This window comes from Streptomyces sp. Ru73, assembly GCF_002920575.1.
Classification (GTDB): Bacteria; Actinomycetota; Actinomycetes; order Streptomycetales; family Streptomycetaceae; genus Streptomyces.
In genome coordinates this window covers 1-56,901 of the sequence record NZ_PQSQ01000027.1, presented here as the reverse complement: position 1 = coordinate 56,901, position 56,901 = coordinate 1, and the positions used below count along the sequence as shown (strand labels likewise).

51 protein-coding genes and 1 pseudogene (1 of these 52 only partly in view) are annotated in these 56,901 nt (G+C 73.5%); 32 read left to right on the top strand and 20 right to left on the bottom strand.

The annotated features are described in order from the left end of the window. A protein-coding gene (locus C3486_RS14850; protein WP_103833157.1) for a GNAT family N-acetyltransferase crosses the window boundary here: on the top strand, positions 1-321 show its 3' portion. It extends 264 nt beyond the left edge of the window; 321 of the gene's 585 nt are visible here — the last part of the coding sequence; its start codon lies beyond the left edge, outside the window; its stop codon occupies positions 319-321. A 25-nt stretch (positions 322-346) separates the two neighbouring features. Here C3486_RS14850 and C3486_RS14845 read toward each other — a convergent pair whose 3' ends face one another. Continuing rightward, complete coding sequence (locus tag C3486_RS14845) at positions 347-682, bottom strand: DUF6204 family protein (protein WP_103833156.1); 336 nt, start codon at positions 680-682, stop codon at positions 347-349. 216 nt (positions 683-898) lie between these two features. Here C3486_RS14845 and C3486_RS14840 point away from each other — a divergent pair, with 216 nt between their 5' ends. After that, complete coding sequence (locus C3486_RS14840; protein ID WP_103833155.1) at positions 899-2,962, top strand: DUF5107 domain-containing protein; 2,064 nt, start codon at positions 899-901, stop codon at positions 2,960-2,962. Positions 2,963-3,271: 309 nt separating this feature from the next. Continuing rightward, positions 3,272-4,195 carry an NADP-dependent oxidoreductase gene (locus C3486_RS14835; RefSeq protein ID WP_103833177.1) on the top strand — a complete coding sequence of 308 codons (924 nt, stop codon included), beginning with the start codon at positions 3,272-3,274 and terminating at the stop codon, positions 4,193-4,195. Positions 4,196-4,266: 71 nt separating this feature from the next. Here the strand turns inward: C3486_RS14835 and C3486_RS14830 are convergent, their stop codons facing one another. From C3486_RS14830 to C3486_RS14805, 6 genes are all read right to left on the bottom strand, one after another. Further along, entirely contained in the window at positions 4,267-4,824 is a 558-nt protein-coding gene (locus C3486_RS14830) for a hypothetical protein (protein WP_103833154.1), read from the bottom strand. After that, a complete protein-coding gene (locus C3486_RS14825) occupies positions 4,821-5,201 on the bottom strand; it encodes a hypothetical protein (protein WP_103833153.1) in 381 nt (126 codons plus the stop codon). Before C3486_RS14825 ends, C3486_RS14830 begins: the two co-directional genes overlap by 4 nt. Before the next feature lie 142 nt (positions 5,202-5,343). Further along, positions 5,344-5,697 (bottom strand): VOC family protein, encoded by a 354-nt coding sequence (locus C3486_RS14820; RefSeq protein ID WP_103833152.1) that lies wholly within the window; start codon positions 5,695-5,697, stop codon positions 5,344-5,346. Positions 5,698-5,770: 73 nt separating this feature from the next. Further along, positions 5,771-6,586, bottom strand: coding sequence for a class I SAM-dependent methyltransferase (locus C3486_RS14815; RefSeq protein WP_103833151.1), 816 nt, complete (start codon positions 6,584-6,586; stop codon positions 5,771-5,773). Between the two features lie 130 nt (positions 6,587-6,716). Then, positions 6,717-8,198 carry a bifunctional phosphatase PAP2/diacylglycerol kinase family protein gene (locus tag C3486_RS14810; protein WP_103833150.1) on the bottom strand — a complete coding sequence of 494 codons (1,482 nt, stop codon included), beginning with the start codon at positions 8,196-8,198 and terminating at the stop codon, positions 6,717-6,719. A 53-nt stretch (positions 8,199-8,251) separates the two neighbouring features. Further along, positions 8,252-8,698, bottom strand: a complete 447-nt coding sequence (locus C3486_RS14805) for a CBS domain-containing protein (protein ID WP_103833149.1) — start codon at positions 8,696-8,698, stop codon at positions 8,252-8,254. Positions 8,699-8,812: 114 nt separating this feature from the next. Between C3486_RS14805 and C3486_RS14800 the strand changes: the two genes are divergently transcribed. Together C3486_RS14800 and C3486_RS14795 are read left to right on the top strand one after the other, a co-directional pair. Then, the gene (locus C3486_RS14800; RefSeq protein ID WP_103833176.1) at positions 8,813-9,271 is read left to right on the top strand and encodes a GNAT family N-acetyltransferase; all 459 of its coding nucleotides are present in this window, start codon (positions 8,813-8,815) and stop codon (positions 9,269-9,271) included. Positions 9,272-9,601: 330 nt separating this feature from the next. Next, entirely contained in the window at positions 9,602-10,561 is a 960-nt protein-coding gene (locus tag C3486_RS14795; RefSeq protein ID WP_258052786.1) for a SigB/SigF/SigG family RNA polymerase sigma factor, read from the top strand. Positions 10,562-10,583: 22 nt separating this feature from the next. Here C3486_RS14795 and C3486_RS14790 read toward each other — a convergent pair whose 3' ends face one another. After that, the gene (locus C3486_RS14790) at positions 10,584-11,912 is read right to left on the bottom strand and encodes a PAS domain-containing protein (protein ID WP_103833148.1); all 1,329 of its coding nucleotides are present in this window, start codon (positions 11,910-11,912) and stop codon (positions 10,584-10,586) included. A gap of 349 nt (positions 11,913-12,261) precedes the next feature. Between C3486_RS14790 and C3486_RS14785 the strand changes: the two genes are divergently transcribed. Together C3486_RS14785 and C3486_RS14780 are read left to right on the top strand one after the other, a co-directional pair. Beyond that, complete coding sequence (locus C3486_RS14785; RefSeq protein WP_103833147.1) at positions 12,262-12,993, top strand: ANTAR domain-containing response regulator; 732 nt, start codon at positions 12,262-12,264, stop codon at positions 12,991-12,993. A gap of 121 nt (positions 12,994-13,114) precedes the next feature. After that, positions 13,115-14,326: an aminotransferase class I/II-fold pyridoxal phosphate-dependent enzyme gene (locus tag C3486_RS14780; protein ID WP_103833146.1), complete on the top strand. Its 1,212-nt coding sequence runs from the start codon at positions 13,115-13,117 to the stop codon at positions 14,324-14,326. 74 nt (positions 14,327-14,400) lie between these two features. Here C3486_RS14780 and C3486_RS14775 read toward each other — a convergent pair whose 3' ends face one another. The 3 genes from C3486_RS14775 to C3486_RS14765 form a co-directional block, all read right to left on the bottom strand. Continuing rightward, on the bottom strand, positions 14,401-15,027 hold the full coding sequence (locus C3486_RS14775; protein ID WP_103833174.1) for a DedA family protein: 627 nt from the start codon (positions 15,025-15,027) through the stop codon (positions 14,401-14,403). 53 nt (positions 15,028-15,080) lie between these two features. Continuing rightward, positions 15,081-15,863, bottom strand: coding sequence for an MBL fold metallo-hydrolase (locus C3486_RS14770; protein WP_103833145.1), 783 nt, complete (start codon positions 15,861-15,863; stop codon positions 15,081-15,083). A gap of 117 nt (positions 15,864-15,980) precedes the next feature. After that, positions 15,981-16,514, bottom strand: a complete 534-nt coding sequence (locus tag C3486_RS14765) for a GNAT family N-acetyltransferase (RefSeq protein WP_374936870.1) — start codon at positions 16,512-16,514, stop codon at positions 15,981-15,983. 203 nt (positions 16,515-16,717) lie between these two features. On the opposite strand from C3486_RS14765, the gene C3486_RS14760 reads away from it, so the two are divergent. From C3486_RS14760 to C3486_RS14745, 4 genes are all read left to right on the top strand, one after another. After that, complete coding sequence (locus C3486_RS14760) at positions 16,718-18,982, top strand: phage holin family protein (protein ID WP_103833143.1); 2,265 nt, start codon at positions 16,718-16,720, stop codon at positions 18,980-18,982. Between the two features lie 149 nt (positions 18,983-19,131). After that, positions 19,132-20,508: an amino acid permease gene (locus tag C3486_RS14755; RefSeq protein ID WP_103833142.1), complete on the top strand. Its 1,377-nt coding sequence runs from the start codon at positions 19,132-19,134 to the stop codon at positions 20,506-20,508. Positions 20,509-20,541: 33 nt separating this feature from the next. Further along, on the top strand, positions 20,542-21,012 hold the full coding sequence (gene aroQ / locus C3486_RS14750; protein WP_103833141.1) for a type II 3-dehydroquinate dehydratase: 471 nt from the start codon (positions 20,542-20,544) through the stop codon (positions 21,010-21,012). A 112-nt stretch (positions 21,013-21,124) separates the two neighbouring features. Continuing rightward, positions 21,125-21,436 carry a 4a-hydroxytetrahydrobiopterin dehydratase gene (locus C3486_RS14745; protein WP_103833140.1) on the top strand — a complete coding sequence of 104 codons (312 nt, stop codon included), beginning with the start codon at positions 21,125-21,127 and terminating at the stop codon, positions 21,434-21,436. On the opposite strand, the gene C3486_RS14740 is transcribed toward C3486_RS14745, so the two are convergent. Next, complete coding sequence (locus C3486_RS14740; protein WP_103833139.1) at positions 21,369-22,367, bottom strand: YihY/virulence factor BrkB family protein; 999 nt, start codon at positions 22,365-22,367, stop codon at positions 21,369-21,371. The two genes, C3486_RS14745 and C3486_RS14740, sit on opposite strands and share 68 nt — an antisense overlap. A 212-nt stretch (positions 22,368-22,579) precedes the next feature. Between C3486_RS14740 and C3486_RS14735 the strand changes: the two genes are divergently transcribed. The 4 genes from C3486_RS14735 to C3486_RS14720 are packed head-to-tail and all read left to right on the top strand — an operon-like array spanning position 22,580 to position 25,109. Further along, the gene (locus C3486_RS14735; RefSeq protein WP_103833138.1) at positions 22,580-23,158 is read left to right on the top strand and encodes an RNA polymerase sigma factor; all 579 of its coding nucleotides are present in this window, start codon (positions 22,580-22,582) and stop codon (positions 23,156-23,158) included. Then, complete coding sequence (locus tag C3486_RS14730) at positions 23,149-23,739, top strand: hypothetical protein (RefSeq protein ID WP_103833137.1); 591 nt, start codon at positions 23,149-23,151, stop codon at positions 23,737-23,739. The genes C3486_RS14735 and C3486_RS14730 overlap by 10 nt, the downstream gene beginning before the upstream one ends. Further along, positions 23,736-24,131 carry an Asp23/Gls24 family envelope stress response protein gene (locus C3486_RS14725; protein WP_258052784.1) on the top strand — a complete coding sequence of 132 codons (396 nt, stop codon included), beginning with the start codon at positions 23,736-23,738 and terminating at the stop codon, positions 24,129-24,131. The genes C3486_RS14730 and C3486_RS14725 overlap by 4 nt, the downstream gene beginning before the upstream one ends. A 48-nt stretch (positions 24,132-24,179) precedes the next feature. Further along, positions 24,180-25,109, top strand: coding sequence for a trans-aconitate 2-methyltransferase (locus C3486_RS14720; RefSeq protein WP_103833136.1), 930 nt, complete (start codon positions 24,180-24,182; stop codon positions 25,107-25,109). 24 nt (positions 25,110-25,133) lie between these two features. Here C3486_RS14720 and C3486_RS14715 read toward each other — a convergent pair whose 3' ends face one another. From C3486_RS14715 to C3486_RS14700, 4 genes are all read right to left on the bottom strand, one after another. After that, positions 25,134-25,394, bottom strand: a complete 261-nt coding sequence (locus C3486_RS14715) for a hypothetical protein (RefSeq protein ID WP_103833135.1) — start codon at positions 25,392-25,394, stop codon at positions 25,134-25,136. A 201-nt stretch (positions 25,395-25,595) separates the two neighbouring features. Beyond that, the gene (locus C3486_RS14710; protein WP_103833134.1) at positions 25,596-26,429 is read right to left on the bottom strand and encodes an aldo/keto reductase; all 834 of its coding nucleotides are present in this window, start codon (positions 26,427-26,429) and stop codon (positions 25,596-25,598) included. Between the two features lie 198 nt (positions 26,430-26,627). After that, positions 26,628-28,451 carry a long-chain fatty acid--CoA ligase gene (locus C3486_RS14705; protein ID WP_103833133.1) on the bottom strand — a complete coding sequence of 608 codons (1,824 nt, stop codon included), beginning with the start codon at positions 28,449-28,451 and terminating at the stop codon, positions 26,628-26,630. 405 nt (positions 28,452-28,856) lie between these two features. Further along, positions 28,857-29,060, bottom strand: a complete 204-nt coding sequence (locus C3486_RS14700) for a CsbD family protein (protein ID WP_103833132.1) — start codon at positions 29,058-29,060, stop codon at positions 28,857-28,859. A 250-nt stretch (positions 29,061-29,310) separates the two neighbouring features. Between C3486_RS14700 and C3486_RS14695 the strand changes: the two genes are divergently transcribed. From C3486_RS14695 to C3486_RS14680, 4 genes are all read left to right on the top strand, one after another. Then, positions 29,311-30,981: an amidohydrolase gene (locus C3486_RS14695; protein WP_103833131.1), complete on the top strand. Its 1,671-nt coding sequence runs from the start codon at positions 29,311-29,313 to the stop codon at positions 30,979-30,981. Continuing rightward, the gene (locus C3486_RS14690) at positions 30,978-31,220 is read left to right on the top strand and encodes a DUF3311 domain-containing protein (protein WP_103833130.1); all 243 of its coding nucleotides are present in this window, start codon (positions 30,978-30,980) and stop codon (positions 31,218-31,220) included. The genes C3486_RS14695 and C3486_RS14690 overlap by 4 nt, the downstream gene beginning before the upstream one ends. Next, complete coding sequence (locus C3486_RS14685) at positions 31,217-32,674, top strand: sodium:solute symporter (RefSeq protein WP_103833129.1); 1,458 nt, start codon at positions 31,217-31,219, stop codon at positions 32,672-32,674. The genes C3486_RS14690 and C3486_RS14685 overlap by 4 nt, the downstream gene beginning before the upstream one ends. Before the next feature lie 62 nt (positions 32,675-32,736). Beyond that, on the top strand, positions 32,737-35,487 hold the full coding sequence (locus tag C3486_RS14680) for a SpoIIE family protein phosphatase/ATP-binding protein (RefSeq protein ID WP_181138550.1): 2,751 nt from the start codon (positions 32,737-32,739) through the stop codon (positions 35,485-35,487). 109 nt (positions 35,488-35,596) lie between these two features. Here the strand turns inward: C3486_RS14680 and C3486_RS14675 are convergent, their stop codons facing one another. Further along, positions 35,597-36,457, bottom strand: a complete 861-nt coding sequence (locus tag C3486_RS14675) for a LysR substrate-binding domain-containing protein (RefSeq protein ID WP_103833127.1) — start codon at positions 36,455-36,457, stop codon at positions 35,597-35,599. Between the two features lie 165 nt (positions 36,458-36,622). Here C3486_RS14675 and C3486_RS14670 point away from each other — a divergent pair, with 165 nt between their 5' ends. Both C3486_RS14670 and C3486_RS14665 read left to right on the top strand, forming a co-directional pair. Next, positions 36,623-37,720 carry a bile acid:sodium symporter family protein gene (locus C3486_RS14670; protein WP_103833172.1) on the top strand — a complete coding sequence of 366 codons (1,098 nt, stop codon included), beginning with the start codon at positions 36,623-36,625 and terminating at the stop codon, positions 37,718-37,720. A gap of 9 nt (positions 37,721-37,729) precedes the next feature. Beyond that, entirely contained in the window at positions 37,730-38,299 is a 570-nt protein-coding gene (locus tag C3486_RS14665; RefSeq protein WP_103833126.1) for a putative glycolipid-binding domain-containing protein, read from the top strand. A gap of 21 nt (positions 38,300-38,320) precedes the next feature. On the opposite strand, the gene C3486_RS14660 is transcribed toward C3486_RS14665, so the two are convergent. Then, positions 38,321-40,246, bottom strand: coding sequence for a sialidase family protein (locus C3486_RS14660; RefSeq protein ID WP_103833125.1), 1,926 nt, complete (start codon positions 40,244-40,246; stop codon positions 38,321-38,323). 291 nt (positions 40,247-40,537) lie between these two features. Here C3486_RS14660 and C3486_RS14655 point away from each other — a divergent pair, with 291 nt between their 5' ends. Then, positions 40,538-40,996, top strand: coding sequence for a MarR family winged helix-turn-helix transcriptional regulator (locus tag C3486_RS14655; protein ID WP_103833124.1), 459 nt, complete (start codon positions 40,538-40,540; stop codon positions 40,994-40,996). 100 nt (positions 40,997-41,096) lie between these two features. Here C3486_RS14655 and fdhD read toward each other — a convergent pair whose 3' ends face one another. Further along, complete coding sequence (fdhD, locus tag C3486_RS14650; RefSeq protein ID WP_103833123.1) at positions 41,097-41,936, bottom strand: formate dehydrogenase accessory sulfurtransferase FdhD; 840 nt, start codon at positions 41,934-41,936, stop codon at positions 41,097-41,099. 199 nt (positions 41,937-42,135) lie between these two features. After that, positions 42,136-42,585, bottom strand: a complete 450-nt coding sequence (locus C3486_RS14645) for an SRPBCC family protein (protein WP_103833122.1) — start codon at positions 42,583-42,585, stop codon at positions 42,136-42,138. Positions 42,586-42,790: 205 nt separating this feature from the next. On the opposite strand from C3486_RS14645, the gene C3486_RS14640 reads away from it, so the two are divergent. The 10 genes and pseudogenes from C3486_RS14640 to C3486_RS38010 form a co-directional block, all read left to right on the top strand. Next, positions 42,791-43,471, top strand: a complete 681-nt coding sequence (locus C3486_RS14640) for a GntR family transcriptional regulator (RefSeq protein WP_103833121.1) — start codon at positions 42,791-42,793, stop codon at positions 43,469-43,471. A 216-nt stretch (positions 43,472-43,687) separates the two neighbouring features. Beyond that, a complete protein-coding gene (locus tag C3486_RS14635) occupies positions 43,688-44,869 on the top strand; it encodes an ROK family protein (protein ID WP_103833171.1) in 1,182 nt (393 codons plus the stop codon). A 366-nt stretch (positions 44,870-45,235) separates the two neighbouring features. Then, on the top strand, positions 45,236-46,858 hold the full coding sequence (locus C3486_RS14630; RefSeq protein ID WP_103833120.1) for a sugar ABC transporter ATP-binding protein: 1,623 nt from the start codon (positions 45,236-45,238) through the stop codon (positions 46,856-46,858). Further along, a complete protein-coding gene (locus C3486_RS14625) occupies positions 46,855-47,886 on the top strand; it encodes an ABC transporter permease (protein WP_103833119.1) in 1,032 nt (343 codons plus the stop codon). The genes C3486_RS14630 and C3486_RS14625 overlap by 4 nt, the downstream gene beginning before the upstream one ends. Beyond that, positions 47,883-48,947, top strand: coding sequence for a substrate-binding domain-containing protein (locus C3486_RS14620; protein ID WP_103833118.1), 1,065 nt, complete (start codon positions 47,883-47,885; stop codon positions 48,945-48,947). Before C3486_RS14625 ends, C3486_RS14620 begins: the two co-directional genes overlap by 4 nt. A gap of 75 nt (positions 48,948-49,022) precedes the next feature. Continuing rightward, the gene (locus C3486_RS14615; RefSeq protein ID WP_103833117.1) at positions 49,023-50,195 is read left to right on the top strand and encodes a Gfo/Idh/MocA family protein; all 1,173 of its coding nucleotides are present in this window, start codon (positions 49,023-49,025) and stop codon (positions 50,193-50,195) included. Between the two features lie 14 nt (positions 50,196-50,209). Next, positions 50,210-51,217, top strand: coding sequence for a sugar phosphate isomerase/epimerase (locus C3486_RS14610; RefSeq protein WP_103833116.1), 1,008 nt, complete (start codon positions 50,210-50,212; stop codon positions 51,215-51,217). A 189-nt stretch (positions 51,218-51,406) separates the two neighbouring features. After that, positions 51,407-53,860, top strand: a complete 2,454-nt coding sequence (locus C3486_RS14605; protein WP_103833115.1) for a PQQ-dependent sugar dehydrogenase — start codon at positions 51,407-51,409, stop codon at positions 53,858-53,860. A 338-nt stretch (positions 53,861-54,198) separates the two neighbouring features. Further along, positions 54,199-55,509: a ThuA domain-containing protein gene (locus tag C3486_RS14600; protein WP_103833114.1), complete on the top strand. Its 1,311-nt coding sequence runs from the start codon at positions 54,199-54,201 to the stop codon at positions 55,507-55,509. A 430-nt stretch (positions 55,510-55,939) separates the two neighbouring features. Then, positions 55,940-56,901 (top strand): annotated as a pseudogene (locus C3486_RS38010) (inositol-3-phosphate synthase); the annotation flags it as partial.

Below are 56,901 nucleotides of genomic sequence, written 5' to 3'. Positions count from 1 at the left end.
GGCTACCTCACCATCAACAACATCGTGCACGGCGGCTTCCGCTGCGGCGCGGCCGGCTACGGGGCCTTCGCGCACGCGGCGGGCCGCGGGCTGATGAGCGAGGGCCTGCAGCTGATCCTGCGGTACGCCTTCGGGCCGCTCGGACTGCACCGCATCGAGGTCAACGTCCAGCCGGAGAACACCGCTTCGCTCGCGCTCGCCCGGCGCAACGGCTTCCGGAAGGAGGGCTACTCGCCCGACTTCCTCTTCGTCGACGGCGCCTGGCGGGACCACGAACGCTGGGCGATCACCAGCGAGATGCTGCCGCCCGGCGACCTCTGACCTGCCCCGCACCGGCCCGCCCCCCTCAGCGCCGCTTCCGGTTGACCTTCACCGTGTCCATGTCCGTGGCCGAGGAGCGCAGACCGCGGTGGCCGAGCCCGGCCTCCCGCAGCGCCCGCTCGGCCTTCTCCTCGGCCAGCGCGGCCGCCATCTCCTCGCCGTCGGCGGCGTCCGAGACGATCTCGTAGCGGTACGTGAACGAGGTCAACGACCGGTCGTACGCGAGCGATCCCTCCGGCGTGAACCGCAGCTGCGCCAGGCCGTGGTCGTCGGCCGCGGCCAGCAGCCGGGCCCGGGCCTCCTCGGGCAGTCCGTCCCACGTGCCGCGCACGATCACGCGGTAGGTGTGCTCGGTGACCATCCTGTGTCTCGCCTCCGCCGTCCCCGCCAACGCTGCCGCCAACGTTGTCCATACGGTGTACAAGACAAGCATCCCGCATCCCCGCCGTCCTGTCGCGCGAATTCTTTTTGCGCAAACCTGACCGGAGGACGCCCTGTTCAGGGCCGCCGCGAACGGGTTCCATGGTCACCGGACGGCCGCCACGACCAAGGCGGCCCGCTGCGACTGCGAGGTGCCGTGACCCCGAGCACGCGACGCACCACCCTCACCGTCCCCACGGCGGCCGTGGGCCCGGACAACCCGCTGCCCGCGCTGGCCGGGCCCCGTGACGTGCACCGCGTCACCGTGCCCGACGCCGGACTGCCCGCCGACATGGCCCGCCAACTCGGGTACCGCCCGCTGGACTCGCTGCTCCCCGTCCGCCGCCGGGACGGCTACACGCGGCACCGCGTCCCCACCGGCCTCGACGCACTGGTCCTGGAGAACGACCGGCTGCGCGCCACCGTCCTGCCCGGCCTCGGCGGCCGCGTCCACTCCCTCTTCCACAAGCCCACCGGACGCGAACTGCTCTACAGCAACCCCGTGCTGCAGCCCGCCGACTTCGCCCTCAACGGCGCGTGGTTCTCCGGCGGCATCGAGTGGAACATCGGCGCCACCGGACACACCACACTCTCCTGCGCGCCGGTGCACGCGGCGCGCGTGCCCGCGCCGGACGGGGGAGAGATGCTGCGCCTGTGGGAGTGGGAACGCCTGCGCGACCTGCCCTTCCAGGTCGACCTCTGGCTGCCCGAGGGCTCCGACTTCCTGTACGTCGGCGTGCGCATCCTCAACCCGCACCCCCACACGGCGCCCGTCTACTGGTGGTCCAACATCGCCGTCCCCGAAGCCGCGGACACCCGGGTCCTCGCCCCGGCGGAGGCGGCCTGGCACTTCGGGTACGAGCGCACCCTGCGCCGGGTGCCGGTCCCGGAGTCCGACGGCGCCGACCGCACGTACCCGCTGCGCAGCGAGTACCCCGCCGACTACTTCTACGAGATCGCGCCGGGGGAGCGGCGGTGGATCGCCTCGCTCGGCGCCGACGGCCACGGCCTCGTCCACACATCCACCGACACCCTGCGCGGCCGCAAGCTCTTCCTCTGGGGCGCGGGCCGGGCCGGACGGCACTGGCAGGAGTGGCTGACCGAGCCGGGCACCCCCGGGTACGCCGAGATCCAGGCCGGCCTCGCGCGCACCCAGCTGGAGCACGTACCGCTCGAAGCGGGCGGGGAGTTCGCCTGGCTGGAGGCGTACGGCCCGCTGACCGCCGACCCGCGCGCCGTGCACGCCGCCGACTGGAGCGCGGCCCGTGGTGAGGTCGCGGACCGGCTCGAAGCAGCGCTGCCGCGCGCCGCCGTGGACGAGGCGTACGCCGCCTGGCGCCCGTACGCCGACCTCGAACCGAAGGAACGGCTCGCCACCGGGTCGGGCTGGGGCGCGCTGGAGGTGGCCCGCGCCGGGTACGACCTGCCCGGCCTGCCCTTCACCGAGGACACCCTGGGCGAGGAACAGCGGCCGTGGCAGGAACTGCTGCACACCGGTGACCTCCCCGACGAGCCCGGCGTACCGGGCCCGACGCTGGTCGCCCCGCCCTGGCGCGACCTGCTGGAGTCCGCGCGGCCGAGCGGGACGGCCGACTACCACCTGGGCGTCGCGCAGTGGCACGCGGGCGACCGGGCCCAGGCCGTCCGCAGCTGGGAGCGCGCCCTGGCACGCGGCCGGAGCTGCTGGCCGCTGTACTGCCTCGCGGTCGCGGAGGCCGTGGCGGGGGAGACGGACCGGGCGGCCCAGCGGTACGCCGAGGCCGTCGCGTGCGCGGCCGAACAGACCGAACGGGCGGAGCGCGCGGCGGCGGATGACGGCGCGGACGCGGCAACGGTCCGGCGGGCCCGCGCCTGGCTCCCGGTCCTGCCCGCACTCGCCCGGGAGGCGGTGCCGGCCCTGATCGCCGCGGGCCGCGCCGACGACGCGGCGGCCGTCCTCGCCCGCTTGCGCCCCGCCGACCGCGCCCGCGGCCGCTTCCGCCTGCTGGCCGCACAGGTCCTGCTCGCACAGGGCGACGCGCCCGCCGCCCGCGCGGTCTTCGACGAGGGCTTCGAGGTCGCTGACCTCCGCGAGGGCGACGAGACCCTCAGCGACACCTGGTACGCCATCGCCGAACGGCTCGTCGCCGGCGACGGCCCACTGACCGAGGTCGTACGCACCAAGGCCCGCACGGACCACCCCCTCCCGGAACGCTACGAGTACCGGATGCGCCCGGCTTGAGGGACGGCGGGGCGGCCGGGGCGTCGGCGTGCGGGGCGGGGCGTTGGTGTGCGGGCCGGGGGTTGGCGTGCGGGCCGGGGCGTCGGCGTGCGGGCCGGGGGGTTGGCGTGCGGGCCGGGGCGTCGGCGTGCGGGCCGGGGCGATGAGCGCTCGCGCACCGGGTGCTGGCGCGCCCGCACGCCAGCCTGCGCACCCGCCCACCTGCCTCCGCACTCTCACACCTGCCTCCGCGCCCGCGCACCGGCCGGCGCGTCACCCGTACGCACGGCGCGCGGAATGATCAGGCGCCGTCACTCGTTGGACCGCGACATGAAGGCAATCACCGCGAACAAGTACGGCGACCCCGACGTCCTCGAACTGACCGACCAGCCCGATCCGAAGCTGGGACCCGACTCGGTCCTGATCCGGGTGAAGGCGGCCGGCGTCAACCCCGTCGACTGGAAGATCCTCGCCGGCTACCTCGACCCGATCCTGCACGTGCACTTCCCGCTGATCCCCGGCTGGGACGTGGCGGGCGTCGTCGAGGCGGTCGGCGCCGACGCCACCGAGTACCAGGTCGGCGACGAGGTCATCGGGTACGTACGCAAGGACGAGGTCCAGCACGGGACCTTCGCCGAGCTGGTCGCCGCGCCGGTACGCACCCTCGCCCACAAGCCGGCGGCGCTGGACTGGCAGCAGGCGGCCGGCGTGCCGCTGGCCGGGCTCACCGCGTACCAGACCCTGAAGCGGCTGGGCGTGAGCAGCGGTGACACGGTGCTGGTGCATGCGGCGGCCGGCGGCGTCGGCACGTTCGCCGTACAGATCGCGGTGGCCTGGGGCGCCCGCGTCATCGGTACGGCGGGCGAGCACAACCACGACTTCCTGCGCTCGCTGGGCGCCGAGCCGGTGACGTACGGCGACGGCCTCGCCGACCGGGTACGCGCGCTGGCCCCGGACGGCGTGGACGCCGCGGCGGACTTCGTCGGCGGCGACGCGGTCGACGTCTCCCAGCAGCTGCTCAAGGACCGCTCGCGGGTCGCGTCCATCGTCGAGAACGACGTCACCGACAAGGGCGGCCACCTGGTCTGGGTCCGCCCGGACAGCGCCGACCTCACCGCCCTGGCGGACCTCGCCGACGCCAAGAAGCTCACCGTCAACATCGACACGGCCCTGTCGCTCTCCCAGGCGGCCGAGGCCTTCCGCCGCAGCCAGTCGGGCCGAGCCCGCGGCAAGATCGTCCTGACGGTGGACTGACACGTCGCGTGCCGTCCCGGTGTCGGCCACCCGGACCGGGACGGCATGCGGTGGGCGGCGGCCGGGGCGGCTCAGCACCTACCGCGCGAGACCCGCACGTCCGTCCGGTGTTCCGGAACCGTCATGGTCGTCCCGTCGCCGCCCGGGACGAGAGTCCCGTGTCCGGTCTCCACGTCATGCATGCTCATGCAGAAGCGCGTTTCGACCCCCGCCGCCCTGATGTCGAAACGCTTTCCCCTGCCGTCGGCTTCCGCCACGTCCAGGGCGTCCACCGCCCCCTTCCCGCCGGACGCGTCCGCCAGCGCGAGCTCGACCTCGAAGCCGGCTTCGGCTCCGCCCTTCTCCTGCAGCGCCTTGCCCGCCGCATGGACGGCGCCGCTCAACTCGTCCTCGGACCAGACCTCGTCGGCGTACCAGTGCACGCACATCACCCCGGCACCCGCCATGATCGCGGCCGCCACGAATGCCATGAATCGGCTGAAGACGTTCGCGGAATCGGACGGCTCATGAGCCGCCGGATCGCGGTACTTCCCCGCCATGTGCTTCCAGTACAGCTTCCGCTGATCGGCACACCCCACCCCCACCAGCACCAGCGCCGCAATGAAGAAAAGAACGGCAAACCCGATCACCCCCGCACCGCCCCGGAATCGGGGAGGCCGGGCAGAGGCGGCCGGTCCTCGGGAATGTCGTCGGGGTCCAGCGCCGCACGTGCCTGTTCCTTGAGGTCGAGGAGGGTGTCGCGGAGTTCCGCCAGGCCCGACTGCTCCTCCTGCAGCCGGTGGTCCAGTTGTCCGGCGTGCCGCGCCCAGTCCCTGTGCCGGCGTTGGAGGCCCGCGGCGATGCCCCAGTCGCGCAATTCGCCGGCGCCGCGCCCTGTGACCTTTGCCGTGTCGTCGGCGGCGAGGATTCCGGCCTTGTGGGTGTCCGGGCCCAGGTGTTCATGGATGCGCCGGGCGGCCGCCTTCTTCGCGGCCTCCGAGTGTGTGAGGTCGCTGTGATCCCCCATCGAGTCCCCTCTGTGGCGTTGGGCGGCGGGCTCGTCGGAGGTCCGAGGAGCCCGAACCGTTCACCGTACACAAGGGTGCTCAGGGAAATGACGGGGGATCAGATTGCGTGACCGGGCGGTGTGGACGGCACGCCTCGGGACGTCAGCTGATGGCCACCCGGTCGACGTATTCGAAGATGGAGCCGTCCGGGTGGCGGGCCACCATGTTGCGGCCGGCGGGGCTGGCGAGGGGGCCGGCGATGACCTGGCCGCCGACTGCCTTGAGGTCGTCGACGGCCTGGTCGACGTTGGTCACCGCGATGGTGGCGGTGATCTTGCGCAGTACGGACAGCTCCGCCTCGGGGCCGCTCATCAGGAAGAAGCAGCCGACCGCGGCGACGGCGACGCCGCCGCGCTGGAAGCGCTGCGCCTCTGCGCCCGTCAGCCGTTCGTACACGGGGATCGCGGCATCGAGGTCGTCGACGCACACGCGCAGTGAGGTTCCCAGAATGTCCATGGGGCGAGCCTAGTTGGCACAGCGTGACGACGCGATCATCCGACGGAAGCACCGGGCGACCTTCAGGAAGTCCTCACACGCGGCACAGGATTTCGCCGTGCAGCACCCCGAACCAGCCGTCCTCGCGGGTGCCCCACTCCCGCCAGGCGGCGCTGATCGCCTCCAGTTCGGCCTGTGTCGCGTGGCCGCCTTCGATCGCCCGCCGGGCGTACGCCGGGGTCAGTGTGCGGTCCGCCCACAGGCCACTCCACCAGGCGCGTTCCTCGTCGGTCGAGTAGCACCAGGCGCTCGCGGTGCAGGTGACGTCCGCCGGCGCGAAGCCGGCCTCCAGGGCCCAGGAGCGCAGCCGGCGCCCGGCGTCCGGTTCGCCGCCGTTGGCGCGGGCCACCCGCCGGTACAGGTCCAGCCACTCGTCCATGCCCGGGACCGCCGGGTGCCAGGTCATCGTGGCGTAGTCGCCGTCGCGCACGGCGACGATGCCGCCCGGCTTCGTGACCCGGCGCATCTCGCGCAGCGCCTGTACGGGGTCGCCGACGTGCTGCAGTACCTGGTGGGCGTGGACGACGCAGAAGGAGTCGTCCGGGTAGTCCAGGTGGTGGACGTCGCCGACCGCGAAGTGGACGTTGGTCAGGCCGCGTTCGGCGGCCACGGCACGGGCCTGCGACAGGACGTCCGGCGCGTGCTCCAGGCCGGTGACCGAGCCGTCCGGTACCAGGGCCGCCAGGTCGGCGGTGATGGTGCCGGGGCCGCAGCCGATGTCCAGCACCTTCATGTGCGGCTTCAGCGAATCCAGCAGGTAGGCGGCGGAGTTGGCGGCGGTGCGCCAGGTGTGCGAGCGCAGGACGGACTCGTGGTGGCCGTGGGTGTAGACGGCGGACTCGTGCGGCATGGCTGCTCCTTCGCATGGTCGGCGCGGTCACGGCGCGCTGCCGCGCCGTGATCACACCGTACGCTGCGATCTCGGAGTATGAGAGTCCCGTCTCATTATTCGGGCGACGGCATGTGGCGCCGCCGGTCGGTCACTCCGGGAGGAGGCGGTAGACGACCAGCGCCTCGTTCTCCTTGTCGATCGCCAACTCCTCGGCGGCCGCGGCCACTTCACCGTCGTACGCCAGGTCGGTGCCGGAGCTGAGGCCGCCGATCCGCAGGGTGCGCAGCCGTGCCTCGCTGAGGACGGGGGAGTGGCGCAGCGCGCCGGTCAGTGCCGCGGTGAGCAGCCGGGTGCGGGCCAGCCGGCCGCCGTGCACCATCCGTACGTCCAGCACGCCGTCCGCCAGGTCGTGCCGCCGTACCGGTGCCGAACCCAGGCCACGGTAGGCGCAGTTGCCGACGAACAGGGTCCACAGCTCGCGTCGCTTGCCGTTGATCTCGACGGACACCGGTTCGGCCGTGCGCAGCACCCGCCAGGCCGCCAGCACTCCGGCCGGCCAGGCGCCGATCCGGCCTGCCCACTCCTCCCTGATCCGTACCAGCTCCGGGTAGGCGCCGATCGAGAAGGTGTTGAGGAAGTACGTCGACTCCTGCCCGGCGCCCGGGCGGAACCGCGCCAGGTCCACCGCGACGGCCTCGCCCGTCTCCACCGCCCGGGCCGCCTCGGCGATCGTCTCCACGCCCAGGTCGTACGCGAAGTGGTTGTGCGTGCCGCCGGGCAGCACCGCCAGCGGCACGCCGTGCCGCCGGGCGACCGTCGCGGCCGCGTTGATGGTGCCGTCCCCGCCCAGTACGCCGAGCGCCCCGCCGCGCTCCGCGGCCCGCTCGGCAGCGGCCTGCAGCGCCTTGTCCAGCGGCGCAGCGCCCTGGTGGCCGCACTCGGTCACCTCGGCCTGCGGCAGTACGTCATGGATGACCTGGGTCTGGTCGCTGTGCGAGCCGGTGCGCTGGCCCGAGCCCTGGTTGGTGACGACGAACAGCCCCTCGCCTTCCGGCAGCGCGGGCGCGTCGGCGCGCGGCCGGGCGGGCGGCGCCATCTGCGCGCGGGTCGGCGCCAGCCCCCGGACCGCGAACGCGGCGCCCGCGCCCAGCGCCGCGCCCGCCAGCACGTCGCCCGGGTAGTGCACGCCGGTGTAGACGCGGGAGAAGGCGACCGAGGCGGCGACCGGCGCCAGCGCCAGCCCCCACCACTTGTTCTCGAAGGCCACACCGGTCGCGAAGGCCACGGCCGAGGCGGCGTGTCCCGAGGGGAAGGAGGTGGTGAAGGGCTGCTTGGCGAGCTGCCGTATCACCGGCACCGCGTCCATGAGCGGCCGCTCCCGGCGTACCGAGCGCTTGCCCAGGGTGTTCACCGTCAGGGACGCCACCGCCAGCGAGGCCACGCCGCGCAGCGCCGCCCGGCGCGCGGGCCGCCCGCCGCAAGCGGCCACGGCCGCCGCCGACCCCAGCCACAGCAGCCCGTGGTCGGCGGCCCGGCTCAGTTTCGGCAGGATCCGCTCGGCGCCGGGCCAGTGCCGGGCGGCCACCCCGTTGAACGTCTTGCGGTCCCAGGTGCTCAGTACAGTGCGCATGAGCCACGTCTACCCCAACGCGGCCCCCACAGGCGACAGCGGCCCCGGCCGCGTCACCCGCGGCCGGGCGCGCCGCCGGGCCCGTCGTCCGGCGCGGCGCCGCTGATGTCCGCCAGCGCCGAGTCCGGGTCCTGGGCCCGGGCCAGGTCGCCGATGCTCACCATGCCGACCGGGGCGCCGTCCTGGACGACCGGCAGCCGCCGTACGGCGTTCCGGCGCAGCAGCGTCACCGCGGCCGAGACCGGTTCCTCCGGGCCGACGGTGACCGGTTCCGGCGTGCACACCGAGTGGCAGGGCACGCTCAGCGGGTCCACCCCGTCCGCCACCGCGCGCAGCACGATGTCCCGGTCCGTGACCAGCCCCACCAGCTTGCCGTCCTCCGAGAGCAGGACGTCTCCGATGTCGTGCGCGCGCATCAGCTGTGCCGCCTCCACCAGCGAGGCATCGGGGTGCACCGCGGTCACGGCCGGCGTCATGACTTCCCGTACCAACTGTGCCATTGCCTGCTCGCCTTCCTTTTTCCGCTCCTGCGCTCACGCGGGCCGACTGCGGGATCGCTGGAGGCTGTACCCGGCACGCCCGCCGCCATGCCCGCCCCGTGGTTCGATGGCCGGATGATCAGACGACGGGCAGTGGCGGACCTCCCCGCGTGCGTACGCGTGCTGCGCGCGGTGCACCTGCACAGCGGTTATCCGTACGCCTGGCCGGCCGATCCGGCGGCCTGGCTGACTCCTGAGGGGCTGACCGGAGCCTGGGTGGCCGAGGACGCGGACGGCCGCGTCGCGGGCCACGCCGCGCTGTGCGGGCGCGAGGTGAGCAGGCTCTACGTGGACCCGGCGGCGCGTGGCCAGGGGCTGGGCGGCCGGCTGCTGCGGGCGGTGACGGAAGCGGCGGCGGCCGGCGGGCTGCGGCCCGTGCTGGCCGTCCACGCCGCCGACACGGCCGCCATCGCGCTGTACGAGCGGCGGGGCTGGCGGTGCACCGGGACCGAGCGGCAGGACTGGGGCGGGCGGTCGCCGGTCACCGTCCGGTACTACGAAGCGCCCGTGGCCCCGCCGCGGACACCCGGCTGAGCCGGCTCGCCCCGGCGAAGGACCGCGCGCCGGGCGGTTTTTCGTACCGGCCGAGCGGTGTGGGGAACCGGGATGGGGTAACTCCGGCGGGGAGTACGGCCGGTCGGGAGGCGGCCGGGAGGGCGGGGCGCGTAAGCGCGCGGTGCGCACGGTGCGAAGAGATCTGCCCGGCCCGTGTTTACGGCCAAGGGGGCAGGGCACGCGAAAACCGTGCTTCGGACCGGAGGCACGCCCGTGGAAAGTCGTGTGACTGATGACGGGTGCGCCTCTGCCGGTCGCGCTTCCACGGGTTCGACGGACTCTGAGTCGACGGATCAGGGAGCCCAGACCATGCCCATGACATCCCAGGCCGAGCAGCACACCCCAGAACGTCCCGAGCAGCGCACCACCACCCGTCGGCGGACCGAGCAGGCCCCGAGCCGGCCGCCGGGCAAGCCGGCCCGCCGCAGCAAGCAGCGCCGGGTCACGGCGGGCAAGGCCCCGCCGGCGCCCCGGCAGCGCAGCCGCCACTCACACCACGACGCGCCGGACACCACCGGCGACTTCCGGCGGCTGGTGTCGCTGCCGGACGGCCCCGAACGCCAGGAGCTGCGGCAGCGCGTGGTCTGCGCCTGGCTCCCCATGTCCGAGCGGCTCGCGCTGCGGTTCCGCAACCGCGGCGAGGCCGCCGAGGACCTCCAGCAGGTCGCGGCGCTCGGCCTGGTGAAGGCCGTCGACCGGTACGACCCCGACCGGGGCTGTGCCTTCGAGAGCTTCGCCGTGCCGACCATCGTGGGCGAGGTCAAGCGCCACTTCCGCGACCACATGTGGGGCCTGCACGTGCCCCGCCGGGTGCAGGAGCTGCGCAACCGCGTGCGTACCGCGCGGCAGGAACTGACCCGCAGCGTGGACGACCGCGGGCCCACCCCCGAGGAGATCGCCGAGCACACCGGCATGTCCCTGGAGGAGGTGCTGCTCGGCAGCCAGGCGCTGGAGAGCTTCACCACGCTCTCCCTGGACGCCGAACTGCCCGGCGCCGACGACGGCTACTCGCTGGCCGACACGCTCGGCTCGCTGGAGTCCGGCTTCGACCTCGTCCTGGACCGTGAGGCGGTCAAGCCGAAGCTGCGCAAACTCCCCGAGCGCGAGCGGGAGATCCTCTACATGCGGTTCTTCTGCGACATGACGCAGAGCCGGATAGCGGACCGGCTCGGCATCTCCCAGATGCACGTCTCCCGGATCATCAGCCGCACCTGCCGGCGCCTCGCCGACCAGGTCGGCGCACGGCAGGGCGAGTACGCCACGTCGTGAGCGCGGTGCCGGACGGCGCTCCTCAGGGCCGGGTGTCGCGCAGCGCCAGTCCCAGGTGGCGCGACAGCCGGTCCACCACCCCGGCCTCCGCGAGGCTGAACGCCCGCCGGGCGCCCGTGCGGAAGAGCGTGAGCACGCCCCGCACGGGGCCGTCCGGCTCGCGCAGCGGTACGCACAGCAGCGAGGTGACGGCGGCGCGCGCGAGGAAGTGCGCGCCCTTCTCGTCGTGGCCGAAGGCCGCCATGTCGTCCGGCCGCGCCTGGAGCGCCCTGCTGCCCGTCCGGGCGGCGTTGTCGACCAGCGGGCAGTCGGCCGGGTCCTGGCCGGCCAGGGCCGCCGCGAGCGCGTCGTCCTCCTTCGGGCCGAGGACCAGCGTGCGGCGCAGCGCCCCGTGCGCGTGCCCGTCCGGATCCGGCTTCTCCGCGGGGGCCGCCTCGTCCAGTACCACCCAGTCGGCGAACCGGCCGGCCAGTACCCGCACCGCCCGTTCCACCGAGGCCGGGGGCGTGCCGGGGTCGGCGGCCGGGCCGGCCGGCGGCCCGGACAGCAGCGCGGTGGTGGTGTCGTCCAGCAGGTCCAGCAGCTCGGCGCCCTGCGTCACCTCCGCGAGGTGCGCGCGGGAGACGCGCCGGGGAGTGTCGGGGACCCGCCGGGCGGGCGGCACGGTGCGCCGCGCGGGCGGCGCCGCGGCACAATCCCGCTGGTGCTCCGTATGGTTCACCGGATGTTCGTCCTCGCGCCACGTCCTGTTCCCCGACAGCATGTCGTGCGCGGGGAAGGCGCCGCCACCGGTGTGGAAGACGGTGAGCACGGCGTTGCCCGGCTCCTGCGGGGGCCGCAGCGCCGTCATCGTCGCGCGCAGCGGCTCGCCCGGTCCCTCCGGCGTACGGAGCAGCCGGACGGCCATGCTGCGGTCCCCCTCGTTCCGGGCCACCGCGGCGACCTGGGAGCGGAAGGCGGCCCTGACCTCGGGCGCCAGCGAGCCGGTGAGCGGCCGTCCGGTGGCGTACCCCGCGCGCATCCCGAAGAGGATCGTGCCCGCGAAGTTGAGCCGCCGGACCACCGTGTCCGGGTCGAGCAGCGCGACGACGCACGGCGTGCGCTGGAACAGCGCGCGCAGCAGCTGCTGTTCCTCCGTCCCCGCGCGCGGCCCGTTGCTGCGGCCGGCCGCGGCGGCCAGCTCCTCATAGCGCGGCAGCAGCACGTCGACGACGTGCTGCAGCTCGAAAAGGGCAGCGTCCAGCATCGGCTGCTGCTCCTGCGACGGAAGCGTGCGCGCACTCCGCAGCTCTTCTACCCGCTTGCGGAAGTCCGCGAGCTCTCCACCAGCTGACTGTTCTGCACCGGCCATGCCCACACCGTAACCGGACCGGTGGCTACCGGCTGCGCCCGTGACCGAGCACGGCCGGAAGAGCTCCCCGGCGTTCGGCCCCGGCCGGGGTCCGGGCGTACGGTGGGGCGTGTACGAGGGCTGCGGCAGGCCGGAAAGGGCCGCGCGTGCGCACGTACTGGGGAGTTGGCACGAACGGGCCGGACCGCCGGCGAACGCCGCCCGATCGACGCGATACCGGCGTTTCCCCGTCCGCCCACCGGGAAACCGACTCCGTACGGGCCTGGCCCCCGACATATGCGGGGGCGACCGCGGCACAGCGTCCGTGCCGCGCTGCTTGCCCTATGCACCGATCGAGGGATTGACAGCTATGGCGACCCACACCCTCTGCCCGGTGGACGAGCCAGGTGCCCAGGGCTCGTCCGCCCGCAGTCTGGCGAACCTCGCGGACGTGGCCGCGCGGTGCACCCCGGACAGCTGCGGCGCCACGGCCACCGTCACCACCGGCGAAGCGGCCGCCGACCCGCCCGCAGCCGTCACGCACCCGGACCTGTCCGCGCTGGTCAGCGTTCAGTGGGAGACCGGCGAGGGCCCGATCAGGGCCGCTCTGGACACCGGGCGCCCCGTCTCCTCCGAAGACCTGCTGCACGACGACCGCTGGCCCGCCTACCGCACCGAGGCGCTGGAGGCCGGGGTGCGTTCCAGTACGACCCTGCCGTACCTCCGGGACGGCATGGCCATCACCGTCACCGTCTACGGCTTCCGGCCCGGGATCACCGCCGAGTCCGGCGAATGCGCGGCCGCCGCGCTCGGCGACCTCGCCGCCACGGGCCTGGCCCGCGACCGCCACTACCGCAGGGCGCTGGCCGAGGTCGGCCGGCTCGACGCCGCGCTGCGCTCCCGGCCGGTCGTGGACCAGGCCTGCGGGATCATGATGTACGTGCTCGGCTGCGACGCGGACGACGCGTTCACCATGCTGCGCAAACTCTCCCAGCGCACCAACCGCAAGCTGCACGACCTGGCCGCCGGCGTCGTCCGGACCCGCGGCCGCGGCCTGGAGCGGGAGTTGCGCGTCATGCGCGAGGAGACCGCCGGGCGCTGACCCGGTCCCGCGGTCCCGGCGGTGACGTGTCCTCCCGCCCGGCACCTCCCCGATCTGCGAGGGTGGTCGGGGCCCGCGCGCCGCGGGCCCCGGCGCACCGCCGTGGAGAGTGGAGGTACGGATGCAGCCGAGCGCCCCGGAGCCGCACCCGGTTCCGGATCCGCCCATGGGACTGCCCGTCCTCCCGGAACTGGCCGCGCACCTCGCCGCAGCCGCCGACCGCACGGCCCCCGAGCCGCCCGGCGGCGCCCCGGCACTGCGCGCCGCCGCCTGCGGCTACTTCGAGCGCCGCGGCCTGTGGACCGTCGCCGACCGGGTACTGGCCGCGCCCGGCGCGCCCGCGTTGCTCCTCGCACTGCTCGCCGCTGCCGGCGGTGACGTCGTACTGCCCCGGCCCTGTGCCGCCTGGTACGCGCCGCAGGTCCGGCTGCTGGGCCGGGCCGCGCACCCGGCACCGGTGCCGGCCGAGTCCGGGGGAGTGCCGGACCCGGTGACGCTCCAGGAGGCGGTGCACCGGGCCCGGGACGCGGGCGACGACCCGCGGGTGCTGCTGCTCTCCGTCGCCGACGACCCCACCGGCACCTGCCCGCCGCCCGAACAGCTGCACGAGGTGTGCGAGGCGGCGGCCGGCGAGGGGCTCTGGATCATCAGCGACGAGACCCGCCGCGACCTGCTGCACGACCCGCACGACACGGTGGTGCTCAGCCCCGCCGAGATGCTGCCCGGCAACGTCGTCGTCCTCGCCGACCTGCGGGCCACACTCGTCCCCGCTTCCTGGCCCGCAGCCCTCGCCCGCTTCCCCGCCACCGGCCCCGGTGAGGAGCTGTGCGCCGCCGTGCGAGGCGCGCTCGCCGGGCTGGCGACCCCGCTGCCGGCCCCGCTCGCCGCCGCCGTCGGCCACGCGCTCACCGAGCCGGCCACCGTACGGGAACGGACCGCGGCGGCGGCCCGGCTGCACGGGCGGCTCGCCGCCGGGCTGTACGCGACGCTCACCGCCGCGGGGGCGGTCTGCCGCCCGCCGCACGCCGGCAGCCATCTGTACGCCGACCTCGAACCGCTGCGCCCCGTGTTCGCCGCCCGCGGCGTGACCGGGCCCGCCGCGCTGGAGCGGGCACTGGCGCCCTGGGCGGCCCGCGGCGGCCACCGCTTCGGCGACGACCCCAAGGCGCTGCGCGTCCGGCTGAGCACCGAGGCGCTGCTCGACCCGGACCCGGACCGCCGCCGGCGCCTGCTGGCCGCCCCCGACCCGCTCGAAGTCCCGGCCGTGGCCGAGTCGTTGCGGGAACTGGGCGTGGCACTGACGGCGGAGGGCGAGCCCGCGCCGGAGGAGTGACGGGCCGTCAAGTCGTCACGTACGCAGAGGACATGGCGAGTACGCGTACGGCCCGGGCGGTGTGCCCGTACGGCTCAGGCCGACCGGTCGTGCGGCCCGCGAACGCGCCGCCAGACCGCCGGTGCCGCGCTGACCAGCACCGTCAGGCCCACCGCAGCGGCCACGCCCTGCCACGGCTCGCTGAACAGCGAGCCGCCGAGTATCCCGATGAGCTGGTACGTCGCCGCCCAGGCGAGGCAGGCCGGCAGGTCGCCCCGCGCGAACCAGCGGACCGGCTGCCGCGCCAGCAGGCAGGCCAGCATGATGGGGATGCGCCCGGCCGGCACCAGCCGGGACAGCACGAGCACCAGCACGCCGTGCTCGTCCAGCCGCTGCTGGGCCTGGGCCAGCCGCTCCGGCGCCGACCGCTCGCGCAGCCGCTCCAGCCACCGCGAGCCGTTCTTCGACCGGACCCCGCGCGCGCCCAGCCAGTACAGGCCGAGGTCGCCGAGGAAGGCGGCGGCCGACGCGACGAGGAAGACCAGCAGCAGCGCGAACGGCGAGGTGTGGTGGAAGGCGACCGCGGCGGCCGAGCTGACCAGCGCGCCCGTCGGGACCACGGGGACGAGCGAGCCGAGGACCACCAGGACGAAGAGGGAGGGGTAGCCGGCCGCCTGCTGGGTGCTCTCCGGCGGTACGACGGCCGCCAGCCGGTCCGCCAACTGCGGTGCGTGCGCGGCGAGTTCGGCCAGGGATTCGGGCGCGCGGGAGGCGTTCACCGGCCGGCCGCCAGCCGTACGGAAGCGCCGTGCCCCAGCTCGTGCACGGTCACCCCGGGCGCGAGCAGCGCCGCCTGCCGGACGAACTCCTGCCCGGGGGCGTGGAACTCGTGCGGCCGGACCGCGTCCATGCCGATCGGCCAGTACGTGCCGTAGTGCACCGGCACCGCGTCGCGCGGCGCGAGCCGGGCCGCCGCCACCGCGGCACGGTGCGCGTCCAGGTGCCCGTGGCCGAGGAACGGGCCCCAGCCGCCCACCGGCAGCAGCGCCACGTCGCACGCGCCGACCTCGTCCGCCATCCCGTCGAACAGCCCGGTGTCCCCGGCGAAGTACGTCGTGGCCGAGCCGCTGATCACATAGCCGAGCGCGGGCACCCGGTGCGGCCCGTACGGCAGCCGCCGCCCGTCGTGCGCGGCGGTCACCGCCCGTACGGTCAGCGCGCCCACCGCCGTCTCCTCGCCGGGCCCCAGCTCCGTCACCGGAAGGCCGCGGCCCGCCGCCGTCCTGCGCAGGCCCGGCAGCGCCGCCGGGGCGCCGCGCGGCACGACCAGCCGGGTGCCGGGCGCGAGCCGGGCGAGCGAGGGCAGGTGGAGATGGTCGGAGTGCAGGTGCGAGATGAGTACGGCGTCGGCCGCCGCGGCCCGGTCGCCGGGCACGGCACCGCGCCGCCGCCGCAGATGGGCGAGGCGCCGGACGAAGAGCGGATCGGTCAGCAGTCGGGTGCCGGAGTCCTCGACCGTAGCGGTGGCATGCCCCCACCAGGTGACCTCCACCGACACCCGTGACCTCCGTACGCTCCCGTGCCGCGCGACGGCAGTCGCGCCCCTCCCGAGCGTACGCCCCACGGCCGACGGGCCGCGGAGCCGGCCGGGCGCGGCCCGCCGGTCAGCGGCCGGTCAGCGGGCGGCCGCCCCGGGTGCGTCGATGACGTAGACCCGCACCGCCCGGCCGCACGTCGGGTCGACCGTCTCGCGGTCCAGCCGCATGCCCAGCTTCTGCATGATCCGCTCGGAGGCGTCGTTGCCGCGCTGCGCGATGCTGATGATCCGTTCCAGGCCGCGCTCGCGGAACCCGTAGTCCAGCGCGGCCCGTGCCGCCTCCGTGGCGATGCCCCGGCCCCAGTACGGCCGCCCCAGCCGCCAGCCGATCTCCACGGCGGGCAGCACCTCCGGCAGGAAGTGCGGCACCGACAGCCCGGTGAACCCCGCCAGCTCCCCCGTCTCCCGCAGCTCCACCGCGAACAGCCCGAAGCCCTCGATGTCCCACTCCTGCTCCCAGGAGGAAATGCCGGAGGCGGTCTGCGACAGGCTCCGCGTCGTGCCGCTCCCGATCCAGCGCATCACGTCCGGGTCGGCGTTCACGGCCGCCATCGGCTGGAGGTCCCCGGGGAGCCAGCGGCGCAGTGCAAGCCGCTGCGTATGCAAAGTGATCACACCTCATCCTGCCAAATCTCGGTCCCGGCACGGCCGGACGTCAGCGAATGCACTGCCCGCCGCGGACCGCGGTCACCGTCCTCATGCCCGATGTGCACCTGTGACGTAACGCCGCGATCCGGCCGCTCCCCGCGGTGTGGCACGCTGAGGCGCGTACCGGACATCCGGGCCGGACACGGGCGAGGAAAGGTGAGTGCGCGGTGCGGCGACCACGATGGCGGAGAGCGGGCCGTGCCCTGCTGCGAGTGATCGCGGTCTGGGCGGTCTCGACCGTCGCCATGCTCGTGCTGGCCGGCGCGCTGCCCGACTTCCGGCTCCAGTCGGCCGACGGCGACAGCGCCACCCGCATCGCCGTCACCGCGGCCCTCGCCGCCGGCGTCTTCGGCCTGCTCGGCGCGGTGGTGTGGCCGCTGCTCGTACGCACCCTGCTGCTGGTGCCCGCGCTCGTGCTCGGCCTGCTGGTCTTCGCGCTCAACGGCTCGCTGCTGCTGGTCGCGCTCTGGCTGGTGCCCGACGGGCGCGGCGCCGCCTCACCGGAGACCGCCGTGGTGGTCGCCGCCGTGATGTCGGCGGTCTCCTCGGCGACCGGTGCGGCCCTCGCCGTCGGGGACGACGACGCGTACCGCAGACGGCTGGCCCGGCTTGCCCTGCGGCGCCGCAGGGCGGTGGTGCCGGACCCGGCGGGCGCCCCGCCCGGCACCCTCTTCCTCCAGCTCGACGGCGTCGGCCACGACGTGCTCGCCGACGCGCTGGCCGGCCCCGACCCGCTGATGCCCACCGTCGCCGCCTGGGCCGGCACGACCCATACGCTCACCCCCTGGCGCACCGACTGGTCCAGCCAGACCGGCGCCAGCCAGCTCGGCATCCTGCACGGCACCAACCACGACCTGCCCGCCTTCCGCTGGTACGAGAAGGAGACCGGCGAGGTGATCGTCAGCAACCGGCCGACCAGCGCGGCGGAGCTGCAGCGCCGCGCCATGGTGCGGACCGGCGACGGCGGCCTGCTGACGGTGGACGGCGCCAGCCGCGGCAACCTCTTCAGCGGCGGCGCGGCGCAGCTCGCGCTGGTGCTCTCGGTCGCCGCCCGGCGCGGCCGGTACAACCGCTCCCGGGCCGGCTACTTCGCGTACTTCTCCGACCCCGCGAACGCCACCCGCACCGCCGCCTCCTTCGTCGTCGAGGTGTGCCGGGAGATCGGCCAGTCGCTGCGCGCCCGCTTCCGCGGCACCGGGCCGCGGGTCAAGCGCGGCGGCCTCTACCCCTTCGTGCGGGCCTTCGCGACCGTCGTCGAGCGGGACGTGGTGGTGGCCGCCGTGATCGGCGACATGCTCGTGGGCCGTACCGCGATCTACGCCGACCTGGTCGCGTACGACGAGGTCGCGCACCACTCGGGCCCGGAGAGCCGGGACGTCCGGCTGGTGCTGCGGCGCCTGGACCGCTCGCTCGCGCTGATCGCCAAGGTCGCCCGGCACGCGCCGCGCCCGTACCGCATCGTGCTCCTCTCCGACCACGGCCAGAGCCCGGGCGAGACCTTCGCCGGGCGGTACGGGCTGACGCTGGAGGACCTGGTGCGGGCGGGCTGCGGGCTGCCCGTGTCGCGGCGGGCGCGCCGCAGCCCCACCGGGGCCGAGGCCAGGAACACCGCGCGCGCCGCGCTGCGCCGGCCCGAGGAGGAGGAGCCGGAGGAGACCACCCGGCGGGCACGGCGGGCGGCCGAGCCGATCGTGCTGGCCTCCGGCAACCTCGGCCTGGTGTCCTTCCCGTCGATACCGGGCCGGGCGACCCGCGAGGAGATCGACCGGCGCAACCCGGCGCTGCTGAGCACCCTGGCCGAGCACCCCGGCATCGGCTTCCTGCTCGTCCGGTCCGAGAAGCACGGCGCCGTGGTGCTCGGGCCGCGCGGCGGCGCCCACCACCTGGACAGCGGGCTGGTCGTCGGCGAGGACCCGCTGGCGCCGTTCGGGCCCGGCGCGGCGGACGCGGTACGCCGGACCGACGGCTTCCCGCACGTCGCCGACATCATGATCAATTCGGCGTGCGATCCGGAGACGGGCGAGGTGCACGCCTTCGAGGAGCAGATCGGCTCGCACGGCGGGCTCGGGGGACCGCAGTCCCGGGCGTTCCTGCTGTGGCCCGAGGAGCTGACGCCGCCGGTGGGGGAGGGCGCGGAGCTGGTCGGCGCCGAGCGGGTGCACCGGGTCTTCCGGCGCTGGCTGGGCGAGGGCGGCGGCCCGGCGGTACCGGTGGGGGAGCCGCACGGTACACGGGAGCGCCCGGCCGTACGGGAGCGCCAGGCCACTCCTGAGCCGGCGGCCGGGGAGCCGAGCGGGGCACGGGAACCGCAGGTCGGGGGCGTGTCCGCCGAGGGAGCTGCGCGACCCGGTGCGGACGAAATGCGGCCGCGGGGTGCGGCGCCCGAAGCTTTTGCGCCCACCGACGGCACCCCGCAGGACAAACAGCACTGATTTGGAGGTGGCCTCCGGGGTCCCGGACCATGGGGGAGAGCCCGCTGCCGTCCGGCCGGGCGCGGCGCACGGGAGCCGACTCGGGCCCCGGAGCGCAGGGGCGTCCGGTGACCCCGGGCGCAGAGCACAAGAGAGAGCCACCACTCGCCATGCACGACCGGCACACCCGCCGCTTCGGTCTGGGGACCGCCACCGCCCTGGTGATGGGCAACATCATCGGCGGCGGCATCTTCCTGCTGCCCGCCTCGGTCGCCCCCTACGGCACCGTCAGCCTCGTGGCCTTCGGCGTCCTGACCGTGGGCGCCCTCGCGCTCGCCCTGGTCTTCGGGCGGCTCGCCGAGCGCCATCCGGACACCGGCGGTCCGTACGTCTACGCCCGCGAGGCGTTCGGCGACTTCGCCGGCTTCCTGTCCGCCTGGTCGTACTGGACCATGACCTGGGTCAGCAACGCGGCCCTCGCCGTGGCCGCCGTCGGCTACGTCCACGTGCTCTTCCCCGGCCACGCCTCCAAGGGCATGGACCTGGCCGTCGCGCTCATCGCGCTCTGGCTCCCGGCGCTCTCCAACTTCGCCGGCACCCGCTACGTGGGCGCCGTGCAGCTGGTCTCCACGGTGCTGAAGTTCCTGCCGCTGCTGTTCATCGCGATCGCCGGGCTGTTCTTCTTCGACCCGCACAACCTCGGCTCCTTCCACGCGGGCACCGGCAGCTCGCTCGGCGGGCTCTCGGCCGCCGCCGCGATCCTGCTCTACAGCTACGTCGGCGTGGAGTCGGCCGCGATGAGCGCGGGCGAGGTGCGCAACCCCCAGCGCAACGTCGGCCGGGCCACCGTCCTCGGCGTCATCGGCGCCGCCGTCGTCTACCTCCTCGGCACCGTCTCGGTCTTCGGCACCGTCCCGCACGACAAGCTGGTGAAGTCCCAGGCGCCGTTCTCCGACGCGATGAACGCGATGTTCGGCGGCACCTGGGGCGGCACGCTGATCGCCGCGGCCGCCGTCGTCTCGATCGTCGGCGCGCTGAACGGCTGGACGCTGATGAGCGCCCAGTCCCCGTACGCCGCCGCGCAGGACGGCCTCTTCCCGGCCGCCTTCCAGAAGAAGCGGCGCGGCGTGCCGACCTTCGGCGTACTGGCCTCGACCGTCCTGGCCACCGCGCTGACGGTGATCAACTACGTCTCCGGCGCCGGCGGCGTCTTCGAGATCCTGGTCCTGATCACCACCTTCTCGGCGACCGTCCCCTACCTCCTCGCCGCGGGCGCGCAGGTCTACTACCTGCTCACCGGCCGCCGCGACGAGGTGCGCCCCGGCCGCTTCGCGCGCGACCTGGTCCTCGCGCTGGCCGCCTTCGGCTTCACCTTCTGGCTGGTGGCCGGCGCCGGGTACGCCGCGATCTACCAGGGCGTGCTCTTCCTCTTCGCCGGCATCCTGGTCTACGCGTGGATGCGGGCCCGCCGCACCGTGCGCGAGCGGGAGGCCGCCGAGGCCCCCGCGGCGGACGAGGAGGCGCCGGAGGGGATACTGCTCCCCTGACAGCGCCACCCCGAATGGAGAGCTGAGAGCACGATGCCCCGTACCCTCGCCACCGCCCCGATCCTCGTCCTCAACGGCCCCAACCTGAACCTCCTCGGCCAGCGGCAGCCGGAGATCTACGGCTCCGACACCCTCGCCGACGTCGAGGCGCTGTGCGCGAAGACCGCGGCGGCCCACGGCGGCACCGTGGACTGCCGCCAGTCCAACCACGAGGGCGAGCTGATCGACTGGATCCACGAGGCCCGCACCGAGCACGCCGGCATCGTGATCAACCCGGCCGCCTACTCCCACACCTCGGTGGCCCTCCTCGACGCGCTGAACACCTGCGACGGCCTGCCCGTCATCGAGGTGCACATCTCCAACATCCACCACCGCGAGGAGTTCCGGCACCACTCCTACGTCTCGCACCGCGCCGACGGCGTCATCGCGGGCTGCGGCGTCCAGGGGTACGCCTTCGCGGTCGAGCGGGTCGCCGCGCTCGTCGCCGCGCGCCGGGACGGCTGACACCGGGCGCCCCGCCGGGTCGCACATTGGCGCGAAAGCGGGTTCGGCGTGCGAGGGTGGAGGGGAAAGCCAGAACGCAACGACGCACGCGACGGCTGAGAGGCGGCACGGCATGAACGGTCAGGTGGACCCGCTCACCGACAAGGAGATCGAGGACCGGCTCGCTGAGCTGCCCGGCTGGACGGTGGCCGACGGCCGGCTCACGCGCACGTACCGCTTCGACAGCCACCTGCCGGCCGCCGCGATGGTCATCCACGTGGCCCAGATCCAGGAGGAGCTGGGCCACCACTCCGAGCAGACGCTCGGCTACAACACGCTGGCCATCGCGGTGAACACGCACAGCGCCGGCGGGGCGATCACCGACCTGGACTTCGGCCTCGCACAGCGGATCGAAGCCGTCGCAGCGGGCCACGGGGCCCGCTGATCCGGCCCCGCGCGAGCTGCGGCGCCGCCCGCGTCAGCTCCGCGTTGAACTGCGCGCCGGTCAGCAGGGACAGGTGGGAGAACCACAGCCAGATCAGGAAGACCACCGGTCCCGCGAGCGAGCCGTACAGCCGGTTGAACGTGCCGACGGCCGACGCGTACAGCGCGAAGCCCGCCGAGGAGACCAGCCACAGCAGGACCGCGAGGACGCCGCCGGGCGCTCCGCGCCGCACCCCGCGCGAGGCCGGCGGCCCCGACCGGAAGAGCACCAGCACCAGCACGGTCGCCAGGCACAGCAGCAGCGGCCACTGCACGACGTTCCAGGTCGCCGCGGCGGCCCGGCCCAGGCCCACCGCGCGGCCGATCGCCCGCGCCAGCGGCCCGCTGACCAGCAGGGCCACCGCGCTGGCGATCAGGGATGCGAGGAACACCAGCGCCGTGCAGAAGATCCGCGGCGCCTTGCGCCACGGCGGCCGGTCGTCCTTGACCCGGTGCATGGCGTGCAGCGCCCGCCGGAACACCGCCAGGTAGCTGCACGAGGACCACACGGCGCTGACCGTCGCGCCGCCCACCAGCAGCCAGGCGGCGGTCCGCTGGTGCGACATGGAGACCAGCGCGCGGTGCAGCGTCGCGCCGGACTGGGCCGGCGCGAGCGCGCTGATGTGCGCGATCAGCTGTTCCGTCGCGGGCGGGTCGGCCAGCCCGATCAGCGACACCGTCACGATCATGGCGGGCAGCAGCGCCAGCACCGAGTAGTACGTCAGGCTCGCGGCCCAGTCCGTCAGGTCGTCGTTCCACACCGACACCGGAGTGCGGCGCAACGCGGTGCGCCACTGGCGCCAGGTCGGCAGCGAGCGCCCCGCCCCCGTGTCCGGTCCGGCCCGCTCCGGCGTCTGCTGTGCGGGTACCCGGCGCTCATCGCCGACCTCCATCGTGCTGGTCTTCCTTTCCGTACGGGCCGTTCCGCTTCCGGCCAGTGCCCCATCCTGCCCCGTCCCGCGGCTTCTCCGTACTTCCGTCGGGCCGCCGTACCGGGCGAAGGATCGGATAATGGGCGTAATCGGAGCGCTTTGTGCGTGCCGTACCGGGACATCGGGCGCGAGGCGTGTCCCAATGGGGCCCGGGGCAGTGATGCCTGGCACGGATGTTCCGCGGTACCGACGGAAGGAGCGGACGGGTGCCCGAACCCGGCGATGGTCTCCTGGCCGCGCGGGCCGCAGAAGGGGACGAAGGGGCGTTCGAGGTGCTCGTGCGGCGGCACGGCCCGTCGCTGCTGCGCCTCGCGACCCGTCTCCTGGGCAGCAGGACGGACGCGGAGGACGCCGTGCAGGACGCGTTCGTCAACGCCTGGCGGCGCATCCCGGAGTTCCGCGGCGACGCCTCGTTCTCGACGTGGATGTACCGCATCGTCACCAACCGCTGCCTCAACATCCTCCGCGCCCGCCGCCCCACCCAGGACCTCGGCTCGGTCCCCGAACCGCCCGCGCCCGAGCACGCCTCGTCGCCGGTGCGCGCCGCCGAGTCCCACGCGGCCGTACGGGCGCTGGGTGACGCGATGCAGGGACTCACCCCGGAGCAGCGCGCCTGCTGGGTCCTGCGCGAACTGCAGGGCCTGCCCTACGACGAGATCGCAGAGATCGTCGGCAGCACGCACCAGGCGGTGCGGGGCAGGGTTTTCCGGGCACGCCGTTATCTGACGGAGGCGATGAGCGCATGGCGCTAGGCGACGCGTACGAAGAGGACCCGGCACTGCCCTGCGGCCGCACGCTCTCGGAGGTCTGGGAGACGGCGGAGGAGTCGCCGGACGACCCGCACGCGGCCGGGTGCCCGCACTGCCGGGAGGCGCTGGCGCAGCTGGGGATACTGGACGACTACGTGCGGGAGGCCCGGGAGAGCGCCAGTGACGCCGCGGCGGACGCGGCGGCCGCCGACCGGCTCACATCGCGGGTGATGGACCTGGTCAGAACCGAGCTGCGGCCCGGCCGCACGCTGCCGCTGGGCGAGCCGGCGGACGACGCCTGGATCACCGAGGCGGCGGCGGCGAAGGCGTTCCGCGCGGCCGCCGAGACGCTGCCCGAGGTCTTCGCCGGCAGCTGCCGGGTCACCCTGACGGCGCCCGATGGCCCGATGACGGTGAGCCTGGAGGTCGCGGCGGGCCTCACCTGGGAACTGCCGGAACTGGCGGAAGAGGTCCGCCGGCGGGTGCGGGCAGCGGCGGACGAGGCGGTCGGCATGACCGTTTCCGCCGTGGACGTCGCCGTCGTCGACCTCATCGTCGCGGACGCGGGGGAGGAGCGGGCATGAGCGGGACACAGCGGGCCGAGGGCCCGGGCAGGACCGACCGGGAGCTGCGGACGCTGCTCCAGCGGACCGCGGCCGAGGCGGCCCGCAGCACCTCCGGAGTGGCGTTCCTCCGCCCCGGCCTGGGCGACCTCGTCCGCGGCGCGGTGCCGCTGCGGGCCGCCGCCGACGGGCCGCGCGTCTCGGGCGTCCGCGTCGAGCCGGGTGACGCGCCGGGCCTGTGGCGCCTCCGCATCCACCTCGCCGTACGCCGCGGCCACCGGGCCCTGGACGTCACGCGCGCGGTGCGTACCGAGGTGCTGGCCGCGGTGCAGCGCGTGTTCGCGCCGGACGGCCCGGAGCGCCACGGCGTCGCGTCGCTCACGGTGACGGTGACCGTGACGGACCTGGCCTGAGCCGCGGCGGTCATTGCCCTGCGGCGCGCGGTGCCCGAGGCTCGGACCATGACCGACGCGCATCCGCACCACCACTCGCACGGGCCCGGGCACGGCCACGACCACGATGCCGCGCACGTGGACTGGGACGAACTGGCCCCGCACCTGGAACGCCAGGCGGAGATCGCCACCCCGATGTACGAGCAGGCCGCCGACTGGCTGCGCACACTCCTGGGCGCTACGGAGGAACACGCGTCGGGGACGGTCCCCGTACGCCGGATCTGGGACGTCGGCTCGGGGCCCGGCGTGCTCACCTGCCTGCTGGCGCGGGCCTTCCCGGACGCCGAGGTGGTGGCGGTCGACCCGGCACCGGCGCTGCTCGCCCGCGCCCGGGACCGCGCCGCGCGGCTCGGGCTGGCCGACCGGGTCCGTACGCACGAGGCCGAGCTGCCCGGCGGCCTCGACGGGCTCGGCACGGCCGACCTGATCTGGACCAGCAAGGTGCTGCACCACGTCGGTGACCAGCGGGCCGCGGTGGCGCTGCTGGCCGGGCTGCTGCGGCCCGGCGGGGTCCTCGCGGTGGCCGAGGGCGGGCTGCCGGAGCGGGTGCTGCCGCGGGACATCGGCATCGGCCGGCCCGGCCTCCAGGCCCGGCTGGACGCGGCCCAGGAGGAATGGTTCGCGCGGATGCGGGAGGCGCTGCCGGGGCACCGCGCGACGGCCGAGGACTGGCCGGCGCTGCTGGCCGCCGCGGGCCTGCGCGACACCGGCAGCCGCAGCTTCCTGCTCGACCTCCCGGCACCGCTCGACGGCACCGCGCGCGACCACGTCGCCGACCGGCTCTCCCGGGCTGCCGAGAGGTGGGGCGAGCTGCTGGACGAGAGCGACCGCGCGGTACTCGCGCGCCTCACCGACCCGGCCGACGAGGCATCCATCGCCCACCGCCCCGACGCCTTCCTCCTCACGGCCCAGACGGTCCACGCGGGCCACGCGGACTGACCGGCAGGCGCGCCTGACGCGCCGTCAGCGCAGCGACCCGACCCCGGTGGGAAGCACGTCCACCGGGGACGGCTCGGGAGACACCGGGAACAACCCGAAGTCCGGCTTCGGCTCCGACTCCCGTTCCGGGGGCGGCTCGGGAGACATCGAGAACCACCCGAACTCCGGCTCCGGTTGCTGCGAGGGCGCGTCCGCCCCGCCGTTCAGCCACAGCGTCACCCCGCCCGCGCAGACCACCAGCACACCCCACCCCGCAACCAGCCACCGCTTCCCCCGCCGCGACATTCCTGCCCCCTGTTTCCCGACTGCCGTAGATCGTATGACGGTTCGCGCCGGGAGGCGGTATCGCGCGGGCCCCGTCGCGGCTGGCCGAGTGGTGGGCGCGGTGCGCCCCTCCTCTCGGCCCTCCTGGGCACCGCCGGTGCCACCGCAACGGCCCCGCCGCCCGGACGTCCGGGCGGCGGGGCCGTTGGGTGAGCGCTCGGCTCAGGCCACGTCGAAGGTGGCCGGGTCCGGGCCGAGGCGCTTGCCGGCGTCGAGGCCGGCGAGGGTCTGGAGGTCGTCGGCGTCCAGCTCGAAGCCGAAGACGTCGAAGTTCTCCTTGATCCGGGACGGGGTCGCGGACTTGGGGATGACGATGTTGCCGAGCTGGAGGTGCCAGCGGAGCACGACCTGCGCCGGGGTCTTGCCGTGCTTCTCGGCGAGCTTGCCGATCGTGGCGTTCTCCAGGAGGCCCTTGCCCTGGCCCAGCGGGGACCAGGCCTCGGTGGCGATGCCGTGCTCGGCGTGGAAGGCGCGGCTCTCGGCCTGCTGGAGCTCGGGGTGCAGCTCGATCTGGTTGACCGCGGGGACGACCGAGGTCTCGTTCAGCAGCCGCTGGAGGTGCGGGGGCTGGAAGTTGGAGACGCCGATGGCCTTGGCGCGGCCCTCCGACTGGATCTTCTCGAACGCCTTGTAGGTGTCGACGTAGGTGTCCCGGGCCGGCAGCGGCCAGTGGATCAGGTACAGGTCGACGTAGTCCAGGCCCAGCTTGGCCAGCGAGGCGTCGAACGCGCGCAGGGTGGAGTCGTAGCCCTGCTCGGAGTTCCACAGCTTGGTGGTGACGAACAGCTCGTCACGGGCGATGCCGGACGCGGCGAGGGCCTTCCCCGTGCCCTCCTCGTTGCCGTAGATCGCGGCGGTGTCGATGCTGCGGTACCCGGCCTCCAGCGCGTGGCCGACAGCCTTGAACGCCTCGTCGTCCGGGATCTGCCAGACGCCGAAGCCGAGCTGCGGCATGGTGACGCCGTTGTTGAGGGTGATGTTGGGGACCTTGCTCACGGGCGATTCGATCCTTTGGTCGGCGTACAGGTTCTACAAGATCCAACGATCAACCGGACCCATGCATTCCCGCGACCGCCGAAAGTTCCGCGGTCACCCGTACGCGGTCCCGCGGCCACCCGTACAGCCCCGCCGTCTCAGTACGCGGCCCCGCCGTCATCCGCCCAGCTCGCCGTCTCCCGTACGGCGTCGCGCACGTTACCCGTACAGCGCCGCCACCTCGGCCTCGTACGCCGTCTCGATCGCCTTGCGCTTCAGCTTCAGGGACGGCGTGAGCAGCCCGTGCTCCTCGCTGAACTGGCTGGCCAGTATCCGGAAGGTGCGGATCGACTCGGCCTGCGAGACGAGCGTGTTCGCGGCCACCACCGCACGCCGGATCTCGGTCTCCAGGTCCGGGTCGCGCACCAGGTCGGTCGGCGGCATCGCGGGCTTGCCGCGCATCTGCAGCCAGTGCGCCACCGCCTCCGGGTCCAGCGTGACCAGCGCGGCGACGTACGGCCGGTCGTTGCCGACCACGATGCACTGGGCGACCAGCGGATGCGCCCGCACCCGCTCCTCCAGCGGCACCGGCGAGATCGTCTTGCCGCCGGAGGTCACCAGGACCTCCTTCTTGCGGCCGATGATGGTGAGGTAGCCGTCCTCGTCCAGCTGCCCCAGGTCACCGGTGGCCAGCCAGCCGTCGTGCAGCGTGGCGTCGGTGGCCTTGGGGTTGTTCAGGTAGCCCTGGAAGACCTGGCCGCCGCGCACCCAGATCTCGTTGTCGTCCGCGATGTGCACGGTCGTGCCCGGGATGGGCAGCCCGACCGTGCCGAAGCGGGTCTGCTCCGGCGGGTTGGCGGTGGCGGCCGCCGTGGTCTCCGTCAGGCCGTACCCCTCGTAGATCGTGACGCCCGCGCCCTCCCAGAAGAGGCCGAGCCGGCGCTCCATCGCCGAGCCGCCCGACATGGCGTGCCGCACCCGGCCGCCCATCGCCTCCCGCACCTTGCTGTAGACGAGCTTGTCGAACAGCTGGTGCTGCATGCGCAGCCCGGGGCCCGGTCCTGAGCCGGTGCCGAAGGCCTTGTGCTCCATCGCCTCCGCGTACCGCCGCGCCACGTCCACGGCCTTGTCGAACGGGCCGACCTTGCCGTCGGCCTCGGCCTTCCGGCGCGCCGCAGCGAACACCTTCTCGAAGATGTACGGCACGGCGAGGATGAAGCTCGGCTTGAAGGACTGCAGGTCGGGGAGGAGCGCGGTGGCCGAGAGGTTCGGCTGGTGGCCGAGCTTGACCCGGCCGCGGATCGCGGCGACCTGCACCATCCGCCCGAAGACGTGGGCCAGTGGCAGGAAGAGCAGGGTGGACGCCTCGTCCCCCGGCTTGGAGTGGAAGACCTTCTCGTACCGCTCGACGACGTTGTCGGCCTCGGCCATGAAGTTGGCGTGGCTGATCACGCAGCCCTTGGGGCGCCCCGTGGTGCCGGAGGTGTAGATGATGGTCGCGGGCGCGTCCGGGGTGACGGCCATGCGGTGCCGGTGCACCACGTCGTCCTCGATGTGCCGGCCGGCCTCGGTCAGCTCGGCGACCGGGTCGGCGTCCAGCTGCCACAGCAGCCGCAGGTGCGGCAGCCGGTCGATGACCGAGCCGATGGTCATGGCGTGGTCCTCGTGCTCGACCAGGCAGGACGAGACGGCCGAGTCGTGCAGCATCCAGAAGACCTGCTCGGCGGAGGAGGTCGGGTACAGCGGCACGGGCTGGGCGCCGATCGACCACAGGGCGAAGTCGAACAGCGTCCACTCGTACCGTGTCCGCGACATGATCCCGACGCGGTCGCCGAACCGGACTCCCTGTGCCAGCAGGCCCTTGGCGACCGCCATCACCTCGTCGCGGAACCGTGCGGCGCTGACGTCCTCCCAGCGTCCCGCGGCATCCTTACGGCAGAGCGCGACCCGCTCGGGGCCGGACTCGGCATTCTCGTAGACGGCGTCCGCCAGACCACCGACACGGGGCGCCGTCGCCAGTGGGGGGACGGAGTACTCGCGCAATGACCCGCTCCTCGTGGTGCTCCTAGCAGCGCCGAGACCGTACCCCACGAGAACGGTCATTCGGCAGTGGCTGCCAAACGTCCGAACCGTTGCCATAGGCCCAGGTCATCCGGCGAAAACGGGCTACTTCGGAGAACCCCGGACATGAACCCGTGAGTAACATGCGGATCGATCACGTCACAGGGACTGTTTCTGCACTAAATCTTTCCGTTTCCCCGTGCGACGATCCGCCGTTCCTGGGCACCCCCGCGCCGCCCTTCCGCCTCCGGGGCACGACCGCGTGCCCCGGAGGCAAAGCGGAGGGCGAGATTCAGCCACCTGTGGAGGGGCCCGAGCGGACGCGGAACGGCCCGGCGGCCGCCGCTCGGGGGAGCGGGGCGCGCTGGGCCGCCGGTGCGGGACGCGTCAGGTCTCGTCGGTACGGTCGCGGTCGGTCAGCGAGTCCTTGACGCCCTCGCCCTGGCCCTTGACCTCGTCCATGGCGTCCTTCGCCTTGCCCTTGGTCTGGTCGGCCTTGCCCTCGCCCTTCATCCGGCGGTCGCCGGTGGCCTTGCCGGCCATCTCCTTGGCCTTGCCCTTGAGCTTGTCCATGGCGCCCTTGTCAGCCATACCGGCCTCCTTCGTCTCGTCCGGCGGGACGCAACCACGTTGCCCCACCCCTGGCCGGCCCGCACCCCGGGAAGGGCCGGGCCGGTACGGTCACCGCCGCTGGACTCTTCCTGACAGCCCCCATCTGGTCCTGTCACGGCGGACACGGAGCGGGCAGCATGTCGGAAATCCCGTCCCGACAGGCAGGCCCCGTTCCGCGTCAGGTGGTGACCGCCCAGTGTCCGAGGTACCCCGTACCGCCGATTCATGCATGGCAGCCGACCTCGTCCTGCTCAACGGCACGATCCGCACGATGGACCGGGCGGGCACGACCCGTACCGCGCTCGCCGCCCGGGACGGACGGGTGCTCGCCGTGGACGGCGACGCCGCCGTGCGCGGGCTCATCGGCCCGCACACCCGCGTGCTCGACCTGCAGGGCCGCTGCGCGGTGCCCGGCTTCATCGAGACCCACAACCACCCCGCGTTCTTCGGGCTGACGCTGGCCGCCGAGGTCGACGCGGGCAGCCCGCCCAACGCCACGATCGCCGACATCGCGGCCCGCGTGGAGCAGGCCGCAGCCGACGCCGAGCCGGGCACCTGGGTGCGCGGCTACCGCTACGACGACTCGCTGCTCGCCGACGACCGGCACCCCACCCGCGCCGACCTCGACCCGGTCTCCCGCGGCCGGCCGGTCTGCCTCCAGCACATCTCCGGCCACTTCTGCGTACTGAACTCCGCCGGGCTGCGGCTCCTCGGCATCGACCGGCACACCCCCGACCCGGTCGGCGGCGCGATCCACCGGGACGCGGACGGCGAGCCGGACGGCGTGCTCGCGGAGACCGCGGCGTTCGCCGCGTACGCCGCCATGCCCCAGCCGGAAGCCGCCGACCTCGCCGAGGCCATCGGGCTGGCCGGGGACGCCTACCTGGCCGCCGGGGTCACCACCGTCCACGACACCGGGCTCGGCCTGGTCGGCGGGCCCGCCGAACTGGGCGCGTACCAGCTGGCGCGCCGCACCGGCCGGCTGCGCAACCGCGTCCGCGCCTACCTCGTGCAGGACCTCTTCCCCGGCCTGTCGCGCGGCGAGCTGAGCCCCGTCGAGGCGGGCGTCGCCGGGCTCGGCGACGACCTCTTCCGGATCGGCGGCGTGAAGATGTGGGCCGACGGCTCGCTCCAGGGGCTGACCGGCTGCGTCTCGGAGGGGTACGCCTGCGCGCCGGACAAGAACGGCCTGCTGATCTTCCCGCAGGACGACCTCGCCCGGCGCGTGGCCACGCTGCACGAGGCCGGCTGGCAGGTCGCGATCCACGGCAACGGGGACGCCGCGATCCAGGCGGTCCTGGAGGCGTACGCCAAGCTCGGCCTGGACCCGCAGCAAGGCGACCGGCGGCACCGCATCGAACACTGCCAGATGGTCAGCGAGCGGCAGCTGGACCGGATGGCCGCCGCCGGGGTCCTCGCGTCCTTCTTCATCAAGCACGTCTACTACTGGGGCGACCGGCACCGGGACCGCTTCCTCGGCCCCGAGCGGGCCCGCCGCATCGACCCGCTCGCCTCGGCGCGCAAGCACGGCGTCACCTTCGGGCTGCACTCGGACACGCCGGTGGTCCCCGTACCGCCGCTGGAGGGCATCTGGTGCGCGGTGCGCCGCACCACCCGCGACGGCCACGAGCTGGGGCCCGAGCAGCGGGTGGACGTGGACACCGCGCTGCGCGGCTACACCAGCCAGGCAGCTCACCTCGGCTTCGAGGAGGACCGCAAGGGCAGCCTGGAGCCCGGCAAGCTGGCCGACATCGCGGTGCTCTCCGGCGACCCGGGCACCGTCGCGCCGGACGCGCTGCGTGACCTCCGCGTCGACGCCACCGTCATCGGCGGCGAGGTGGTGTGGGGCGGCGCGGGCCTGGACGCCGGGCGCCCGGTCGGGGCGGGGGAGGCCCGGTGAAGCAGAGCCGGAAGAGCCTCGCCGTCGGGCTCGGGCTGCCCGTCGTGGCGATCCTCGTCGTCATGCCGCTGCTCGCGGACACCGGGGTCTACGTCCTCGGCATCCCGCTGCTGTGGCTGTGGATGTTCGCATGGTTCCCGCTCACCAGCCTGTGCCTGTGGGTGGCCTGGCGGATCGACGAGCCGCGGTACCGGGAGGACCCGGAGGCGGGCACGGCGCGAGAGGCGGCGGGGCGATGACAGCGGCGATCTTCTTCGGCGTCATGGCGCTCTCCGTCCTGGTCGCCTTCAGCGCGCGGCGCGGCATGAAGAACATGTCGATCGGCGAGTACCTGGTCGGCGGCCGGTCCTTCCCGCCCTGGCTGCTGTACTTCCTCGCGGTCGGCGAGATCTACAGCATCGGCACCATGATCGGCTTCCCCGCCGGCATCTACGCGGGCGGTGCGAGCTACGGCATCTGGTTCCTCGGCTACATCCTGCTGGCCTATCCGCTGGGGTACTACATCGCGCCGCTGATCTGGCGGGCCGGCGTGCGGTACGACGCGATGACCGTGCCGGACGTCTTCGGGCGGCACTTCCGCAGCCGGAGCCTGGAGCTGGTCACCGCGGCCGCGCTGCTGATCGCGCTGGTGCCGTGGGGGCAGTACCAGTTCATCGGCATGCAGGTGGTGCTCGGGGCGCTCGGGCTGCCGATCAGCCCCGTGCAGTCGGTGGTGCTGGCCGGCGTGATCGCCTTCCTGTACCTGGCGGTCTCCGGGGTCCGCTCGCCCGCCTTCGTCGCGATCCTGAAGGACGTGCTGATGGTGCTGGGCATCGTCGTCGTCGGGGTGGTGACGGTGACGGCCGGCGGCGGCCCGGCGGAGGTCTTCGGGCCGCACGCGGTGCCGCGGGCGCAGGTGACGATGAGCGGCTCGCCGATGGTGTTCGCGCTGACCACCATCGTGTTCCAGAGCGTCACCTTCTACCTGGGCTTCTCCGCCGCCTACGTCTTCACCGCCAAGTCCGAGCGGGCGATCAAGTCCTCGACGGTGTGGATGCCGGTCTACATGCTGATGTATCCGTTCCTGGTCGCCACCGCCTACTTCGCCTTCGCCGACCGGCCGGACGTGAAGGACCCCAACACCGTCTTCATGGCCGTGGTCCAGGACCGGCTGCCGGACTGGGCGGTGGGGGTGGTCGCGGCGGGCGCGGGCCTGTCCGGCGTCCTGGTCCTCGCCGTCACCGCGCTCACCATCGGCGGCATCGTCTCCCGCAACCTCGCCCCCCACGTCCGCCCCGAGGCGCAGCGCCGTACCACCACGGCGGTGGTCGCGGTCTTCCTGGTCGCCGCCGCCGTCCTCACCCTCACGGCCTCGACCCTGATGCTGACGGTGCTGAACCTGACGTACTACCTGCTGGGACAGCTCGTGCCGGGCTGGCTCGCACTGATGTTCTGCCGCCGGGTGCAGTCGTGGGCGGTGTCCGCCGGCATGCTCGGCGGGATCGCGGCGTCCATCGCGCTGTACGTCACCGATCCCGGCCTCGGCGGCATCAATGCGGGGCTGGTCGCGGTGGCCTTCAACTGCGTACTGATGTTCGGGCTGAGCCGGCTCCGGCCGGGGCCGGTCACCGAGCCACTGTCGGCGCTCCCGCCGGTGACGTCCGGTCAGGACGCGAAGGAGTCCCCGGGGAGGGTGGGCGGCCGCACCGGGTGAGCCGGCCGCGCGGTGCTGCGGCGGGCGGGAGGCAGCGGTGTTAGAAAGTGCATATGGCGGGAATGCGTCGGATCCGGCACCGGGCGAGGCCGCGCTCGTTGCTGAGTCCGCGCAGCCTCGCCGGCCAGGTGTTCGTCCTCCAGGTCCTCGTCGTGGTGCTGCTGGTGGTCGCCGCGGTCTCGGTCCTCGCCCTCCAGGCCAAGCGGGACAGCAAACAGGCGGCCGAACGGCGGTCGCAGTCCGTGGCCGAGACCTTCGCCGCCTCGCCCGCCGTGGCCCGGGCGATGGACGGACCGCACCCGACGGCGGTGCTGGAGCCGCAGGCCGAGAGGGTGCGCAAGCGGGCCGGCGTGGACTACCTCGTCGTCTTCAACCTGGACGGCATCCGCCTCACCCACCCCGACCGCAGGCTGATCGGCAAGCACGTGGTCGGTGCCTTCGGCGCCGCCCTGGAAGCCGCCCGCGAGGACCGCCCGTACACCGAGATCGTCGACGACGGCCCGCTCGGCCCCGCGGTCGACAGCACGGCCCCCGTCCGGCGGACCGACGGCTCCCTCGTCGGCATGGTCTCGGCCGGCATCACCCTGGAGCGCGCCGAGAACACCGTGGACCGCCAGATGCCGGTGCTGCTCGGCGCCGCCGGGCTGGGCCTGGCGCTGGCCGCCGGGAGCACGGCGCTGGTGAGCCGGCGGCTCCGCCGGCAGACGCACGGCCTGGGCCAGGCCGAGATGACACGGATGTACGAACACCACGACGCGGTTCTGCACGCCGTGCGCGAGGGCGTGGTGATCCTCGGGCCCGACGGCCGGCTGGTGCTGGTCAACGACGAGGCGCGGCGCCTGCTGGACCTCCCGGAACGCCTCGACGGCCGGGCCGTCGACGAGGTCGGGCTGCCGGACCGGCTGGTGGCGCTGATGCGGTCGGGCCGCTCGGCCACCGACGAGGTGCACCACGTGGGCAACCGCCTGCTGGCCGTCAACGTACGTTCCACCGACCGCGACGGCGGACCGCGCGGCAGCGTCACCACCCTGCGCGACACCACCGAGCTCACCGCGCTGACCGGCCGCGCCGAGGTCGCCAGGGAACGGCTGCAGCTGCTCTACGAGTCGGGCGTGCGCATCGGCACCACGCTGGACGTGGTGCGCACCGCAGAGGAACTGGCCGAAGTGGCGGTGCCGCGGTTCGCCGACATCGTCACCGTCGACCTGCTGGAGGCGGTGACGGAGGGCGACGAGCCCTCGGTGCACGCCGGATGGCGGATGCGCCGGACGGCGACCAGGGGCGGGCCGGGGGAGCCCGGCATCTACCCCATCGGTGAGGTCATCCACTTCGTGTCGACCACCCCGCAGGCCCGGGCGCTGGAGACCGGCCGGGCGGCGCTCGTGGCGGACCTGACCCGGACGGTGGAGTGGTCCGACCAGGACCGGGCCCGGGGCGCGGCGCTGCTGGACGCCGGGGTGCGGTCCCTGGTCACGGTGCCGCTGCGGGCCCGCGGCGTGGTCCTGGGCATGGCCAACTTCTGGCGCTCCGAGGACTCCCCGCCCTTCGAGGAGGAGGACCTGTCCTTCGCCGAGGAGGTCACGGCACGCGCGGCCGTCTGCATCGACAACGCCCGCCGCTACGCCCGCGAGCACGCCATGGCCGTGACCCTTCAGCGCAGCCTGCTGCCGCGTGGCCTCCCGGAGCAGGACGCGCTGGAGGTGGCCTGGCGGTACCTGCCGGCCCAGGCCGGGGTGGGCGGCGACTGGTTCGACGTCATCCCGCTGCCCGGCGCGCGGGTGGCGCTGGTGGTGGGCGACGTGGTCGGGCACGGGCTGCACGCCGCGGCGACGATGGGGCGGCTGCGGACCGCGGTGCACAACTTCTCCACGCTGGACCTGCCGGTGGACGAACTGCTGGGCCATCTGGACGAGCTGGTCACCCGGATCGACAGCGAGGAGGGCACCGGCCAGGAGCGGCGCGACTGGGAAGGTGTCACGGGCGCCACCTGCCTGTACGCGATCTACGACTCGGTCACCGGGCGGTGCACGGTGGCCAGGGCCGGCCACCCGGGGCCCGCACTGGTCGGTCCCGACGGCAGGGTCAGCCTGCCGGACGTACCGCCCTCCCCGCCGCTCGGGCTTGGCGGCCACCCCTTCGAGACCACCGAACTGCGCCTGACCGAGGGCACCGACCTGGTGCTCTTCACCGACGGCCTGGTCGAGGACCGCGGCCGGGACATCGACACCGGCCTCGCCATGCTCGGCGCTGCGCTGGAGGGCGCCGCGGGCCGCAGCCCCGACGAGATGTGCCGGGCCGCCGTCGAGGCGATGGTGCCCGAGCGCCCGTCCGACGACATCGCGCTGCTGATCGCCCGTACCCGGCTGCTCCCGCCGACGCGGGTGGCGGAGTGGGAGGTGGCGCAGGACCCGGCGGAGGTGGGCCGGCTGCGTGCCGAGTGCGGCGCGAAGCTGCGGGAGTGGGGGCTGGCCGACATCGGGTTCAGCACGGAGCTGATCCTCAGCGAGCTGGTCACCAACGCGATCCGGTACGGCGCGCCGCCGGTCCGCCTCCGGCTGCTGCGCGACCGCACGCTGATCTGCGAGGTGGCGGACGGCAGCAGCACGGCACCGCATCTGCGCCGCGCGACGAGCATGGACGAGGGCGGCCGCGGGCTGTTCCTGGTGGCCCATCTGGCGCAGCGCTGGGGGACCCGGTACACCCCCGGCGGCAAGGTCATCTGGACCGAGCAGCCGCTGAACGGCGGCGGCGCGGTGCCGGACGAGACCCCGGCCGACGTCCTCCTGGACCAGTTCGACGACAGCGGGTTCTGAGAGCCGACGGCAACGGCTTCCGAGAGCCGACGACAGCGGGCTCCGAGAGCCTGTGCCGCAGCCGCAGCCGCAGCCGCAGCCGCAAGCCCCGGCCGGGCGCCGCCGGGCGTCAGAGGTGCAGCCGGTCGCCGCCCGCCAGGATCGCCGCGGCCAGCGCCTCGGCCGGGCGGCTCGCCGGGCCGTCAGGCCGGCCGTGCACCAGGACGAAGTCGACGCCGCCGAGATCGGGCAGCCCGGCCCTGGCCCCCACCCGGACCAGCCCCGGCGGGATCATGCCGAGCGAGTGCGCCATCACCCCCAGGCCGGCACGGGTCGCCGCGATCAGGCCGTTCAGGCTGCCGCTCGTACAGGCGATGCGCCACTCCCGGCCCTGCTCCTCCAGCGCCTGGAGCGCGCGGCCCCGGGTGAGCGCGGGCTGCGGGAACAGCACCAGCGGCACCGGCCGCTGCGGGTCCAGCCGCAGCCGCTCGCTGCCGATCCAGACCAGCTTGTCCCGCCAGATCAGCCGGCCCCGCGGATCCTCCGGGCGGCGCTTGGCCAGCACCAGGTCCAGCCGCCCGGCCGCCAGCCGCTCGTGCAGCGTCCCCGACAGCTCGACCGTCAGCTCCAGGTCGACCTCCGGATGGTCCCGGCGGAACCCCTCCAGCACCTCCGGCAGCCGGGTCAGTACGAAGTCCTCGGACGCGCCGAACCGCAGCCGGCCGCGCAGCCGCGTCCCGGCGAAGAAGTCCGCCGCCCGCTCGTTGGCCTCCAGGATCGTGCGCGCGAAGCCGAGCATCGCCTCGCCGTCCTCGGTGAGGTCCACCCCGTGGGTGTCCCGCGCGAACAGCCGGCGCCCGGCCGCGGACTCCAGCTTCCGCACGTGCTGGCTCACGGTCGACTGCTGCACGCCGAGGCGCTGCGCCGCCTGCGTGAAGCTCAGGGTCTGCGCCACGGCCAGGAAGGTCCGCAGCTGTACCGGATCGAACACGCCCCCGACCCTACCCCCGCCCATCACGAAACGGCATCACAGTGAGTACGGTAAGAGGGCTTCCCGATGGCCGCAATCAGGAGCACCCTGGAGAGGGCACCGTCCATGCCCTGGGCCGTGATCACGCAGCACGCCCAGCCCGAGCCGCCGACCGATAGAGAGACCATGCGCCGCCCTCAGCTGAAGATCCCCTCCTGGCTCCCCGTGGACGGATACATCCTCGCGCTCATCGGCACGGTCGTGCTGGCGGCGCTGCTGCCCGCGAGAGGTGCCGTGGCCACCGGCGCCGAGGGCGCCTCGACCGGCGCCGTCGCCCTGCTCTTCTTCCTCTACGGCGCCCGGCTGTCCACGCGTGAGGCGATGGACGGACTGCGCCACTGGCGCCTGCACCTCACGGTGCTGGCGTTCACCTTCGCCGTCTTCCCGCTGCTCGGCCTGGCGGCGCGCGGCCTCGTGCCGTACCTGCTGACGCCCCAGCTCTACACCGGGCTGCTCTTCCTGTGTCTGGTGCCCTCCACGATCCAGTCCTCGATCGCGTTCACCTCCATCGCGCGCGGCAACGTCGCCGCGGCGATCTGCGCGGGCTCGTTCTCCAGCCTGGCCGGCATCGTGATCACGCCGCTGCTGGCCGCCGTGCTGCTCGGCGGGGACGGCGGCGGGTTCTCCGCCGACTCGCTGCTCTCGATCGTGTTCCAGCTGCTGGTGCCGTTCCTCGCCGGGCAGCTGTTCCGGCGCTGGATCTCCGGCTTCCTGACCCGGCACAAGAAGGTGCTCGGCTACGTCGACCGCGGCTCGATCCTGCTGGTCGTCTACACCGCGTTCAGCACCGGCATGGTCCAGGGCATCTGGAGCAAGGTCTCCTTCTGGCGGCTGGTGGAGCTGGTGGCCGTCGAGGCCGTGCTGCTCGCGGTCATGCTGACCCTGACCACGTACGGCTCGCGGAAGCTCGGCTTCCCGCGCGCCGACCGCATCGCCATCACCTTCGCGGGCTCCAAGAAGAGCCTGGCGGCCGGCCTGCCGATGGCGAGCGTGCTGTTCGGCGCGCAGGCCAGCCTCGCGGTGCTGCCGCTGATGCTCTTCCACCAGATGCAGCTGATGGTGTGTGCGGTGATCGCCAAGCGGTACGCACGCCGGGCGGAAGCGGCCGAGGCGGCCGAGTCGCCGGAGCCGGTGGCGGAGCGCACGGCGGACGCCGGGCCCGGCGGGGCGGACGGCACGGCCGGCGCCGTGTCGGCCGCCGACACGGTGGGAGCCCGCCGCTAGGGTGCCTGCATGACGGGCCATCACGTCCTCACCTGGGACGTCAGCGCGAGCAAGGGCATCGAGACCGCGTGGGTCGACCTCGGCGAGCGGACGCTGTCCGCGCACGGCCGGGCGGTGGGCACCGTACCGGAGGCCTACTGGATCACGTACGAGCTGGAGACCGGCGAGGACTTCGTGACCCGGCGGCTGCGGGTACGTGCCGAGAGCGCGGCCGGCAGCCGCGAGCTGGACCTGCGGCGGGACGACGACGGCCGGTGGACCGCGGGCGGTGAGCCGCTGGCGGGCCTGGAGGAGGCGCTCGACTGCGACCTCGGGCTGTGCCCGCTCACCAACACCATGCCGCTGCTCCGGCACGGGCTGCACCGCTCGCCGGGCGCCCACGACTTCGTGATGGCGTGGGTGTCGGTGCCGGACCTGGCGGTCCGGCCGTCCCGGCAGCGGTACGAGCACCTGGCCCGTACGGAGGAGGGCGCACTGGTGCGGTACGGCTCCGGCACCTTCCAGCGCGACCTGGAGTGCGACGGGGACGGCCTGGTCGTCGACTACCCGGACCTGGCGCGGCGCGCGCAGACCCGCTGACCGGCCGTCCCCGTCCTCCGCTCAGCCGCCCCGCACCCGGTCCAGCGGCAGCCGGAGCACGGCCGGCGCCGCGGCCGGCATGTTGTGCTCCCGGACCATGTCCAGCTCGCCGTCGCTCAGGGCCCGCCCGTAGACGCGTACCTCGTCCAGCGCGCCCGTGAAGAACGAACGGGCGTCCGGCTTCTGGCCCAGGTGCACGCCGAACGTGTCGTTCCTGCTGACCGACCCCGGCACGTCCGCCGCCGACGTGGACTTCCCGTCCACGGTGAGCGTCAGCCGGCCGTCGGACCGGCGCAGCGCCAGGTGGTGCCAGGCGCCGTCATTGGCCGCGCCGGCCGCGGCGACCTGCGCGGACTTGGCGGGCCCGGCGCCGGTCAGCGCCGTGATGTCGGCCGTCAGCCGGTCCTTGGCGGGGTCGGCACGGAGCGCCACCTGCGGCGCCCTGCTGCCCACGCCGCCCATCCAGAGCAGCGGCTGCTCACCGCTCTTCGCCGTGTACCGGAACCACAGGCTGCACGTGAAGTCGCGGTCGCCCAGCGGCAGCGAGGAGCGGAACGGCAGCCGGACGGCATCGTCCCTGCCGTCGAACGCCAGCCCCTGCCCGTACCGGCCCTCCGTGTTCCGGGCGCCGCCCAGGACGGCGGCCGGGCGGGCGCCGACGCCGCGGTCCGGCGTCGTCGGGTCCGGATCGCGGCGCGGCCCGAGCCAGTCCTCGGTGAACCGCGCGAAGCGGATCTCGTCCCGCGCGTCCACCGCGCCGCCTTCGTAGAGCAGTCCGACCTCGCCGGGCGCGATGTTCACCATGTCCGAGTAGCCGGACCAGTCGGTGGTGACCCGCGCGCCCCGCTCGGCGCCCTCCCACGTACGGCCGTCGTCCCAGGAGGACCGGACGGTCATGGTGCGCCGCCGGTCGGGGTCGGCGGGCGCGGCGAACAGCAGCCGGCCCGGGCCGTCGGGCGACCGCGACCGCAGCCGCAGCAGGGAGCCCTGGACCATGGGCGAGTACAGGTCGGGGATGGCCTCGAACGGCCGCGCGAAGGTCTCGCCGCCGTCCCGGCTGATGGCCGCCGTGCGGTGGCCCAGGTCCGTGCCGTCCTGCTCCCGTCCGTTGACGTAGATCGTGCCGTCCGCGCGCTCCACGAGCGTCATCTCGGACGGCTTCTGACGGAACGTCCCGTCCGGTGCGGTGCGCCAGGTGTCGAGGGCCCCGGTGTGCCACTTCCGGCCGCCGTCGTCGCTGTACATGAGGGCGGCGTGGTTGGCTGTTATCCGGCCGTCCGCGTAGCTCTCGGCGTTGACGGTGTAGACCATCCGCCCGGCGTGCCGTCCGTGCGTCAGCTGGATGCCGTGCACGGGGCCCGTCGCGTACCAGGAGTTCCACGACGGCGGCCGGAGCACCGGGGTCATGTCGGCGGGCTCGGACCAGGTGCGTCCGTCGTCGTCGCTGTACTGCATGTGCGGCCTGCGGTCGCAGGGCACGTCGCAGCCGGCCGCGTCGTCGCGGCCCTTGTTGTAGGTCTCGGCGAGGACGACGCGGCCGGTGCGCCGGTCCACGATCGGCGCCGGGTTGCCGTGCGTGTCACCGCCGCCCTCGTTGACGACCTGGAGCGGGCCCCAGGTGCGGCCGCCGTCGGTGGATCGTTTCACCACCAGGTCTATGTCGCCCGCGTCCCCGCAGTTCTTCACCCGGCCCTCGGCGAAGGCGAGGAGGGTGCCGCGCGGGGTGGTGACGATCGCGGGGATGCGGAAGCAGGAGTAGCCCTTCTCCTCGGAGGCCTTGAAGAGCACCTGCTGGTCGAGGCCGGCGGGGGCGGCCTCCGCTGTGGACTGCGCACTGGCGGGGATCGGGGGGAGGAGGGCGAGCGCCGCGGTGGCCAGCAGGGCCGGCCAGCGGCGTCGCACGGGTCTTGGGCCGGGACTGTTGTGTTCGCTCGATTCTGACGTCATGGTCCGACCTGCCCTTCGAGGCATCGGCGAGGCATCGGCGTCGGCCGCGCGACGGGTCCGGGAGCTCCCGGTGGCCCGCCGGACGGGTCATCTGGACATCCCACGTATGGACATCCCACGTCCCATGTTCGTGCGGAGGAAGGTACTTGTCCCGCAGGCGCCCCGGCAAGGAGTGTGCGTCACTCGGATTGGCCGGAAGGGAGGGCACGGCCTGACCTGCCGTCACCCCGCCGAGGCTGCTGGTCTGTTGGGGCACCCAACGGCCTTGCGTGCGCTCGATACGCTGAGGGTATGGCCGAAACCCCCTACGTCCCCGCGCGTATCCGCGCCCTCCCCAGCTGGCTCCTCGGCCGTGCCGCCGCCCGCAGCCACCGGCTCGTCGCCGAGGCGCTCGCCCGCGAGGGCCTGCGGATGACACATCACGCCGTACTCGCGGCCGTCGCCGAACTCGGCCCGGTCTCCCAGGCCGACCTGGGCCGCAGCCTGAGCATCGACCCCAAGGACATGGTCACCACCGTCAACGACCTGGTCGCCGACGGGCTGGTCACCCGCGCACCGGACCCGCTCGACCGCCGCAAGAACGCCGTCACCATCTCGCCGGCCGGCACCCGCACCCTGCGCCGTACGCAGAAGCTCGGCGACGCGGCCAACGCGGAACTGACCGCCGCGCTCACCCCCGCCGAGCGCGACCAGCTGATCGACCTGCTCACCCGGATCGCCGCACCCGGCCTGGACGACGGCAACTGCTGACCGCCACCGCTGTGGCGCCTGCGGGTCCCGTGGCTCCTGCCGGCCCATGGCGCCTGCCGGACCCGCGGTGCCTGCCGGTCCCACGGCGCCTGCCGGTCCGTCAGCCGAGCGAGTCCAGCGCGATGCGGTGCTCGCCCGCGTAGATGTTCATCGAGCTGCCGCGCAGGAAGCCGACCAGGGTGAGGCCGGTCTCGGCGGCGAGGTCGACGGCGAGCGAGGACGGCGCGGAGACCGCGGCGAGCGCGGGGATGCCCGCCATCACGGCCTTCTGGGCGAGTTCGAAGGAGGCACGCCCGGACACCATCAGGACGGTGTCGGACAGCGGCAGCCGGCCCTGCTGCAGCGCCCGCCCGATGACCTTGTCGACCGCGTTGTGCCGGCCCACGTCCTCCCGCAGGTCCAGCAGCTCCCCGTCCGGGCTGAACAGCCCCGCAGCGTGCAGCCCGCCCGTGCGGTCGAACACCCGCTGGGCGGCGCGCAGCCGGTCGGGCAGCGCGGAGAGGGTGGCCGGCTCGACGGCCATGCCGTCGTTCTCCTTGAGCGCGAAGCGTGCCGTGGTCCGTACGGCGTCCAGGCTGGCCTTGCCGCACAGTCCGCACGAGGAGGTGGTGTACACGTTGCGTTCGAGGCTGATGTCCGGGACCGCGACACCGGGCGCGAGCTGTACGTCGACCACGTTGTAGGTGTTGCTGCCGTCGTCCGTCGCGCCGGCGCAGTACACGATGTTCGCCAGCTCGTCGGCGCTGCCCAGCACGCCCTCGCTGACCAGGAAGCCGGCCGCGAGCGCGAAGTCGTCCCCCGGCGTGCGCATCGTGATGGCGAGCGGCTTGCCGCCGAGCCGGATCTCCAGCGGCTCCTCGGCCACCAGGGTGTCCGGGCGGGTGCTCACGGCTCCGTCGCGGATGCGGATGACGCGCCGTCGCTCGGTGACCCTGCCCATAACTGATCCGTCCCGGTTCTTACGAGGTGGTGGCCGGCGGCTCGGCCCTTGCTCCCATTGTCCTGTACGCGGCACTGACCGCGAAGGGGTGTCCCGCGGACGACGGAACGGCCCGGCCGGAAGGATCTCCGGCCGGGCCGTCGTCCCGGCGCCGCGCGAGGGCGGTGTCCGGGTTGTTCCCCGGGAGTGGTGCCCCGGGTCAGACCTCGCCGCGCCAGGCGCCGGTCTCCGTACCGCGGGACTCGATGAACTTCTTGAAGTTGTTCAGGTCCGTCGTGGCCTTGCTGCGCACGAAGCCGAGCTTGTCACCGACCGTGTCGGCGATCCCCTCGGGGTCGTGCTCCAGCTGGAGCATCACCTTGGTGTGCTGGTCGTCGAGGCGGTGGAAGGTCACCACGCCGGCCTGGCGCGCCTCACCGGCCACCGTGGTCCAGGCGACCCGCTCGTCCGGGATCTGCTCGGTGATCTCCGCATCGAACTCGCGGGTCACCCCGCCGACCTTGGTGACCCAGTGGGTCAGCGTCGGCGTCTTCTGCTCGATGCGTTCGACCCCGTCCATGAAGCGGGGGAACTCCTCGAACTGCGTCCACTGGTTGTAAGCCGTCGTCACCGGGACGGCCACCTCGACCGACTCTTCGATCTTCGACATGGTCCGGGCTCCTCCTCTCTCGGAACGTGCAGGGTCCCCCGCGTACCCGCGGAGCCGGGCCCGACACAGCGAATACGGGCCGGGGAGGAGACGGCCGGGTGACGCAGATCACCGGAGCGCGCGGTGTCGGGCAGGTTGCGCTCGGTAGACTGTAGACGATAACCAATCCCGGAGCCTTGGATCCGAGACGTAGAGGGGGACCGCGATGCTGTCCGCTGGACTGCCGCAGGGGACCGTGCCGAAGCTCGAACGCCCCGGCCCGCTGCGCGAACGGGTCTACGAAGCGCTGCTCGAACTGATCACCACCCGCGCGCTCCAGCCGGGCCGGCACCTGGTCGAGAGCGAGCTCGCGAGCCAGCTCGGCGTGTCCCGCCAGCCGGTGCGCGAGGCGCTGCAGCGGCTGAACACCGACGGCTGGGTCGATCTGCGCCCCGCGCAGGGCGCGTTCGTGCACGAGCCGACCGAGGAGGAGGCCGACCAGCTGCTGAGCGTACGCACCCTGCTGGAGGCCGAGGCGGCCCGGCTGGCCGCCGCGCACGCCACGGAGGCCGGCATCGAGGAGCTGTCCGCGCTGTGCGACCGGGGTGAGCAGGCAGTCCGCGAGGACGACGTGGACCTCGCCGTCGCCACCAACGCCGCCTTCCATGCCAAGGTGATGGAGCTGGCGGGCAACACCGTGCTCGCCGGGCTGGCCGACCAGGTCGGCCGGCGGGTGCGCTGGTACTACACCCCGGTCGCCCGGCAGCGCGGCAAGCGCTCCTGGGTCGAGCACCGCGAGCTGATCGACGCGATCTCACAGGGCGACGAGCAGCGGGCCACCGAGATCATGCGGGCCCACACCGAGCACACCCGCCGTACGTACCACGAGCGCGAAGGCGCCAAGTAGCCGCGGCCGAGCCGGAGACGGCACACGCCCCTTCTTTGTCCTGAGACAGGAGAAAGTGCTGACGGATTCCGTCCGTAGTACTTCCTCCTGCGGACAAGCGCTGCTACGTTCCCCTCGAAAGCCCGGCCGGAACGGCGCGCACCGACCCGTCCGTCCGTGCCGGGGCGAGCGATGTCGGTCTATGCCGAGTACGGCTGGGAGGGCGGCGTGAGGCGCATGACGGCCAGGCCCGCGAACGCGCATCAGGCGCGGCTCCTCCGCCTGCTGCGCGACCAGGGGGCCAACTCCCGCGCCCAGCTGGGCGATCAGGTGGAGCTCTCGCGCTCCAAGCTCGCCGTGGAGGTCGACCGGCTGCTGGAGACCGGGCTCGTCGTCGCCGACGGGCTCGCCGCCTCCCGCGGCGGCCGCCGCTCCCACAACATCCGGCTCGCGCCCACACTGCGCTTCCTCGGCGTGGACATCGGCGCGACCTCCGTCGACGTGGCGGTCACCAACGCCGAACTGGAGGTGCTCGGACACCTCACCCAGCCGATGGACGTCCGCGAGGGACCGGTCGCCGTCTTCGAGCAAGTACTGGCGCTGGCGCAGAAGTTGAGGGACAGCGGGCTCGCCGAGGGGTTCGACGGCGCCGGCATCGGCGTGCCGGGCCCGGTCCGCTTCCCCGAAGGCGTCCCCGTGGCGCCGCCGATCATGCCGGGCTGGGACGGCTTCCCCGTACGGGAGGCGCTCAGCCAGGAGCTGGGCTGCCCGGTCATGGTCGACAACGACGTGAACCTGATGGCGCTGGGGGAGCAGCACGCCGGAGTGGCCCGCACCTCGCAGGACTTCATCTGTGTGAAGATCGGTACCGGCATCGGCTGCGGCATCGTCGTCGGCGGCGCGGTCTACCGCGGTACGACCGGCAGCGCCGGCGACATCGGCCACATCCAGGTCGAGCCGGACGGCCGCCGCTGCGCGTGCGGCAACGCCGGCTGCCTGGAGGCGTACTTCGGCGGCGCCGCGCTCGCCCGGGACGCGGAGGAGGCGGCGCGCGAGGGCCGCTCGGCCACGCTCGCGGCCCGCCTCGAGGCGGCGGGCGCGCTCGAAGCGTCGGACGTGTCCGTGGCCGCCTCGGCCGGTGATGCCACCGCACTGGAGCTGATCAAGGACGGTGGCACCCGCACCGGGCAGGTCATCGCCGGACTCGTCAGCTTCTTCAACCCCGGCCTCGTGGTGATCGGCGGCGGGGTGACCGGCCTCGGTCACACCCTGCTGGCCGCGATCCGCACGCAGGTCTACCACCAGTCGCTGCCCCTGGCGACCGGCAACCTCCCCATCGTCCTGGGCGAGTTGGGCCCGCTGGCCGGCGTGACCGGCGCGGCCCGGCTCATCAGCGACCACCTGTTCTCGCCGGCCTGAGCCGGCCCCGGCTTCCGGGCCGTGCTGACGCACCGTCAGCCCGGTCCGGCGTTCGACCCGCACCACCGCACCACCGCACCACCGCACCACCCCGCTCCGCCGCGCGACCCGCACGTCCGCAGCACCGCTCCGCCCGCGTGACCGGTACGTCAGCTCCACCTGTCCGATCCGTACGCCGTACGAGCCGCAAGAGCAGTAACAGCAGTACGAGCAGTACGAGCCGCCGCGCCGGCCGCCAGGGCCGCCGCACCCGTACGAGCCGCACCACAGCACCAACCCCCCATGCGCCGTTCCGCGATGCCGCATGCCCGCATGCGCCCCGCTCCGCCCCGCCCGCTCGCCGGCGTACCGCCGAGGAGGCCCGCCATGGCACCAGCGCACCGCCCCGCACCGCCGCCGCCCGCGGCACACGAAGCCACCGGACCGCTGCTCACCATGTCCGGCATCACCAAGTCCTACCCCGGCGTGCGCGCCCTGGACGGCGTGGACCTGGACGTGGCGGCGGGGGAAGTGCACTGCCTGCTCGGCCAGAACGGTGCCGGCAAGTCCACCCTGATCAAGGTGCTGGCCGGCGCCCACCAGCCGGACGGCGGCGAGATCCGCTGGCGCGGCGAAACGGTCTCCCTGAAGTCACCGATCGCCGCCATGCGGCTCGGCATCGCCACCATCTACCAGGAACTGGACCTGGTGGAGCACATGTCCGTCGCCGAGAACGTCTTCCTCGGCCACGAACGCGCCACCGGCGGCTTCCTCCGCACCGGCGAGGCCCGCGACCGCACCGCCGAACTCCTCGCGCGGCTCGGTCACCCCGAGATCGACCCCGGCACCCTCGTCGGCCGGCTCTCCGCCGCGGGCCAGCAGATCGCATCGATGGCCCGCGCCCTCTCGCACGACGTACGGCTGATCGTCATGGACGAGCCGTCCGCCGCGCTCGACCCCGACGAGGTCGACAACCTCTTCCGCATCGTCGCCGCCCTCACCGCCTCCGGCGTGGCCGTGGTGTACATCTCGCACCGCCTGGAGGAGATCCGCCGGATCGGCGACCGGGTCACCGTACTGAAGGACGGCCGGACCGCGGCCCGCGGCCTGGACGCGCACACCACCCCCACCCGCGACATCGTCGCCCTGATGACCGGCCGCGACGTCGAGTACGTCTTCCCCGGACGGCGCGCGGCCACCGACCGCGCCGCACCCGTGCTCAGCGCCGAAGGGCTCGCCCGTGAAGGGGAGTTCGGGCCCGTCGACTTCCAGCTGCACCCCGGCGAGATCCTCGGCCTGGCCGGGCTCGTCGGCTCCGGCCGCTCCGAGATCCTGGAGACCGTCTTCGGCGCCCGCCGGCCCACCGCCGGCCGGGTCGTGGTCGACGGCAGGCCGCTGCGCCCCGGCAGCGTCACCGCCGCCGTACGCGCCGGACTCGGCCTCGCCCCCGAGGAACGCAAGTCACAGGCGCTGCTGCTCCTGGAATCCGTCAGCCGCAACGTCTCCGTCTCCTCGCTGCCGCGCTTCGCGCGGGCCGGCTGGCTGGACCGGCGCGCCGAACGGGCCGCGGCCCGCGCCGCCACCCGCGACCTCTCCCTGCGCCCCGACGACCCGGAGCGCCCGGTCCGCACCCTCTCCGGCGGCAACCAGCAGAAGGCCGTACTGGCCCGCTGGCTGCTCCGCGGCTGCCGGGTCCTGCTCCTGGACGAGCCGACCCGCGGCGTGGACGTCGGCGCGCGTGCCGAGCTGTACGCGCTGATCCGGCGGCTCGCCGACGACGGCGTGGCCGTCCTGCTGGTCTCCAGCGAGGTGCCCGAAGTCCTCGGCCTCGCCGACCGGGTGCTCGTCCTGCGCGAGGGCCGGGTCGTGCACGAGGACGCGGCGGCCGCGCTGGACGAGCACCGGGTGCTGGACCTGGTCATGAGCGAAGGGCCGGGGCCCACGCCGGCCCCGGCAGGCACCACCCCCGAGGAGACGCCGGCCCCGACACCGCGAGGAGACCGCCCGTGAACACCTCCGAAGGACACGCCCTCCCGGCCGAGGCGGGCAGCGCACCGCCGGGCCCCGCCGCACCGGCCGCCGATGACACCCGGCACGCCCGCCCCCGTCACCGCCCCGACCTGCGCAACCTCTCGCTCGTCGGCGTGCTCGCCGCCCTCGTGCTGGTCGGCGCGCTCACCAAGCCCGAGCAGTTCCTGAGCGTGCAGAACCTCCAGCTCGTCCTCACCCAGGCGTCCGTGATCGGCGTCGTCACCGTCGGCGTGACCTTCGTCATCATCGGCGGCGGCATCGACCTGTCGGTCGGCGCGATGGTCGCGCTCGCCACCGTCTGGGCCACCACCGTGGCCACCCAGAGCTACGGGCTCGGCGGCATCCTGCTGTGCGCGCTGTGCGTGGGCCTGGGCTGCGGCCTGGTCAACGGGCTGCTCGTGTCGTTCGGCGGCATGGTGCCGTTCATCGCCACCCTCGCCATGCTCGCCTCGGCCCGCGGCCTCGCGCTCCAGATCAGCGAGGGCCGCACCCAGATCGTCAGCGTCGAGCCGGTGCTGGAGCTGGGCCGCCGGGACGCGTACGTGCTCGGCATCCCGCCCATCGTGTGGGTCTTCGCCGTCGTCACCGTCGTCGGCTGGCTGCTGCTGAACCGTACGACCTTCGGCCGGCGCACCGTCGCCGTCGGCGGCAACCCCGAGGCCGCCCGGCTGGCCGGCATCGACGTACGCCGCCAGCGGCTGCTGCTCTACCTGCTGTCCGGGCTGTGCTGCGGCATCGCGGCCTTCCTGCTGCTCGTGCTCACCGGGTCCGGCCAGAACACCAACGGCAACCTCTACGAACTCGACGCCATCGCCGCGGCCATCATCGGCGGCACCCTGCTCAGCGGCGGCCGCGGCACCATCACCGGCTCCCTCCTGGGCGTCCTCGTCTTCACCACCATCAGCAACCTCTTCGCCCTGAACAACCTGGAGACCGCCGTCCAGCAGATCGCCAAGGGCGCCATCATCGTCGCCGCCGTACTGGTACAGAAGGGCCGCAAGCAATGACCGAGCGCACACCGGGAATGCCGGGAACCAGCCGCAGGAACATGCTCTTCGGCGCCGCCGCCGTCTCCGCCGGCGCCTTCCTCACCGCCTGCACCAGCAACGAGAACAACACCCCCGCCGGCGCCGGCAAGCAGCAGCAGGCCGGGGGAGTGGACGACAAGCCCGGCAAGAAGGTCACCATCGGCTTCGCCGGGCCACAGGCCGACCACGGCTGGCTGAACGCGATCAACCAGAACGCCAAGGACCGCGCGAAGCAGTACGAGGACGTCACCCTGGAGATCACCGAGGGCTCCAATGACACGGCCCAGCAGATCGGGCAGATCGAAACCCTGATCAACAAGAAGGTCGACGTCCTGGTCGTGCTGCCCGCCGACGGCAAGGCGCTCACCCAGGTCGGCCTGAAGGCCATGCGGGCCGGCATACCCGTCGTCAACCTCGACCGGGTCTTCGCCTCCCAGCAGGCCTACCGCTGCTGGATCGGCGGCGACAACTACGGCATGGGCCTGAACGCCGGGCACTACATCGGCGAGCAGCTGAAGGACAAGAAGAACGCCAAGGTCGTGGAGCTGGCCGGGATCGACAACCTGGAGCTCACCCGGCAGCGCACCAAGGGCTTCGACGACGCCCTGAAGAACTACCCCAACATCAAGAAGGTGGGCCGCCAGGCCGCCGAGTTCACCGTCGAGTCGGGCCAGTCCAAGATGGCCGGGCTGCTCCAGGCACACCCCGACTTCGACGCCCTGTGGAACCACGACGACGACCAGGGCGTGGGCGCCGAGCGGGCCATCGAACAGGCGGGCCGGGACGGCTTCCTGATGGTCGGCGGCGCCGGCTCCCGCAAGGTCATGGACACCATCAAGGCGGACAACTCCGTCCTGAAGGCCACCGTGCTCTACCCGCCCACGATGTCCGCCTCCGCCATCGACCTGGCCCGCGCGCTCGGCCAGGGCAAGGGCATCGGCGGCATGGCCGAGCTGGAGATCCCCGCCTCGATCACCCTGTACTCCGCCGTCGTCACCAAGGACAACGTCGACGACTACCTCCCGACCGGCTTCAACTGACGCGGCGCGCCCCGTCGGCCAGCGCCGCGGGGCCGTGCCGTACCCCCACACTGACCAGCACCGATGAGGTGATGCATGGACGACAACGCGCAGGACCCCACCCCCGACGGCCGCCCCGTACTGGGCATCGGCATGGTCGGCTACGCCTTCATGGGCGCGGCGCACTCCCAGGGCTGGCGGACCGTCGCCCGCGCCTTCGACCTGCCGCTGCGCCCGGCCATGAACGCCGTCTGCGGCCGGGACGCCGACGGCGTGCGCGCCGCCGCCGACCGGCTCGGCTGGGGCGCGGCGGAGACCGACTGGCGGGCGCTGATCGCCCGCGACGACGTCGACCTGGTCGACATCTGCACCCCCGGCGACAGCCACGCCGAGATCGCCATCGCGGCCCTCGAAGCCGGCAAGCACGTGCTGTGCGAGAAGCCGCTGGCCAACACGGTCGAGGAGGCGGAGGCCATGGTGGCGGCAGCGGAGGCGGCGCGGGCCCGCGGCCGGATCGCCATGACCGGTTTCAACTACCGCCGTACGCCCGCGATGGCCCTCGCCCGGCGGTTCGTCGCGGAAGGCCGCATCGGCACACTGCGCCACCTGCGCGCCAGCTACCTGCAGGACTGGCTGGTCGACCCGCAGGCCCCGATGACCTGGCGGCTGCGCAAGGACAGCGCGGGCTCCGGCGCCCTGGGCGACCTCGGCGCGCACATCGTCGACCTCGCGCAGCACCTGGCGGGGGAGCAGCTGGCGGGGGTCTCCGCTGTCACCGAGACGTTCGTCCGGCGGCGCCCGCTCGCCTCGGGCGGCACGGACGAGGTCACGGTGGACGACGCCGCGCTGTTCACCGGCCGGTTCGCCTCAGGGGCGCTGGCGTCCTTCGAGGCCAGCCGGTACGCGGCGGGCCGCAAGAACTCCCTCCGCGTCGAGCTCAACGGCGACCGCGGCTCGCTCTCCTTCGACCTGGAACGCCTCAACGAGCTGTCCTTCCACGACCACACCGAGCCGTCCGTCGCGGCCGGCTTCCGCCGCATCCTGGTCACCGAGCCGGACCACCCGTACCTGGAGGGCTGGTGGCCGCCGGGCCACGGCCTGGGCTACGAGCACACCTTCGCGCACCAGGCCCGCGACCTGGTGCACGCCATCGCCGCCGGCACCGACCCCGCGCCCTCCTTCGCCGACGGCCTGCGCGTGCAGCGCGTCCTGGCCGCGGTCGAGGAGAGCGCCGCGAAGAACTGCGTCTACACCCCCGTACCGGCCTGAGGAGGTCCCGTACCGTGCCACGCCAGTTCACTCTCTTCACCGGCCAATGGGCCGACCTGCCCCTGGAGGAGGTCTGCCGGCTGGCCCGCGACTTCGGCTACGACGGCCTCGAACTCGCCTGCTGGGGCGACCACTTCGAGGTCGACAAGGCGCTGTCCGAGCCCGGCTACCTGGACGGCCGGCGGCAGCTCCTGGACAAGTACGGCCTGAAGTGCTGGGCGATCTCCAATCACCTGGTCGGCCAGGCGGTCTGCGACGCGATCATCGACGAGCGGCACAAGGCGATCCTGCCGGCCCGCATCTGGGGCGACGGCGAGCCCGAGGGCGTACGGCAGCGCGCCGCCGCCGAGATCAAGGACACCGCGCGCGCCGCCGCCGCCTTCGGCGTCCGCACCGTCGTCGGCTTCACCGGATCCGCCGTCTGGCACCTGGTCGCGATGTTCCCGCCCGTCGTGCCCGGCATGATCGAGCGGGGCTACGAGGACTTCGCCGCGCGCTGGAACCCCATCCTGGACGTCTTCGACGCCGAGGGCGTCCGCTTCGCCCACGAGGTGCACCCCAGCGAGATCGCGTACGACTACTGGACCACCCAGCAGGCCCTGGAGGCCGTCGGCCACCGCCCTGCCTTCGGCCTCAACTTCGACCCGTCCCACTTCGTCTGGCAGGACCTGGACCCGGTCGGCTTCCTCTGGGACTTCCGCGACCGGATCTACCACGTGGACTGCAAGGAGGCCCGCAAGCGCCTCGACGGCCGCAACGGCCGGCTCGGCTCCCACCTGCCCTGGGGCGACCCGCGCCGCGGCTGGGACTTCGTCTCGGCCGGCCACGGCGACGTGCCCTGGGAGGACTGCTTCCGGATGCTGCGTTCGATCGGGTACGAGGGACCGGTCTCCGTGGAGTGGGAGGACGCCGGCATGGACCGGCTCCAGGGCGCCCCCGAGGCGCTGGCCCGGCTCAAGGCGTACGACTTCGACCCGCCGTCGGCCTCGTTCGACGCGGCGTTCGGCGGCTCGGACACCTGACGGACCGTCCGCCTTTGTCCTGCTGACGGCAGAAGTCGTCATCCCTCATGTCAAAGGTCTATCCACAGCGAGCGAAGGCAGCTATTTTCGCCTCTGGTGTCACGTACACGTACATGACGGCTCGCACGGCGCACTGAACTCCCCAGCACCGCCCACCGCACGGCACTCGACCCGCCCGGGAGGCACCGCGTGCACAGAAGACGTCGCAGAATCCGCTCCACCCTCGCCCTGTTCGCCGGCGGCCTGCTCGCGGCCGGCTCGCTCTCGCTCGGCAGCACCCCCTCGGTCGCCGCACCCGCCGCGGACCCGGCACCCACCGCCGAGGACTTCCAGCAGGTCACCCTCGCCAAGGGCGCGGCGGAGGTCGGCGAGCCCATGTCCCTCGCCGTCCTCCCCGACCGCTCGGTCCTGCACACCGCGCGGGACGGCACGCTCCGGCTCACCGATGCCACCGGCGACACCAAGGTCGCCGGCAAGCTCCCCGTCTACACCCACGACGAAGAGGGCCTCCAGGGCGTCGGCGTCGACCCCGGCTTCAAGGACAACCGCTTCATCTACCTCTACTACGCACCCCCGCTGGACACCCCGGCGGGCGACGCGCCGGACAACGGCACCGCCGCCGACTTCGCCAAGTTCGACGGCGTGAACCGGCTCTCCCGCTTCGTCCTCAAGGACGACGGCACGCTGGACACCGCCAGCGAGAAGAAGATCCTGGAGGTCGCCACCTCCCGCGGCACCTGCTGCCACGTCGGCGGTGACATCGACTTCGACGCGCAGGGCAACCTCTACCTCTCCACCGGCGACGACTCCAACCCCTTCGCCTCCGACGGTTACACGCCCATCGACGAGCGCGCCGACCGCAACCCCGCATACGACGCCCAGCGCAGCGCCGGCAACACCAACGACCTGCGCGGCAAGATCCTGCGCATCAAGGTCAACGAGGACGGCTCGTACGACATCCCCGAGGGCAACCTCTTCCCGCCCGGCACCGAGAAGACCCGTCCCGAGATCTACGCGATGGGCTTCCGCAACCCCTTCCGGATGAGCGTCGACAAGCCCACCGGCATCGTCTACGTCGGCGACTACGGTCCCGACGCGGGCGCCGCGAACCCCAGCCGCGGCCCGGCCGGACAGGTGGAGTTCGCGCGCGTCACCAAGGCCGGCAACTTCGGCTGGCCGTACTGCACCGGGAACAACGACGCCTACGTCGACTACGACTTCGCCACCGGCAAGTCCGGCGAGTCCTTCGACTGCGCCGCACCCAAGAACACCTCGGTGCACAACACGGGCCTGACCGATCTGCCCCCGGCCCAGCCCGCCTGGATCCCGTACGACAACGACTCCGTACCGGAGTTCGGCAGCGGATCGGAGTCCCCGATGGGCGGCCCGGTCTACCGCTACGACGCCGGCTCCGACTCCAAGGTGAAGTTCCCCGAGTCCTACGACGGTGACTTCTTCGCCGGTGAGTTCGGCCGCCAGTGGATCAAGCGGATCGAGCAGGACGCGGACGGCAAGGTCCAGTCGATCAACCCGTTCCCCTGGTCCGGCACCCAGGTGATGGACATGGCCTTCGGCCCGGACGGCGCGCTGTACGTGCTGGACTACGGGCTGAGCTGGTTCGGCGGCGACGAGAACTCCGCGCTGTACCGCATCGAGAACGCCACCGACGGCCACTCACCCGTGGCCGACGCGAAGGTCGACCGGACCTCCGGCAAGGCGCCCCTGAAGGCGAAGTTCAGCGCGACCGCAACCGACCAGGACGGTGACGCGCTCACCTACTCCTGGGACTTCGGCGACGGCACCAAGTCCACCGCGCAGAACCCCACCCACACGTACAAGAAGAACGGCACCTACACGGCGACCGTCACCGCCAAGGACCCGTCAGGACGTACTGGTTCGGCCAGCGTGCACCTCACCGTCGGCAACACCGCGCCGACCGTGACGCTGCAACTCCCCGGTGACGGCCAGCTGTTCACCTTCGGCGACAAGGTGCCGTTCAAGGTGAAGGTCACCGACCCCGAGGACGGGAAGATCGACTGCTCCAAGGTCACCGTCACCCACATCCTCGGCCACGACAACCACGGCCACGCCGTGACGTCCGCCAACGGCTGTGAGGGCACCATCCAGACGCTGGCCGACGGCGAGCACGACCCCAACGCCAACATCTTCGGGGTCTTCGACGCCGAGTACACCGACAAGGGCGCGAACGGCCAGCCCGCGCTGACCACTCACGATCAGAACGTCACCCAGCCCAAGCACCGCCAGGCCGAGCACTTCAGCACCTCCAAGGGCGTCAAGGCGGTCGACCACACGCCGGCGCACGGCGGCAAGACCGTCGGCGACATCCACAACGGCGACTGGATCGGCTTCACCCCCTACCTCGTCTCCAACGCCACCGAGCTGACCGCCCGGGTCGCCTCGGCCGGCGCCGGCGGCACGCTGGAGGTCCGCACCGGCACGCCCGACGGCAAGCTGCTCGGCACGGCCAAGGTGCCGGTGACCGGCGGCTGGGAGACGTACACCGACGTCCGCACCGCCATCGCCAAGCCGCCCGCCGGGACGACGACGCTCTACCTCGTCTTCAAGGGCAGCGGCACGGACGCGCTGTACGACGTGGACGACTTCGAGTTCACCACGAAGTGACGGAGTAGCGCGCCCGCGCACCGACAGGGGCGGGCGGTCCCCGTGGCCCGCCCGCCCCGCACCGCCCCACCGCTCGGGTCCCGGCCCCGTCCGCTCGGGTCCCGGCCCCGTCCGCTCGGGGGCCGGCACCGCACCCCGCTCAGAGATCCCTTGCCCAGCCACCCCCCGCTGCTGGAGGAAGGACTCCACACATGCACCCGCACCAGCCCACCGCAAGACAGCACACCGGACGTCGGCACACCGCTCGCCGGAACACCGCAGGGCGGCCCACCGCACGACGGCACACCGTACGTCGGCTCGGTGTCACCGCAGCGGCAGCCGCGGCCCTGCTCGCCTCCATGGCACTGCCCGGCACCGCCGCGCCCCAGGCCGGCGGGGGCAAGGCCGACGGCACCCGGGTCCTGGTCTTCTCCAAGACCGCCGGCTTCCGCCACGACTCCATCCCCGAGGGCATCACCACGGTCAAGGAACTCGGCGCCCAGCACGGCTTCGCCGTCGACGCCACCGAGGACGCCGGCGCCTTCACCACCGCCAACCTCGCCCGCTACGACGCGGTGGTCTTCCTCTCCACGACCGGCGACGTGCTGGACTCCGCCCAGCAGACCGCCTTCGAGAAGTACATCGCCGCGGGCGGCGGCTATGTCGGCGTGCACGCGGCCGCCGACACCGAGTACGACTGGCCCTTCTACGGCGGCCTGGCCGGCGCCTACTTCCAGTCGCACCCGGCGATCCAGCCCGCCACCCTGCGCGTCGAGGACCGCGCCCACCCCGCCACGGCACACCTGGCGGCCGCCTGGGACCGCACCGACGAGTGGTACAACTACCGCACCAACCCGCGCGACCGCGCCCACGTCCTCGCCACCCTCGACGAGACGACGTACACCGGCGGCACGATGGGCGGCGACCACCCGCTGGCCTGGTGCCAGGAGTACAACGGCGGCCGCGCCTTCTACACCGGCGCAGGGCACACCAAGGAGTCGTACGCCGAGCCCGCCTTCCGCACCCACCTCCTCGGCGGCATCCGCTACGCCACCGGCCTCGCCCAGGCCGACTGCCGCCCGGAGAACGGCTACACCGCCCTCTTCGACGGCACCCGGAAGAGCCTCGACGGCTGGAAGCAGGCGGGCCCCGGCTCCTTCACCCTGAACGAGGACGACGCGACACTCACCTCCGACGGCGGCATGGGCATGCTCTGGTACGCCGCGAAGGAGCAGCACGGCTACTCCCTGAAGCTCGACTGGAAGATGGCGAGCGCGTCCGGCGACGACAACTCCGGTGTCTTCGTGGGCTTTCCCGCCTCCGACGACCCCTGGTCGGCGGTGAACAACGGCTACGAGATCCAGATCGACGCCACCGACGCGCCCGACCGCACCACCGGCTCCGTCTACGGCTTCCAGGCCGCGAACACCAAGGCCAGGGACGCGGCCCTGAGCCCGCCGGGGGAGTGGAACACCTACGAGATCCGCGTCCAGGGCGAACGCCTGAAGGTCTTCCTCAACGGCCGCAAGATCAACGACTTCACCAACCACGATCCGGCGCGCTCCCTCCGCCAGGGCTACGTCGGCATCCAGAACCACGGCCCCGACGACAAGGTCTCCTTCCGCCACATCCGCCTCAAGCCGCTGGGCCCGGGAAGCACCGGGCAGTGACGGGCGAACCGGGGGGAGCGGGCCGAGTGGGGCGAGCGCGCTTCGGCTCGGCGGGGCGAGCCTGCTTCGGCTTGGTGGGGCGGGCCCGCTTCGGCTTGGTGGGGCGGGCCTGCACCGGCTCGGTGGGGCGAGCGCGCGTAGATGGCCGCCGGGTCGGCGGGGCGGGCGGATAGCGGCTCGGTCGGGCGGACGGATACGGGCTTGGCGGGGCCGATGGACATCGGCTCGGCGGAGCGGACGGATACCGGCCCGGTGGGGCGGGTGGATGCCGGCTTGGCGCGGCGGGTGACACCGGTTCGGCGGGGCGGAGGGACACCGGCTCGACGGAACGGACAGATACCGGCCCGGTGGGGCGTATGGATACCGGCCCGGCGAGGGCCGGACGGACACCGGCTCAGCAGGGCGAGCGAATACCGACACGGGAGGGCGTATGCGTACGGGAAATGGCTCCGCACCGGAGAGTGGCCGCACCGGAGTGTGGCTGATCGGCGCGCGGGGCTCGGTCGCCACGACCGTCGTCGCGGGCTGCGCGGCACTCGCCGCGGGCCTGCACGAGCCGACCGGCATGGTCACCGAGACGGCGGCCTTCGCCGACGTCCCACTGCCGCCGCTCGCGTCCCTCGTGTTCGGCGGCCACGACATCGCCTCCTGCCCACTGCCGAAGCGCGCCGAACAACTCGCCGCCAGCGGTGTCCTGCCCCACGGCCTGCCCCGCTCGGTACAGACCGAACTCGCCGCCGCCGACGCGGAGATCCGCCCCGGCGGCCCCCAGCCGGGCGACACCCGCGACGAAGAGACCCTGGTGGCCGCCTTCGCCACGGACCTGCGCACGTTCCGCGAGACGCACGACCTGGAACGGGTCATCGTCATCAACGTGGCGTCCACGGAGGCGGCGCCGGGGGCCGGGGCGGCGACGGAGGCGGTTGCCGGGAGCGCGTCACCCGAGGGCGCGTCCGCCGGTGAGGCGGGTGTGGGGGGCGCGTCCGCCGGTGAGGCGGGTGCCACTGGTACGCGTGCCGGTGGGACAGGTGATGAACGGTCACCGGCCACGGCCCCCCTCCCTCCAGCTCCCTCTACGCGCTGGCCGCCCTCCGCGCCGGCTGCCCGTACGTCAACTTCACCCCCTCCACCGGCCTGCACCACCCCCAACTCCGCGACATGGCCCGCTGCAGCGGCCTCCCGTACGCGGGCCGCGACGGCAAGACCGGCCAGACCCTGCTGCGCTCCGTCCTCGCGCCGATGCTGGCCCAGCGCGCGCTGACCGTACGGGCCTGGTCCGGTACGAACCTCCTCGGCGGCGGCGACGGCGCGGCCCTCGCCGACCCCGCGGCCGCCGCGGCGAAGAACGCCGGCAAGGCCGCCGTACTCCGCGACACCCTCGGCGAACTCCCG

Bases quoted from the DNA above. Each gene is read 5' to 3' on its own strand.
- C3486_RS14730 (WP_103833137.1), top strand. From the start codon at position 23,149: ATGGCGCTAGGCGACGCGTACGAAGAGGACCCGGCACTGCCCTGCGGC.
- C3486_RS14620 (WP_103833118.1), top strand. From the start codon at position 47,883: ATGACCGAGCGCACACCGGGAATGCCGGGAACCAGCCGCAGGAACATG.
- C3486_RS14660 (WP_103833125.1), bottom strand. From the start codon at position 40,246: ATGACGTCAGAATCGAGCGAACACAACAGTCCCGGCCCAAGACCCGTG.
- C3486_RS14825 (WP_103833153.1), bottom strand. From the start codon at position 5,201: ATGGGGGATCACAGCGACCTCACACACTCGGAGGCCGCGAAGAAGGCG.
- C3486_RS14630 (WP_103833120.1), top strand. From the start codon at position 45,236: ATGGCACCAGCGCACCGCCCCGCACCGCCGCCGCCCGCGGCACACGAA.
- C3486_RS14780 (WP_103833146.1), top strand. From the start codon at position 13,115: ATGCAGCCGAGCGCCCCGGAGCCGCACCCGGTTCCGGATCCGCCCATG.
- C3486_RS14740 (WP_103833139.1), bottom strand. From the start codon at position 22,367: ATGGAGGTCGGCGATGAGCGCCGGGTACCCGCACAGCAGACGCCGGAG.
- C3486_RS14725 (WP_258052784.1), top strand. From the start codon at position 23,736: ATGAGCGGGACACAGCGGGCCGAGGGCCCGGGCAGGACCGACCGGGAG.
- C3486_RS14755 (WP_103833142.1), top strand. From the start codon at position 19,132: ATGCACGACCGGCACACCCGCCGCTTCGGTCTGGGGACCGCCACCGCC.
- C3486_RS14640 (WP_103833121.1), top strand. From the start codon at position 42,791: ATGCTGTCCGCTGGACTGCCGCAGGGGACCGTGCCGAAGCTCGAACGC.
- C3486_RS14835 (WP_103833177.1), top strand. From the start codon at position 3,272: ATGAAGGCAATCACCGCGAACAAGTACGGCGACCCCGACGTCCTCGAA.
- C3486_RS14680 (WP_181138550.1), top strand. From the start codon at position 32,737: ATGCGTCGGATCCGGCACCGGGCGAGGCCGCGCTCGTTGCTGAGTCCG.
- C3486_RS14700 (WP_103833132.1), bottom strand. From the start codon at position 29,060: ATGGCTGACAAGGGCGCCATGGACAAGCTCAAGGGCAAGGCCAAGGAG.
- C3486_RS14745 (WP_103833140.1), top strand. From the start codon at position 21,125: ATGAACGGTCAGGTGGACCCGCTCACCGACAAGGAGATCGAGGACCGG.
- C3486_RS14735 (WP_103833138.1), top strand. From the start codon at position 22,580: ATGTTCCGCGGTACCGACGGAAGGAGCGGACGGGTGCCCGAACCCGGC.
- aroQ (WP_103833141.1), top strand. From the start codon at position 20,542: ATGCCCCGTACCCTCGCCACCGCCCCGATCCTCGTCCTCAACGGCCCC.
- C3486_RS14600 (WP_103833114.1), top strand. From the start codon at position 54,199: ATGGCACTGCCCGGCACCGCCGCGCCCCAGGCCGGCGGGGGCAAGGCC.
- C3486_RS14845 (WP_103833156.1), bottom strand. From the start codon at position 682: ATGGTCACCGAGCACACCTACCGCGTGATCGTGCGCGGCACGTGGGAC.
- C3486_RS14715 (WP_103833135.1), bottom strand. From the start codon at position 25,394: ATGTCGCGGCGGGGGAAGCGGTGGCTGGTTGCGGGGTGGGGTGTGCTG.
- C3486_RS14815 (WP_103833151.1), bottom strand. From the start codon at position 6,586: ATGCCGCACGAGTCCGCCGTCTACACCCACGGCCACCACGAGTCCGTC.
- C3486_RS14665 (WP_103833126.1), top strand. From the start codon at position 37,730: ATGACGGGCCATCACGTCCTCACCTGGGACGTCAGCGCGAGCAAGGGC.
- C3486_RS14795 (WP_258052786.1), top strand. From the start codon at position 9,602: ATGCCCATGACATCCCAGGCCGAGCAGCACACCCCAGAACGTCCCGAG.
- C3486_RS14615 (WP_103833117.1), top strand. From the start codon at position 49,023: ATGGACGACAACGCGCAGGACCCCACCCCCGACGGCCGCCCCGTACTG.
- C3486_RS14805 (WP_103833149.1), bottom strand. From the start codon at position 8,698: ATGGCACAGTTGGTACGGGAAGTCATGACGCCGGCCGTGACCGCGGTG.
- C3486_RS14685 (WP_103833129.1), top strand. From the start codon at position 31,217: ATGACAGCGGCGATCTTCTTCGGCGTCATGGCGCTCTCCGTCCTGGTC.
- C3486_RS14820 (WP_103833152.1), bottom strand. From the start codon at position 5,697: ATGGACATTCTGGGAACCTCACTGCGCGTGTGCGTCGACGACCTCGAT.
- C3486_RS14635 (WP_103833171.1), top strand. From the start codon at position 43,688: ATGACGGCCAGGCCCGCGAACGCGCATCAGGCGCGGCTCCTCCGCCTG.
- C3486_RS14655 (WP_103833124.1), top strand. From the start codon at position 40,538: ATGGCCGAAACCCCCTACGTCCCCGCGCGTATCCGCGCCCTCCCCAGC.
- C3486_RS14720 (WP_103833136.1), top strand. From the start codon at position 24,180: ATGACCGACGCGCATCCGCACCACCACTCGCACGGGCCCGGGCACGGC.
- C3486_RS14810 (WP_103833150.1), bottom strand. From the start codon at position 8,198: ATGCGCACTGTACTGAGCACCTGGGACCGCAAGACGTTCAACGGGGTG.
- fdhD (WP_103833123.1), bottom strand. From the start codon at position 41,936: ATGGGCAGGGTCACCGAGCGACGGCGCGTCATCCGCATCCGCGACGGA.
- C3486_RS14790 (WP_103833148.1), bottom strand. From the start codon at position 11,912: ATGGCCGGTGCAGAACAGTCAGCTGGTGGAGAGCTCGCGGACTTCCGC.
- C3486_RS14800 (WP_103833176.1), top strand. From the start codon at position 8,813: ATGATCAGACGACGGGCAGTGGCGGACCTCCCCGCGTGCGTACGCGTG.
- C3486_RS14645 (WP_103833122.1), bottom strand. From the start codon at position 42,585: ATGTCGAAGATCGAAGAGTCGGTCGAGGTGGCCGTCCCGGTGACGACG.
- C3486_RS14695 (WP_103833131.1), top strand. From the start codon at position 29,311: ATGGCAGCCGACCTCGTCCTGCTCAACGGCACGATCCGCACGATGGAC.
- C3486_RS14670 (WP_103833172.1), top strand. From the start codon at position 36,623: ATGCGCCGCCCTCAGCTGAAGATCCCCTCCTGGCTCCCCGTGGACGGA.
- C3486_RS14785 (WP_103833147.1), top strand. From the start codon at position 12,262: ATGGCGACCCACACCCTCTGCCCGGTGGACGAGCCAGGTGCCCAGGGC.